The organism is Rhodococcus sp. IEGM 1351 (assembly GCF_030056875.1).
Classification (GTDB): Bacteria; Actinomycetota; Actinomycetes; order Mycobacteriales; family Mycobacteriaceae; genus Rhodococcus_F; species Rhodococcus_F opacus.
This window is the reverse complement of record NZ_JASHKU010000007.1, coordinates 170,149-227,344: the sequence shown is the minus strand read 5'-3', so window position 1 is coordinate 227,344 and position 57,196 is coordinate 170,149. Positions and strand designations below refer to the sequence as shown.

At 68.3% G+C, this 57,196-nt stretch carries 54 protein-coding genes, 5 pseudogenes and 2 riboswitches (1 of these 61 cut by a window edge); of the genes and pseudogenes, 30 read left to right on the top strand and 29 right to left on the bottom strand.

The annotated features are described in order from the left end of the window. The first annotated feature begins 69 nt into the window (after nt 1-69). Nucleotides 70-1,326 carry an NAD(P)/FAD-dependent oxidoreductase gene (locus tag QM806_RS14755; RefSeq protein WP_054245714.1) on the top strand — a complete coding sequence of 419 codons (1,257 nt, stop codon included), beginning with the start codon at nt 70-72 and terminating at the stop codon, nt 1,324-1,326. Nucleotides 1,327-1,333: 7 nt separating this feature from the next. Here the strand turns inward: QM806_RS14755 and QM806_RS14750 are convergent. Continuing rightward, nucleotides 1,334-2,108 (bottom strand): annotated as a pseudogene (locus QM806_RS14750) (alpha/beta fold hydrolase). 70 nt (nt 2,109-2,178) lie between these two features. After that, complete coding sequence (gene hutH / locus QM806_RS14745) at nt 2,179-3,726, bottom strand: histidine ammonia-lyase (protein WP_005572535.1); 1,548 nt, start codon at nt 3,724-3,726, stop codon at nt 2,179-2,181. 476 nt (nt 3,727-4,202) lie between these two features. Between hutH and QM806_RS14740 the strand changes: the two genes are divergently transcribed. From QM806_RS14740 to QM806_RS14715, 6 genes are all read left to right on the top strand, one after another. After that, entirely contained in the window at nt 4,203-4,658 is a 456-nt protein-coding gene (locus QM806_RS14740) for an SRPBCC family protein (protein ID WP_005572534.1), read from the top strand. A 34-nt stretch (nt 4,659-4,692) separates the two neighbouring features. Then, nucleotides 4,693-5,217 carry a hypothetical protein gene (locus QM806_RS14735; protein ID WP_043793261.1) on the top strand — a complete coding sequence of 175 codons (525 nt, stop codon included), beginning with the start codon at nt 4,693-4,695 and terminating at the stop codon, nt 5,215-5,217. Continuing rightward, entirely contained in the window at nt 5,192-6,244 is a 1,053-nt protein-coding gene (locus QM806_RS14730) for a DNA polymerase III subunit beta family protein (protein WP_283291878.1), read from the top strand. Before QM806_RS14735 ends, QM806_RS14730 begins: the two co-directional genes overlap by 26 nt. 62 nt (nt 6,245-6,306) lie before the next feature. Then, nucleotides 6,307-7,020, top strand: a complete 714-nt coding sequence (locus QM806_RS14725) for a phosphatidylserine decarboxylase (protein ID WP_054245717.1) — start codon at nt 6,307-6,309, stop codon at nt 7,018-7,020. Beyond that, the gene (gene pssA / locus QM806_RS14720; protein ID WP_005569664.1) at nt 7,017-7,877 is read left to right on the top strand and encodes a CDP-diacylglycerol--serine O-phosphatidyltransferase; all 861 of its coding nucleotides are present in this window, start codon (nt 7,017-7,019) and stop codon (nt 7,875-7,877) included. Before QM806_RS14725 ends, pssA begins: the two co-directional genes overlap by 4 nt. Before the next feature lie 27 nt (nt 7,878-7,904). Next, a complete protein-coding gene (locus tag QM806_RS14715) occupies nt 7,905-10,088 on the top strand; it encodes an AAA family ATPase (RefSeq protein WP_064080817.1) in 2,184 nt (727 codons plus the stop codon). 39 nt (nt 10,089-10,127) lie between these two features. Here QM806_RS14715 and QM806_RS14710 read toward each other — a convergent pair whose 3' ends face one another. After that, nucleotides 10,128-10,880, bottom strand: coding sequence for an isocitrate lyase/PEP mutase family protein (locus QM806_RS14710; protein WP_005264377.1), 753 nt, complete (start codon nt 10,878-10,880; stop codon nt 10,128-10,130). Nucleotides 10,881-10,992: 112 nt separating this feature from the next. Here QM806_RS14710 and QM806_RS14705 point away from each other — a divergent pair, with 112 nt between their 5' ends. Next, nucleotides 10,993-12,333, top strand: a complete 1,341-nt coding sequence (locus QM806_RS14705; RefSeq protein ID WP_005563822.1) for a hypothetical protein — start codon at nt 10,993-10,995, stop codon at nt 12,331-12,333. Here the strand turns inward: QM806_RS14705 and QM806_RS14700 are convergent. After that, on the bottom strand, nt 12,330-12,782 hold the full coding sequence (locus tag QM806_RS14700; RefSeq protein WP_052023934.1) for an NUDIX hydrolase: 453 nt from the start codon (nt 12,780-12,782) through the stop codon (nt 12,330-12,332). The genes QM806_RS14705 and QM806_RS14700 overlap by 4 nt on opposite strands. Before the next feature lie 160 nt (nt 12,783-12,942). Here QM806_RS14700 and QM806_RS14695 point away from each other — a divergent pair, with 160 nt between their 5' ends. Genes QM806_RS14695 through mnhG form a run of 6 tightly spaced genes read left to right on the top strand, consistent with a single transcriptional unit; the run spans nt 12,943 to nt 19,123 of the window. Then, entirely contained in the window at nt 12,943-15,777 is a 2,835-nt protein-coding gene (locus tag QM806_RS14695; protein WP_054245719.1) for a Na+/H+ antiporter subunit A, read from the top strand. Further along, the gene (locus QM806_RS14690; protein ID WP_005264384.1) at nt 15,774-16,343 is read left to right on the top strand and encodes a Na(+)/H(+) antiporter subunit C; all 570 of its coding nucleotides are present in this window, start codon (nt 15,774-15,776) and stop codon (nt 16,341-16,343) included. Before QM806_RS14695 ends, QM806_RS14690 begins: the two co-directional genes overlap by 4 nt. Further along, nucleotides 16,340-17,962, top strand: a complete 1,623-nt coding sequence (locus QM806_RS14685; protein ID WP_005264385.1) for a Na+/H+ antiporter subunit D — start codon at nt 16,340-16,342, stop codon at nt 17,960-17,962. Before QM806_RS14690 ends, QM806_RS14685 begins: the two co-directional genes overlap by 4 nt. Next, the gene (locus tag QM806_RS14680; RefSeq protein ID WP_005563825.1) at nt 17,959-18,531 is read left to right on the top strand and encodes a Na+/H+ antiporter subunit E; all 573 of its coding nucleotides are present in this window, start codon (nt 17,959-17,961) and stop codon (nt 18,529-18,531) included. The genes QM806_RS14685 and QM806_RS14680 overlap by 4 nt, the downstream gene beginning before the upstream one ends. Beyond that, the gene (locus tag QM806_RS14675) at nt 18,528-18,788 is read left to right on the top strand and encodes a monovalent cation/H+ antiporter complex subunit F (protein ID WP_005264390.1); all 261 of its coding nucleotides are present in this window, start codon (nt 18,528-18,530) and stop codon (nt 18,786-18,788) included. The genes QM806_RS14680 and QM806_RS14675 overlap by 4 nt, the downstream gene beginning before the upstream one ends. Beyond that, a complete protein-coding gene (gene mnhG / locus QM806_RS14670) occupies nt 18,785-19,123 on the top strand; it encodes a monovalent cation/H(+) antiporter subunit G (RefSeq protein WP_005264391.1) in 339 nt (112 codons plus the stop codon). Before QM806_RS14675 ends, mnhG begins: the two co-directional genes overlap by 4 nt. Here the strand turns inward: mnhG and QM806_RS14665 are convergent. The 5 genes from QM806_RS14665 to napA form a co-directional block, all read right to left on the bottom strand. Beyond that, a complete protein-coding gene (locus QM806_RS14665; protein WP_054245721.1) occupies nt 19,092-20,375 on the bottom strand; it encodes a phosphatase PAP2 family protein in 1,284 nt (427 codons plus the stop codon). The genes mnhG and QM806_RS14665 overlap by 32 nt on opposite strands. 118 nt (nt 20,376-20,493) lie before the next feature. Next, nucleotides 20,494-21,618 carry a glutamate--cysteine ligase gene (locus tag QM806_RS14660; protein ID WP_005563830.1) on the bottom strand — a complete coding sequence of 375 codons (1,125 nt, stop codon included), beginning with the start codon at nt 21,616-21,618 and terminating at the stop codon, nt 20,494-20,496. A 75-nt stretch (nt 21,619-21,693) separates the two neighbouring features. Continuing rightward, on the bottom strand, nt 21,694-22,395 hold the full coding sequence (gene sodC / locus QM806_RS14655; RefSeq protein ID WP_054245722.1) for a superoxide dismutase[Cu-Zn]: 702 nt from the start codon (nt 22,393-22,395) through the stop codon (nt 21,694-21,696). A 73-nt stretch (nt 22,396-22,468) separates the two neighbouring features. Beyond that, a complete protein-coding gene (locus QM806_RS14650; RefSeq protein ID WP_005563834.1) occupies nt 22,469-23,020 on the bottom strand; it encodes a LytR C-terminal domain-containing protein in 552 nt (183 codons plus the stop codon). Nucleotides 23,021-23,044: 24 nt separating this feature from the next. Continuing rightward, the gene (napA, locus tag QM806_RS14645; RefSeq protein ID WP_005251738.1) at nt 23,045-23,383 is read right to left on the bottom strand and encodes a nucleoid-associated protein NapA; all 339 of its coding nucleotides are present in this window, start codon (nt 23,381-23,383) and stop codon (nt 23,045-23,047) included. 178 nt (nt 23,384-23,561) lie between these two features. On the opposite strand from napA, the gene QM806_RS14640 reads away from it, so the two are divergent. From QM806_RS14640 to QM806_RS14630, 3 genes are read left to right on the top strand one after another with little or no spacing between them, the layout of a single operon-like run. Next, nucleotides 23,562-24,152, top strand: coding sequence for a peptide deformylase (locus QM806_RS14640; RefSeq protein ID WP_005251736.1), 591 nt, complete (start codon nt 23,562-23,564; stop codon nt 24,150-24,152). Beyond that, nucleotides 24,142-25,107 (top strand): N-acetylglutamate synthase, CG3035 family, encoded by a 966-nt coding sequence (locus QM806_RS14635; RefSeq protein WP_005563837.1) that lies wholly within the window; start codon nt 24,142-24,144, stop codon nt 25,105-25,107. The genes QM806_RS14640 and QM806_RS14635 overlap by 11 nt, the downstream gene beginning before the upstream one ends. A gap of 34 nt (nt 25,108-25,141) precedes the next feature. Beyond that, a complete protein-coding gene (locus tag QM806_RS14630) occupies nt 25,142-25,945 on the top strand; it encodes an exodeoxyribonuclease III (RefSeq protein WP_283291867.1) in 804 nt (267 codons plus the stop codon). Here QM806_RS14630 and QM806_RS14625 read toward each other — a convergent pair. From QM806_RS14625 to QM806_RS14615, 3 genes are all read right to left on the bottom strand, one after another. Beyond that, nucleotides 25,912-26,589: a hypothetical protein gene (locus QM806_RS14625; RefSeq protein ID WP_054245728.1), complete on the bottom strand. Its 678-nt coding sequence runs from the start codon at nt 26,587-26,589 to the stop codon at nt 25,912-25,914. The two genes, QM806_RS14630 and QM806_RS14625, sit on opposite strands and share 34 nt — an antisense overlap. A 93-nt stretch (nt 26,590-26,682) precedes the next feature. Then, a complete protein-coding gene (locus QM806_RS14620; RefSeq protein ID WP_005563840.1) occupies nt 26,683-27,045 on the bottom strand; it encodes a GNAT family N-acetyltransferase in 363 nt (120 codons plus the stop codon). Nucleotides 27,046-27,146: 101 nt separating this feature from the next. Then, nucleotides 27,147-27,533, bottom strand: coding sequence for a GNAT family N-acetyltransferase (locus QM806_RS14615; RefSeq protein WP_005264400.1), 387 nt, complete (start codon nt 27,531-27,533; stop codon nt 27,147-27,149). A 133-nt stretch (nt 27,534-27,666) separates the two neighbouring features. Continuing rightward, nucleotides 27,667-27,774, top strand: a riboswitch (TPP riboswitch). On the opposite strand from QM806_RS14615, the gene thiC reads away from it, so the two are divergent. From thiC to QM806_RS14600, 3 genes are all read left to right on the top strand, one after another. After that, nucleotides 27,767-29,413: a phosphomethylpyrimidine synthase ThiC gene (gene thiC / locus QM806_RS14610; RefSeq protein WP_283291864.1), complete on the top strand. Its 1,647-nt coding sequence runs from the start codon at nt 27,767-27,769 to the stop codon at nt 29,411-29,413. (Overlaps the previous riboswitch by 8 nt.) Nucleotides 29,414-29,423: 10 nt before the next feature. After that, nucleotides 29,424-30,269, top strand: coding sequence for a bifunctional hydroxymethylpyrimidine kinase/phosphomethylpyrimidine kinase (gene thiD, locus QM806_RS14605; RefSeq protein WP_005264402.1), 846 nt, complete (start codon nt 29,424-29,426; stop codon nt 30,267-30,269). A 73-nt stretch (nt 30,270-30,342) separates the two neighbouring features. Beyond that, nucleotides 30,343-31,151, top strand: a protein-coding gene (locus QM806_RS14600) for an IS5 family transposase (RefSeq protein ID WP_283291862.1) whose coding sequence is annotated in 2 segments (ribosomal slippage) — nt 30,343-30,676 and nt 30,676-31,151 — 810 coding nt in all. Because the reading frame shifts where the segments join, the coding sequence is not laid out codon by codon here. Nucleotides 31,152-31,170: 19 nt separating this feature from the next. Here the strand turns inward: QM806_RS14600 and QM806_RS14595 are convergent. From QM806_RS14595 to thiO, 7 genes are all read right to left on the bottom strand, one after another. Further along, nucleotides 31,171-32,025 carry an adenylate/guanylate cyclase domain-containing protein gene (locus QM806_RS14595; protein WP_007301305.1) on the bottom strand — a complete coding sequence of 285 codons (855 nt, stop codon included), beginning with the start codon at nt 32,023-32,025 and terminating at the stop codon, nt 31,171-31,173. A 52-nt stretch (nt 32,026-32,077) separates the two neighbouring features. Then, complete coding sequence (locus QM806_RS14590) at nt 32,078-33,532, bottom strand: M20/M25/M40 family metallo-hydrolase (RefSeq protein ID WP_169692660.1); 1,455 nt, start codon at nt 33,530-33,532, stop codon at nt 32,078-32,080. A 145-nt stretch (nt 33,533-33,677) separates the two neighbouring features. Further along, complete coding sequence (locus tag QM806_RS14585; protein ID WP_054245724.1) at nt 33,678-34,472, bottom strand: ABC transporter permease; 795 nt, start codon at nt 34,470-34,472, stop codon at nt 33,678-33,680. Beyond that, nucleotides 34,472-35,413 carry an ABC transporter ATP-binding protein gene (locus QM806_RS14580; RefSeq protein ID WP_043788362.1) on the bottom strand — a complete coding sequence of 314 codons (942 nt, stop codon included), beginning with the start codon at nt 35,411-35,413 and terminating at the stop codon, nt 34,472-34,474. Before QM806_RS14580 ends, QM806_RS14585 begins: the two co-directional genes overlap by 1 nt. A 133-nt stretch (nt 35,414-35,546) precedes the next feature. After that, nucleotides 35,547-36,314: a thiazole synthase gene (locus QM806_RS14575; RefSeq protein WP_005251713.1), complete on the bottom strand. Its 768-nt coding sequence runs from the start codon at nt 36,312-36,314 to the stop codon at nt 35,547-35,549. Beyond that, nucleotides 36,307-36,531 (bottom strand): sulfur carrier protein ThiS, encoded by a 225-nt coding sequence (gene thiS, locus QM806_RS14570; protein WP_005251712.1) that lies wholly within the window; start codon nt 36,529-36,531, stop codon nt 36,307-36,309. The genes QM806_RS14575 and thiS overlap by 8 nt, the downstream gene beginning before the upstream one ends. 2 nt (nt 36,532-36,533) lie before the next feature. Then, complete coding sequence (thiO, locus tag QM806_RS14565; RefSeq protein ID WP_005264847.1) at nt 36,534-37,601, bottom strand: glycine oxidase ThiO; 1,068 nt, start codon at nt 37,599-37,601, stop codon at nt 36,534-36,536. After that, nucleotides 37,600-37,712, bottom strand: a riboswitch (TPP riboswitch). (Overlaps the previous gene by 2 nt.) A 24-nt stretch (nt 37,713-37,736) precedes the next feature. Between thiO and thiE the strand changes: the two genes are divergently transcribed. Further along, complete coding sequence (gene thiE / locus QM806_RS14560; RefSeq protein WP_005264846.1) at nt 37,737-38,435, top strand: thiamine phosphate synthase; 699 nt, start codon at nt 37,737-37,739, stop codon at nt 38,433-38,435. Here the strand turns inward: thiE and QM806_RS14555 are convergent, their stop codons facing one another. Beyond that, entirely contained in the window at nt 38,436-39,194 is a 759-nt protein-coding gene (locus QM806_RS14555; RefSeq protein ID WP_005563846.1) for an NUDIX hydrolase, read from the bottom strand. It abuts the gene before it with no gap. Nucleotides 39,195-39,339: 145 nt separating this feature from the next. On the opposite strand from QM806_RS14555, the gene QM806_RS14550 reads away from it, so the two are divergent. The 3 genes from QM806_RS14550 to QM806_RS14540 are packed head-to-tail and all read left to right on the top strand — an operon-like array spanning nt 39,340 to nt 44,017. After that, nucleotides 39,340-40,701, top strand: coding sequence for a GlnX family signal transduction membrane protein (locus QM806_RS14550; protein ID WP_497587412.1), 1,362 nt, complete (start codon nt 39,340-39,342; stop codon nt 40,699-40,701). Next, nucleotides 40,698-41,678, top strand: a complete 981-nt coding sequence (locus tag QM806_RS14545) for a glutamate ABC transporter substrate-binding protein (RefSeq protein ID WP_005563850.1) — start codon at nt 40,698-40,700, stop codon at nt 41,676-41,678. The genes QM806_RS14550 and QM806_RS14545 overlap by 4 nt, the downstream gene beginning before the upstream one ends. A gap of 8 nt (nt 41,679-41,686) precedes the next feature. Beyond that, nucleotides 41,687-44,017, top strand: a complete 2,331-nt coding sequence (locus QM806_RS14540; protein ID WP_120660485.1) for a serine/threonine-protein kinase — start codon at nt 41,687-41,689, stop codon at nt 44,015-44,017. Nucleotides 44,018-44,020: 3 nt separating this feature from the next. Here the strand turns inward: QM806_RS14540 and QM806_RS14535 are convergent, their stop codons facing one another. Both QM806_RS14535 and pta read right to left on the bottom strand, forming a co-directional pair. Then, nucleotides 44,021-45,214, bottom strand: a complete 1,194-nt coding sequence (locus QM806_RS14535; RefSeq protein WP_005264841.1) for an acetate kinase — start codon at nt 45,212-45,214, stop codon at nt 44,021-44,023. Next, on the bottom strand, nt 45,211-47,331 hold the full coding sequence (gene pta, locus QM806_RS14530; protein ID WP_169692704.1) for a phosphate acetyltransferase: 2,121 nt from the start codon (nt 47,329-47,331) through the stop codon (nt 45,211-45,213). Before pta ends, QM806_RS14535 begins: the two co-directional genes overlap by 4 nt. Nucleotides 47,332-47,393: 62 nt before the next feature. On the opposite strand from pta, the gene QM806_RS14525 reads away from it, so the two are divergent. Further along, a complete protein-coding gene (locus QM806_RS14525) occupies nt 47,394-47,903 on the top strand; it encodes a nitroreductase/quinone reductase family protein (protein WP_005563854.1) in 510 nt (169 codons plus the stop codon). Here the strand turns inward: QM806_RS14525 and QM806_RS14520 are convergent. From QM806_RS14520 to QM806_RS14510, 3 genes and pseudogenes are all read right to left on the bottom strand, one after another. Further along, nucleotides 47,849-48,025 (bottom strand): annotated as a pseudogene (locus tag QM806_RS14520) (HNH endonuclease); the annotation flags it as partial. The gene QM806_RS14525 and the pseudogene QM806_RS14520 sit on opposite strands and share 55 nt — an antisense overlap. Nucleotides 48,026-48,062: 37 nt before the next feature. Then, nucleotides 48,063-48,728 (bottom strand): potassium channel family protein, encoded by a 666-nt coding sequence (locus QM806_RS14515; protein ID WP_043788365.1) that lies wholly within the window; start codon nt 48,726-48,728, stop codon nt 48,063-48,065. Beyond that, complete coding sequence (locus QM806_RS14510; RefSeq protein ID WP_005563856.1) at nt 48,721-50,097, bottom strand: TrkH family potassium uptake protein; 1,377 nt, start codon at nt 50,095-50,097, stop codon at nt 48,721-48,723. Before QM806_RS14510 ends, QM806_RS14515 begins: the two co-directional genes overlap by 8 nt. A 174-nt stretch (nt 50,098-50,271) precedes the next feature. Between QM806_RS14510 and nhaA the strand changes: the two genes are divergently transcribed. Continuing rightward, a complete protein-coding gene (nhaA, locus tag QM806_RS14505) occupies nt 50,272-51,597 on the top strand; it encodes a Na+/H+ antiporter NhaA (RefSeq protein ID WP_169692657.1) in 1,326 nt (441 codons plus the stop codon). A gap of 250 nt (nt 51,598-51,847) precedes the next feature. Here the strand turns inward: nhaA and QM806_RS14500 are convergent, their stop codons facing one another. After that, nucleotides 51,848-52,393 (bottom strand): DUF2705 family protein, encoded by a 546-nt coding sequence (locus QM806_RS14500; RefSeq protein WP_005561200.1) that lies wholly within the window; start codon nt 52,391-52,393, stop codon nt 51,848-51,850. Nucleotides 52,394-52,771: 378 nt separating this feature from the next. Between QM806_RS14500 and QM806_RS14495 the strand changes: the two genes are divergently transcribed. After that, on the top strand, nt 52,772-53,677 hold the full coding sequence (locus tag QM806_RS14495; RefSeq protein ID WP_005561198.1) for an alpha/beta fold hydrolase: 906 nt from the start codon (nt 52,772-52,774) through the stop codon (nt 53,675-53,677). A 20-nt stretch (nt 53,678-53,697) separates the two neighbouring features. Beyond that, nucleotides 53,698-53,976: pseudogene (locus tag QM806_RS14490) on the top strand (ATP-binding cassette domain-containing protein); the annotation flags it as partial. Between the two features lie 134 nt (nt 53,977-54,110). On the opposite strand, the pseudogene QM806_RS14485 reads toward QM806_RS14490, so the two are convergent. From QM806_RS14485 to QM806_RS14475, 3 genes and pseudogenes are all read right to left on the bottom strand, one after another. Then, nucleotides 54,111-54,391: pseudogene (locus QM806_RS14485) on the bottom strand (WhiB family transcriptional regulator); the annotation flags it as partial. Between the two features lie 453 nt (nt 54,392-54,844). Then, nucleotides 54,845-55,261, bottom strand: a complete 417-nt coding sequence (locus tag QM806_RS41390; protein ID WP_064080815.1) for a hypothetical protein — start codon at nt 55,259-55,261, stop codon at nt 54,845-54,847. Nucleotides 55,262-55,400: 139 nt separating this feature from the next. Then, a complete protein-coding gene (locus QM806_RS14475; protein ID WP_283291852.1) occupies nt 55,401-56,285 on the bottom strand; it encodes a diaminopimelate decarboxylase in 885 nt (294 codons plus the stop codon). Nucleotides 56,286-56,291: 6 nt separating this feature from the next. Here QM806_RS14475 and QM806_RS14470 point away from each other — a divergent pair. Together QM806_RS14470 and QM806_RS14465 are read left to right on the top strand one after the other, a co-directional pair. Next, nucleotides 56,292-56,603 (top strand): annotated as a pseudogene (locus tag QM806_RS14470) (WS/DGAT domain-containing protein); the annotation flags it as partial. A 550-nt stretch (nt 56,604-57,153) separates the two neighbouring features. Continuing rightward, nucleotides 57,154-57,196: the start of a response regulator transcription factor gene (locus QM806_RS14465; protein WP_064080993.1), read on the top strand. 242 nt of this gene lie beyond the right edge of the window; 43 of the gene's 285 nt are visible here — the first part of the coding sequence; the start codon lies at nt 57,154-57,156; its stop codon lies off the right edge, out of view.

Below are 57,196 nucleotides of genomic sequence, written 5' to 3'. Positions count from 1 at the left end.
CAGGGGTCACTGTCCGGGACTGGCCGAACGGCTACTCCCCCGACGCCGTCGCCGACCGATGATGGAGTCATGAGCACAGTGCAGCGCCCTGACCATGTCGCGATCGTCGGAGCAGGCGTCGTCGGATTGTCCACGGCGTGGTTCCTTCAGGAGCGTGGCGTGCGCGTCACGGTCGTCGACCGGCACGGTGTCGCGTCGGACGCGTCCTGGGGCAATGCGGGTTGGCTCGCACCGGCATTGACGTTGCCGCTGCCCGAGCCCGCCGTGTTGAAGTACGGGCTGCGCGCGATGCTGAATCCGTCGTCGCCGGTCTACGTTCCGTTCACGACCGATCTGCGCCTGGTGCGTTTCCTCGTCGGCTTCGCGCGGCACTGCACACCCTCCCGGTGGGCGGACGCGATGACGGTATTCGCCGAGGTCAACCGGATCTCCCTGGGCGCCTACGACGAACTCGCGGACGGCGGCGTGCGGGAGCACACCCATCTCGCCGACCCGTTCCTCACCGCATTCAAGTCGGACGAGGACCGCGAAGCGCTCGTCGACGAATTCCGTCACGTCGAGGCCGCCGGCGGGGAGGTCGAGTACGACCGCGTCGACAGGGACGAGATCCACTCTCTCGAGCCGAGTCTCGGTAACGGTGTGCACTCCGGTCTGAGGCTGCGCAACCAGCGCTTCATCGACCCGCCGCGCTTCGTGCACTCACTCGCCGACGCCGTCCGGGCCCGTGGCGGCGAGATCAGGTCCGGCTTCGACGTGACGGCTGTGCAGGATCGGGGACAGTCAGGGGTCCGGCTGGTCTCGGCCACCGGCGACGCGGTAGCCGCCGATGCCGTCGTCATCGCCAGCGGCGCACGCCTCAATGCACTCGCCCGCCCGTTCGGTGTCCGCGCCCTCGTGCAAGCGGGCCGCGGCTACAGCTTCAGCGTCCAGCCCCAGCAGATGCCGAAGAACCCGATCTACTTCCCCACCCAGCGAGTGGCGTGCACGCCCTTGCAGGACCGTTTCCGCGTCGCCGGAATGATGGAATTCCGCAGTCCCGACGCACCGCTCGACCCGCGCCGTGTCCGGGCGATCATCGAGGCCGCGACGCCCATGTTCACCGGCATCGACTGGGAATCGCGTCGGGAGGAGTGGGTCGGGTCCCGGCCCTGCACCACCGACGGACTTCCGCTCGTCGGCGCCACCCGCTCCCCCCGCGTGCACGTGGCGGGCGGTCACGGAATGTGGGGCATCGCGCTGGGGCCGCTCACCGGACGCATGCTGGCCGACTCCATGACCGGCGGCGAGGTTCCCGGTGTCATGCGGCATTTCGACCCGCTGCGCTGAGCGCGGCTCAGGAACGGGATGCCCAGAATCTGCGCAATTCGACGACCAGTTCGCGCGACCGCTCGCCGGGGAAGAACAACTTGCCACCCCGGATCTCCACGACTTCCCGCGCTCCCGGGATGAGGTCGCGCAGCCAGTAGGCCCACTTCGTCCGGAAGAACACGTCCCCGGTGCCCCACACGACGAGTGTGGGCACCTTGAGTGCCGCAAGGTCCGACTCGACCGCGAGCAGGTCGCGTGGATGGAGGGACACGTTCTGATACCCACTGCCGTACAACAACTTGCGAGCCCTCGACACGTTCCTCGCCAGCGGTCGCGCAATCCGGGCGAGCAGTCCCGCCCGGGCGAGCAGCACGGCGGGAAGGAACGCCTTCGGCGGCACGTTGTCATGGGTTTCGCAGTTCGTCAACGTCAGCGACGACAACATATCGGGGTGCCGGGCCGCGAAGATCTGCGCGACCGCCCCACCGGTGTCGTTGGCGACGACGTCGACCTTCGACAGCCCCAGCGCGTCGCACGTGGCCGCGACCACGTCGGCGAGTGCGCCGAGGGTGAAGTCCCTGATCGGGCGCGGCGGGGGTGTGACCGTGCAGCGGGAGGTCGAGCGCGACGCACCGCCGTTCTCCCTCGAGTTGACGGATCACGTTGCGCCAGAGGTAGCCGGAGGTCCCGACACCGTGAATGAAGAAGGCCACAGGGCCGGTGCCGGAATCGAGGCAGCTCACCGGACCACGGTCCGTGTCGACGGCCTTCCTTCGTGTGTCGAACTCCGCGAGAGTCATGAGGACCATCTCCTGCATTCCACGGTAGTTCGCAAAGCTCGAGGCATCAACGGGCCGCGGGGCACGCCGCTCAGTCCAGCTTTCCCACCACCGTCTCCGCGCTCGCGACCAGCGCGCCGGAGGCCGCGAGGGTGACCGCGGCCTCGATTTCCGGCGCGAGGTGACGGTCGGTTCCCGGTCCGGGAACGTGCTCGCGGATCGTGTCCCGCACCGCACCCGTCGCGGGCGACGGCGCCAGCGGGGCACGCAGGTCCAGCGCACGAGCGGCCGTCAACGCCTCGATCGCCAGGACCCGGGTCAGTCCGTCGACCGCCCGGCGCAGCTTCCGGGCGGCCGACCACCCCATCGACACGTGGTCCTCCTGCATCGCCGACGACGGAATCGAGTCCACACTCGCCGGCGCCGCCAGCCGCTTCAGCTCCGAGACGATCGCCGCCTGGGTGTACTGCGCGATCATGTGGCCGCTGTCCACCCCCGGATCGTCGGCCAGAAACGGGGGCAGCCCGTGATTGCGGGCGACGTCGAGGAAGCGGTCGGTGCGGCGCTCGCTCATGCTCGCCACGTCCGCGACGACGATGGCCAGGAAGTCCAGCACGTATCCGACCGGCGCCCCGTGGAAATTGCCGTTCGACTCCACCCGCCCGTCCAGCGTGACCACCGGATTGTCGATTGCGCTCGCCAGTTCCCACGACGCCACCCGCTCGGCGTGCGCGAGCGTGTCCCGCGCCGCCCCGGCGACCTGCGGCGCGCACCGCAACGAGTAGGCGTCCTGGACCACGGTGCAGCTGGGATTGGCGTGGCTCTGCACGATCTCCGAGCCGGCGAGCAACCGGACCATGTTCGCGGCGGCGCGGGCCTGTCCGGGGTGCGGCCGGAGCGCCTGCAGATCGGGGGCGAACACCTTGTCGGTGCCGAGCAGCCCCTCCACACTCATCGCCGCTGTGACGTCGGCCAGACGCAGCAGCCCGTGCAGGTCCTCGCACGCCAGCAGCAGCATGCCGAGCATGCCGTCGGTGCCGTTGATGAGGGCCAGCCCCTCCTTCTCCGCGAGGACTACCGGTGCGATACCGGCGGCGGACAGCGCCTTCGCAGCCGGCATCGATTCGCCGTCCGCGTCCCGCACCGTGCCCTCACCGATCACCGCGAGCGCGACATGGGCCAGCGGCGCCAGATCGCCGGAGCACCCGAGGCTGCCGTATTCGTGGACCACCGGAGTGATCCCCGCCGACAGGAGCGACGCGTAGACCTGCGCGACTTCCGGCCGCGCGCCGGTCCTGCCGGTGGCCAGGGTCGACAACCGCAGCAGCATGAGGGCACGCACGACCTCACGTTCCACCTCGGGGCCATTTCCGGCGGCATGCGAGCGCACCAGACTGCGCTGCAGCTGCGTCCGCAGCGCAGAGGGTATGTGCCGGGTGGCGAGGGCCCCGAAACCCGTCGAGATCCCATACACGGGCTTCGGATCCTCGGCCAGCGCCTCGATGCGCTTCCGGGTTTCCGCCATGGCCGACATCGCGTCCCGCGAGATCCGCACCGGCGCGCCGAGACGTGCCACCCGGATCACTTCTTCGGCGGAGACCGCTCCGGTTCCGACAACGACAGACTCTTCGGCTCCCACAACCCCAGTCTCCCCCGGGGTCGGGCGGAGAGTGACGGGATTGCGGGAGCGACGACGGCGTCTACAACCGGCCGCGGAGAGCTTCCTCGATTTCGCGTGGCGTCATCAGACGTTCGAGTTTTTCACTCGGCCACGAGGACGGACGTCCTTGCAATCGGGCTGATTCGAGTAGAGGGAGAGGGCTGCGGTCCCACCGCAGGATCGAATGAACATTCACTACCGATCACTTCCGAACACCGACTCGACAACTTTCCATTTTGCGCCATTGCACCGGCGACATTTCGTCGCGCTCTTGACTCATCGCCCATCGTGCCCCTTTGGTTACACGGTTTCGATGAGGCGCGCGGAAGTGCTGGAAAACTGCAGTCGGGACGAGAATTCAGTGACCTACCGCACACCTCTCTGGCACGAGCGCCTATCATGACGCCAAAGTAATTGTTACCTTACGTACCACCTTCCCTGACTGGAGACAGCCGATGGCAAACACCCTCGAAGCAAGCATCGACATCGACGCGCCCCCGCATGACGTGTGGGCCGTCGTGTCGGATCTGAAGCGAATGGGCGAATGGAGCCCCCAGTGCCGCACGATGCGCGTCCTCGGTGGCGTCGTCGAAGAGGGCACCAAAACCGTCAACATCAACCGCAAGGGCTTCCTAGTGTGGCCGACCACGTCGAAGGTCGTGAAGTTCCAGCCGAACAAGACCATCGCGTTCCGGATCCTCGAGAACCGCACCATCTGGTCGTACGAACTCGAGCCGACGGCAGGCGGAACCAAGGTCACCGAGCGCCGCGAAGCCCCGACCGGAACGTCGAAGGTGTCGCAGTTCCTGGTCAAGACCGTCCTCGGCGGCAACGAGGACTTCGAGGTCGACCTCGTCAAGGGCATGAACACCACCCTCGCCCGCATCAAGTCGGCGGCCGAACGCACGTAGTCCGGTTGACCCTCGACCTGGTCGAGGCCTCAGCGTGGTCCGCATGGACACACCGGACGCCGTCATGGCGAGGATCGCGCAAGGACAGGAACTGGCAGTGACGGGTGACCGGGAGGGCGCCCGACGCATCTTCGAGGAGGTGTGGGACGCCCTCGCCGGTCCCGGCGACGACACACCGGACCCGTTGCACGTCGTCACGCTGGCCCACTACCTGGCGGACGTCCAGACCGACCCCGCCGAGGAGCTGCGCTGGGATCTGCGGGCCCTCGCCGCCGCCGACTCGCTGACCGACGACCGAGCTCGGCAGCACCACTCCTCGCTCCGGGTCGCGGGGTTCTACCCGTCGCTGCACCTCAACGTGGCGGCCGCTCATCACGCGCTCGGCCAGTCGTCCGAGGCACGCCACCATCTCGATCGGGCCGCGCAGAGCTGCGAACACCTCCCCGAAAACAGATATGGACGGACGATCCGCGGGGCCGTCGAGCGACTCCGCGCAGAACTCGACGCCGACGCTGTCGGACCGCAGGGGCAGAGTGAGCACCGTGCTCAGCATCGGTGAACTCGCCCGGTCGTCCGGTCTGTCGGTCAGCGCGCTGAGGTTCTACGACAAGGCAGGCGTGCTCACCCCGCACGTGGTGGACCCGCGCACGGGCTACCGCTGGTACGCCGACAAGCACGTGGACGCAGCGGTCCTCGTCGCCGCGATGCGCCGGGTGGGGATGCCCGTGAAGGAGATGGCGGCCGTGCTGAGCGGCACGGACGCCCACGGACTTCTCGACCGGCATCTCGGCCGGCTCGAGAAGGGGCTGGACGATGCCCGGCACGAACTGACGAGAATTCACCGCCTGCTCGACGCGCGAGCGGCGCGGGAGTGCACGATCGTCCTCCGCACCACCGACCTCCTCACCGCGTTCGGCTCGGTGCGGTTCGCCGCCGACGCCGACTCGCAGTTCCCGGTGTTACGCGGCTGCCTCCTGGAAACCGACCACGACGTGCTGCGGCTCGTCACCACCGACCGCTACCGGCTGGCGGTCGGCACGGTGGCCGTCCTCGAACCGCCGGACGAACCGATCTCCGCCGTCGTCCCGTGCACGTTCCTGGACGACGCGGCCAGACTGCTGGGTCGCCACGACACGGTGACCGTCGTCGTCGGCGTCGGCGTCGGCGTCGGCGTCGGCGTCACCCTCCGCTGCGGCGCCGAGCAGCTCACCACCCGCCTCGTCGACGGCGCGTTCCCAGACCATCACAGTCTGTCGCCCCTCGACCGCGGAATCGAACACACCTTCTCCTCGGCGGACTTGCGCGCACTCCTGGCGGACGCCGGCGACCGGGTGGATCTCGGTGTTCTCGAGTCGGGCGAGATCGTCGTCGGCAGCCCGGCGACGGAGCAGCCCGCGCGCTTCCATGTGCAGGTGAACGCCGGTTTTCTCCTCGAAGCCGTCGATGCGCTGCCGGGTGAGCAGTTGACGTTCCAGGTGGGTGGACCCATCACGCCGCTCGCCATCCGGCCACGATCCGTTCACACATCGGACCCCGCGAGTGCGTACTCTCTCCTGATGCCGTTGCAGCCGGTAGCGCTCACGTAATCTGTGAGTGCGGCGCGATGGCGCGCAGGCAGCACGTCCGTCCGACACAGTTAGAGGAGCCCGTGGCACGCAAGCCCACACCCCCCGGAACCCCGCAACCCACGAGCGTCGGGCATATCGTCGACCTCGTCCGCGGAGCAGTTCCGCCCCTACATCCGGCCGGGCTGCCCTTCGTCCTCGCGCCACTCGGTGTGGCCGTCCTCGGTCGCAAACGCAAGTGGGTCCGGCGCGGAGCGCTGACCTCCGCCGCGGCCTGCGCCGCGTTCTTCCGGCATCCGCACCGCGTACCGCCGAACCGTGTCGGCGTCGTGGTCGCGCCCGCCGACGGCGAGGTCGCGCTCGTCGACTCCGCGGTCCCGCCGTCCGAACTCGACATGGGCACCGAGCCGCTCCCCCGGGTCAGCATCTTCCTGTCCGTGCTCGATGTGCACGTCCAGCGCAGTCCTGTCGGCGGTGAGGTCAGGAAGGTCGTCCACCGGCCGGGCCAGTTCCTCTCCGCCGACCTCGCCGACGCCAGCGAGGTCAACGAACGCAACAGCATGCTGCTGCACACCTCGGAGGGCCACGATGTCGCCGTCGTGCAGATCGCCGGTCTGCTCGCCCGCCGGATCGTCTGCGACGCCAAGGTCGGCGATACCCTCCCGATCGGTGACACGTACGGCCTGATCCGGTTCGGCTCCCGCGTCGACACGTACTTCCCGGTGGGCACCACGTTGCTCGCCGAGCGAGGGCAACGGACGATCGGTGCCGAGACCGTCATCGCTCAACTGCCGTGATCGCCAACGCGAAGCGACAGCGGAGGGGTCGACCCAAGCAGGCGGTCCGGCTCCTGCCGAGCGTGGTCACGATCCTCGCGCTGTGCGCGGGGCTGTCCGCGGTCAAGTTCGCGCTCGACGGCGACCTCGGAACGGCGTTGGCCATGATCGGTGCGGCCGCGGTCCTCGACTCGCTCGACGGCCGGATCGCACGGATGCTCGACGCCACCAGCAAGATGGGCGCGGAGCTGGATTCGCTTGCCGATTCCATCTCGTTCGGCGTCGCACCGGCCCTCGTCCTCTATGTCACGCTGCTGGACGGCCAGAGTTTCGGCTGGATCATCGCCCTGATCTACGCGGTGAGCATCGTGCTGCGGCTGGCCCGGTTCAACACGCTCCTCGACGAGGACGACATGCCGGGCTACGCCAACGAGTACTTCACGGGGGTCCCGGCGCCCGCGGGTGCGCTGGTCGCGCTGACCCCGCTGGCTGCCGCGGCGCAGTGGGGCGACGGCTGGTGGTCGTCGTACCCCGTCGTCGTGGCGTGGACCGTGATCTCCGCGGCGCTGATCGTCAGCCGGATCCCCACGCTGGCGCTGAAGACGGTGTCGGTGCCGCCGCACATGGCTGCCGGTCTGCTCGTCCTCGTGGCGCTCGCGGCGGCGGCTCTGGTCACCTACCCGTACATCCTGCTGATCGCGCTCGTCGCGGTGTACCTCGGGCACATTCCGTTCGCGGTCCATTCGAAGCGGTGGGTGGCCGCGCGGCCCGAGACGTGGGACATCAAGCCCTCCGAGCGGCGGGCCATCCGGCGTCAGCCGGACGCCCGCGGCAGGCGATCCGCCGCACGGCTCGGACTGCGCCGGCCGGCCCGATAGTTCGCTCCCGCACGTAGGCTCGACGACGTGACCTCACCGGAACTCGCGCTCACAGTCCGACTGAACACCTCGGCCGCCGACACCCGGCGCGGTGTGGTCCGGCTGCATCCGGAAGCCCTGGCCGCGCTCGGCCTCCGCGAGTGGGACGCTATCGCCCTCGTCGGCGCGCGCCGCACCGCCGCGGTGGCAGGTCGCGCGCCGTCCGGAACACCCACCGGGACTGCGCTCCTCGACGACGTGACCCTGTCCAACGCCGGGCTGACCGAGAACAGCACGGTCGTCGTGACACCGGTGACGGTGTACGGCGGGAAGACGGTGACGGTCAGCGGCTCGAACCTGGCCGTCAACTCCGTCTCCGACGTCACGCTGCGTCACGCCCTGCTCGGCAAGGTCCTCACCGTCGGCGACACGGTGTCGCTGCTCCCCCGCGATCTGGGCCCCGGAACCAGCACCGCCCCCGCCACGCAGGCACTGTCCCGGACGTTCGGGGTCGCGTGGACATCCGAGTTGCTCACCGTCAGCGGGGTCGACCCGGCCGGTGGTCCGGTGAGCGTGCAGCCCAACACCGCGGTCGGATGGGGCGAGGGTGTGCGCGCGACGGTGTCCGCGACTCCGTCCCGGTTGCCCGCGCCGCCTGTCCGGCCCGCCGAGGAAGTTCCCCCGGTCCCGGTCGAGGACCTGGTCGGTTCCCACACCCAGGCAGCCAAACTCACCGAATGGCTCGGACTGGCGCTCGACGAACCCGAACTGCTCCGCAAACTCGGGGCCTCACCGCATCTGGGCGTCCTGGTGACCGGGCCCGCAGGCGTCGGGAAGGCGACGCTCGCCCGAGCGGTGCTCGCCTCCCGCCGAGTCGTCGAACTCGACGGGCCGAGTGCCGGCGCCCTGGAAGCCGACTCACGGTTGCAGCGGGTCACCGCGGCGGTCGACGCGATCCGCAGCGGCGGCGTCCTGCTGATCACCGACATCGATGCCCTGCTGCCCGCCACGCCGGAGCCGGTGTCGGCGCTGATCGTCGAACAGCTCCGCCGCGCGGTCGACACCGTCGGGGTCGCGTTCGTCGCGACGTCGGCGCACCCGGAGTCGGTCGACGCCAGGTTGCGCGGACAGGACCTGTGCGACCGCGAACTCACCCTGACCCTGCCCGACGGCTCCACCCGCCGGGCGCTGCTGGAACTGCTTCTGCGGAAGGTCCCCACCGACGGCATCGCCCTCGACGCGATCGCGGCCCGCACACCGGGATTCGTCGTCGCCGACCTCGCCGCGCTGTGCCGGGAAGCGGCCCTGCGTGCCGCCTCACGCGCGGCCAGGAAACCCGTCGACCCGGCGCTCACCCAGGACGACCTGCTCGGCGCGCTCGACGTGATCCGCCCGCTGTCGCGGTCGGGCAGCGAGGAACTCGCGATCGGCAGTGTCACCCTCGACGACGTCGGGGACATGGTGGAGACCAAGCAGGCGCTGACCGAGGCGGTGCTGTGGCCGTTGCAGCACCCGGATTCGTTCGCCCGGCTGGGGGTCGATCCCCCGCGCGGAGTACTGCTGTACGGCCCGCCCGGGTGCGGCAAGACCTATCTCGTTCGGGCGCTGGCAAGTTCGGGACATCTGAGCGTGCACGCCGTCAAGGGCGCCGAACTGATGGATAAGTGGGTGGGTGCGTCCGAGAAGGCGGTCCGCGAACTGTTCCAGCGGGCGCGGGATTCGGCCCCGTCGCTGATCTTCCTCGACGAGGTGGATGCCCTCGCGCCGCGCCGCGGTCAGAGTTCCGACTCGGGGGTGTCCGATCGGGTGGTGGCGTCACTGCTCACCGAACTCGACGGCGTCGAACCGCTGCGCGACGTGGTGGTCGTCGGCGCCACCAACCGGCCCGACCTCATCGACCCGGCGTTGCTGCGGCCCGGCCGCCTGGAGCGGTTGGTGTTCGTGCCGCCGCCGGACGGTGCTGCCCGCCGCGCGATCCTGCGGACGTCCGGGAAGTCGGTGCCGCTCGCCGCCGACGTCGACCTCGACGCCCTGGCGGACGACCTCGACGGCTACTCGGCCGCCGACTGCTCGGCGCTGCTGCGGGAAGCCGCGCTGGCCGCCATGCGCCGGAACATCGACGCAGCCGACGTCTCCGCCGCCGACGTGGCGGAGGCACGCGAAAAGGTGCGCCCCTCACTCGATCCCGAGCAAGTGGCGCACCTCGAGTCCTATGCGCTGACGCGCCCGTGAGTACTTGCTAACCGCCCGCGGTTAACAAGTACTCACGGGTCAGGACCAGCGGCCGAGCAGCGTGGCCGCGTGTGCGGCGAGGGCGGCCTGGAAGAACGGGCCGAAGCTCACCCGCGCGACGCCGAGCGGCCCGAAGCTCGCCGGATCGTCCTGATCGGGCAGACCGATGGCGTTGACGGGCAGCGGCAGCTCCGACGTGAGCCGCTTCTGGGTGGCGTCGTCGTGACGGCCCACGGGGTACAGCACGTCGGCGCCGGCCTCTGCGGCGAGCTTCAGCCGAGCGATCGCGCGGTCGACACGGTCGGACTCGTCGCCCACCTGCTTGACGAACAGGTCGGTGCGCGCGTTCACGACCACGTGGACCCCGGCAGCGTCGGCCGCCTGCCGCAACCCTCCGACGAAGTCGGCGTGCTCCTGCGGTTCGCGGAGACGCCCGCCCTCGCTGTGGACCGTGTCCTCGATGTTCAGGCCGACGGCTCCCGCGCCGATCAGACCTTCGATCAGACGGGCGGGCTCGAGCCCGTATCCCGATTCGATGTCGACCGACAGCGGCAGATCCACCGCTGCGGTGATCTGCGAGATGCGGTGCAGCAGCTCGTCGAACGTGATCCCCTCGTTGTCGGGCTTGCCGATCGAGTCGGATACCGGGTGGCTTCCGACTGTCAGCGCCTGAAAGCCAGCGGACACAGCCAGATTCGCGGACCAGGCATCCCACACGGTGGGCAGGATGACGGGGTTGCCGGGCTGGTGCAGTCCCAGCAGGGTGGTGGCCTTCTCGTTGATCGACGTCATAGGTGGGCTCCTCGCCTCGGTGGTATTCGATCGGAGTCGTTCTCGGGCACGCCTTCGGTGCCAACGCCGGGTTCGCCATTTCCATTCCTACCCGCTCGAGTACCGTGAGCGAATGGACTTCCGGGAACCCCTGTCGGCCGCGGCTGCTCTCGCGTCCGGTGCACTGGCCGGTTTCGTCCTCACCAATCCCCGCAACCGGGCCTGGACGATCAACGCGTCCGACCGGGAGGTCGACCGGTGGCTCAGCAGCCAGCCGACGGGTGTGGTGGTGGCTCTCGTTCTCGCCGTCATCGCGGTCGCCGGTCTGCAACGGTCCGGCTCCCGGCGGGTGTCGTGGCTCCTGGCGGCGGCGTGCGCGCTCGCCCTGATCGGTGCGCGCTGGGTGGTGCCGGACGTCGGCGGGGTCGACACGCTGATCGCCCTGCACTTCGCGAAGACCGCGACTGCCGGGTTCCTGCTGGGCGCGGCGGTCGCCGCGGTGTGGGGTCGCTGGGTTTCGCAGCTGGCGTCGACTCTCGGTGTGGCGAGCGCGTTCCTCCTCGCGAGTGTGCAGCGACTACCGCGCGGCGACACCGCGTATGTCGAGCCCGCGAGTATGAGCACCTCCGCGATCGGCGAACCCCCGCAGTGGCTGCTGATCGGAGTTCTCGTGCTCGCGCTCGCATCGGCGGTGGTGGCGCGGTCGCAGTTCCGGGTGCAGCGTCCCGACCGGAAGACCCTGCTGACCGCGCTGGTCGGCGCCTTGGCTCTCGCCCTGCTCAACCGGTTGCTCGGGGCATGGATCGACGATCAGGAATTCGGCGAACCCCTGACGGTCTGGCTGATCGTCGCGTTCTCGCTCGCCGTGATTCTGACGGTCACGGTGCTGATCGCACGCCGGTTCCCGGGGATCGACGGACGCTTCCTGCTCGCCGCGACCGGTGTCACCGCCGCGGCCGTGCTCGTCCTCGACGACCTCCGGACTCCGCGGGTGACGACGCCCGCGACGGCATTGCTGGCGGTGGGCGTCGTCGCGCTTGCCGCGGGCATCGCGGTGGCGGTCAGGGTCCCGCCGAAGTGGCGGCGCCCGCAGTGGGGACTGAGCCTGGCCGCCGTCGTTCCGCTGCTCGCCGCAATCTGGCCCGACTTCGGCGACGACGGCGTCGCGTTGTTGATCCGGCTGGCCGTGCTGGGCTGCGGCACGGGTTTCGCGCTCGCCGCCGCTCTGCCGGGGTCGGCGCCCGTCGCGGTGCTCGGTTTCGCATTGCCGTTCGCGTCGCTGGTGTTCGTGGCGGCGACCACCGTTCCCCGCAGCCGGGTGGTCTACCCGGGCTCGAGCAGCGAACACCGTCTGCCGTCGTCGCCTGCCTCGACCGCCGCGTCCGACCATCTCGTCGGCTTCGTGATGCTGCTCGTCGTCGCGTTCTGCGTCTACTCGGTCCACGAGCGGCGCAGTACCCCGGAAGGCAGCTAGTCGAGGAGGCCGAGCGACTGCAGCCGACGGAACACGAGCATCGAACCGGGCGCGACGTCGGGCATGGCCGCGTATTCGTCGACGGTGAAGTACCGCAGTTCGGCGATCTCGCTCGCCGGCCGCGGCTCGGCGCTCAGTTCGGCGAGGAAGCAGGTCATGTGCAGGTCGGTGCCCTCGGGGTGTCCGTACGCGGGCGCCTCGAAGACCCCCAGATGTTCGAGCGTCCCGTCGACGATTCCGGCGTCGAGTTCCTCCCGGATCTCGCGGTGCAGAGCCTGTTCGGCGTTCTCGCCCGGATCGATCTTTCCACCTGCCATGTAGAACGCGGTCTTCCCCACCGATCGGGTCTGGAGGAGTTTCCGGTCGCGGATGTGGGCGAGCGCGGCGGTTCGGATCTCGGCAGGCACCGTCACAAGATAGAACAGTCCGGCCGGCCGCCCATAACACATTCCGCCCCATTAGTCCGATTTGCCGCGATTGTGAGTCCGAATAACCGACCCAGTAGGATGTACCCCGTAGCCCAGTTCGCTAGCTAAGCGAACGGTCTACACGACTCGGTTCGTTTCGTTCCGACACCCCGCCGCCCGCTGACCCCCGACGGAGTGCCTTTTGCTTGCTGTTCTGCTCGCCCATGCCGTTGCCGCCGTTCTGGCTCCGCTTGTGGTGCGCAAGTTCGGCCGCAATGGTTTCTACCCTCTCTCCCTCGTCCCGCTGGCGTCGCTCGGATGGGTGATCGCGAACTGGGGCACGGAGCAGACCGTGTCCATCGAGTGGGCTCCGGGCCTGTCGATGGACCTCGACTTCTGGTTCGATCCGCTCGCCGCGATCATGTCGGTGCTCGTGCTGGGCATCGGCACGCTCATCCTGGTCTACTGCGCGCGCTACTTCACCGACGACGAACCCCGCCTCGGCATCTTCGCCGCCGAGATGGTGGCCTTCGCCGGGGCCATGTTCGGCCTCGTCGCCAGCGACAACATGTTGCTGCTGTACATATTCTGGGAACTGACGACGGTCCTGTCCTTCCTGCTGGTCGGGCATTCCGCCGAACGCGCGTCGAGTCGCCGGGCGGCGACGCAGGCGCTGCTCGTCACCACCGCGGGTGGTCTGGCCATGCTGGTCGGCATCATCATCCTCGGCCAGGTGAGTGGCACGTACAACCTGTCCGAACTGATCGAGATCGCACCTCGCGGCTGGCTCGCCGGTGTCGCCGTCGTGCTTGTCCTGATCGGTGCCCTGTCGAAATCCGCGATCGTGCCGCTGCATTTCTGGCTGCCCGGAGCGATGGCCGCCCCGACCCCGGTCAGCGGCTACCTACACGCCGCGGCCATGGTGAAGGCCGGCATCTATCTCGTCGCCAGACTGTCGCCCGGTTTCGCCGACTCGGCGCCCTGGCGGTTCACGATCATCACGCTCGGTCTGCTGACGATGGTCCTCGCCGGGTGGCGGGCGATGCGTGCCTTCGACCTCAAACTGGTGCTCGCGTTCGGCACCGTCAGCCAGCTCGGTTTCATGATGGTCCTCGTCGGCCTCGGCACCCGCGACGCCGCGCTCGCCGGCATGACGATGGTCGTCGCCCACGCGATGTTCAAGGCCGCGCTGTTCATGGTGGTCGGGATCATCGACCACACGACGGGCACCCGCGACATCCGCAAACTTGCGCACCTCGGTGACCGTGCTCCCGCTCTGATGGTCGTCGCCGCGCTGGCCGCGGCGAGCATGGCCGGGCTTCCCCCGTTCCTCGGGTTCATCGGAAAAGAAGCCGCATTCGACTCCCTGTTGAGCACGACCGTCCTCGCCGACCCGGCGCGGATCGTCACCGTCGGCGTCGTGGTGTTCGGTTCGATCCTGACGCTCGCCTACAGCGTGCGGTTCATGTGGGGCGCCTTCGGTCGCAAGCGGCTCGCGCGGCCGAGCCCGGCCGTGCAGGGCATGCACGCACCGGGACCGTTGTTTCTCGCCGCGCCCGCCGTTCTGTCCGTACTGAGCCTGGCGGCGGGACTCGTGGCGCCGCAGCTCGAGAAGCTTCTGACGCCGTACTCGCAGACCCTGCCCGCCGAGGGCGTCTCCGACTACCACCTCGCACTGTGGCACGGCGTGAACACCGCCCTGCTGCTCACCCTGCTGGTGTTCGCCGTCGGCACCGCGCTCTTCGTGGCGCAGCGCTGGGTCAACCGGTTGCGGTTCGAGCATCCGCCGCTCGGCAACGCCGACCGCATCTACGACGCGACGCTGCGCGGCATGGACGCCTTGTCGATGCGGCTGACCGGCGCCACCCAGCGCGGTTCGCTCCCGCTGACCCAGGCGACCATCCTCGGCACCCTCGTGGTGGTGCCGCTGGTGCTGCTCGTCGTCGGCACGAATACGGGCGCCGACGTCCGGTTGTGGGATTCGCCGGTGCAGTTCGTGATCGGGCTGATGATGGTCGCGGCCGCGCTCGCCGCGACGGTGATGCGCAACCGTCTGGCCAGCGTGATCCTCGTCGGTCTCAGCGGCTACGGCTGCGGTGTGCTGTTCGCCCTCCACGGTGCCCCCGACCTCGCGCTCACCCAGTTCCTGGTGGAGACGCTGACCCTCGTCATCTTCGTTCTCGTGTTCCGGAAACTGCCCGCCGAGGTGGACGAGCGCCGGGCGATCGGATTCAAGATTCCGCGGGCGCTGCTGGCGGTCGCGGTCGGTGCCACCATCACCACGATCGGCGCGTACGCCATCAACGCGCGGAACTCGGTGCCGATCTATGAGCGACTCCCCGACGCGGCGTACTACCTCGGCAACGGCAAGAACGTCGTCAACGTCCTGCTCGTCGACATCCGTGCCTGGGATACGCTCGGTGAGATCTCGGTGCTGCTGGTGGCGGCCACGGGTGTCGCGAGCCTGGTGTTCCGCAACCGCCGCTTCGGCAGCGCACCCCGGGTGTCCGACGCCCCCGCGGTCACGGCCGATTCGTCGGCGTCGCATTCCGAGACGACGTGGCTGCTCGGCGGCGACCTCATCGACCCGAAACACCGGTCCCTGGTCCTCGAGGTGACGACCCGGCTGATCTTCCCGACCATCATGGTGTTGTCGGTCTACTTCTTCTTCGCCGGTCACAACGCGCCGGGTGGCGGGTTCGCCGGCGGCCTCACCGCCGGTCTCGCGCTGGTCCTGCGGTACCTCGCGGGTGGACGGTACGAACTCGGCGAAACCGTCCCGATCGACGCGGGCAAGATCCTGGGCCTCGGACTCACACTTGCGGCGGGCACCGCGCTGGCGTCGCTGTTCCTCGGCGCCCCGGCTCTCTCCTCCGCGGTGTTCGAGGTGACGCTGCCGCTGGTCGGCCACGTCAAGATGGTCACCGCCCTGTTCTTCGACCTGGGTGTGTATCTCATCGTGGTCGGGCTCGTACTCGACGTGCTCCGCAGTCTCGGAGCACGTCTCGACGCACAGATCGAGGTGAACCAGCGATGAGCGCGAACATCGGATTTCTCGTCATCATCGGCGTCCTGGTGTCGGCGGGCGTCTACCTGCTCATCGAGCGCAGCATCACCCGCATGTTGCTGGGACTGCTGCTGTTCGGCAACGGCATCAACCTCCTGATCCTCACGTCCGGCGGTTCGGACGGCAATCCGCCCATCGTCGGCCGTGAGTCCATCCACGAGTCGATGGCCGACCCGCTGGCTCAGGCGATGATCCTGACCGCGATCGTCATCACGATGGGCATCGCCGGTTTCGTGCTCGCGCTCGCGTACCGGTCGTTCAAGATCACCACGCAGGACGCCGTCGAGAACGACCCCGAGGACACCAGGGTCCTGCGGCGCCGGTCGCCCGCCGAGGCACCCGACCGGGACCGCTCCGACGACCCGGTCACCGGCGAGCCGAGTTTCAGCGGCGACGCATTCGACAAGGACGGAAACCCTATTCCCCTGGAAGAGCTGAAGAACCTCGAGGACCTCGAATGCTACGAGGACCTGCACGAGGGTGACTTCGACGACGACGAGGACGCCGACAAGGCCGGGATCGGGGAGAGGTCGTGACCATTTCCCCGCACATCATCACGGCCCTCGCGCCGCTGCCCGTCCTCGTCCCGATGCTCGCCGCCGCGGCCACGCTGGTGCTCGGCCGGCGTCCGCGTGCCCAGCGGATCATCACGCTCGTCGCGTTGATCGGTGTTCTCGTCGTGTCGGGACTGCTGCTGTTCCTGGCCGACCGCGACGGGACGACGGCCATTCAGGTGGGTGGCTGGGATTCACCGATCGGCATCACGCTGGTGGTCGACCGGCTGTCCGCGATGATGCTGGTGGTCTCGTCGATCGTGCTGCTCGCCGTCATGGCGTACGCCGTGGGTCAGGGTATCCGCGACGGCAGTGAGGACCAGCCCGTCTCGATCTTCCTGCCGACGTATCTGGCGCTGACGGCGGGCATCTCCAACGCGTTCCTGGCGGGCGACCTGTTCAATCTGTACGTCGGCTTCGAGGTGCTCCTCGCCGCCAGCTTCGTCCTGCTGACGCTCGGTGCGAGCGCAGACCGTGTCCGTGCGGGCGTGTCGTACGTGATGGTGTCGATGGTGTCGTCGCTGATCTTCCTGGCGGGCATCGCGTTCGCCTACGCAGCCACCGGAACGCTCAACCTCGCCGACATGGCCACCCGCCTCGACGGCATCCCGTCCGGAACGCGCACCGCCATCTTCGGTGTGCTGCTCGTGGCGTTCGGCATCAAGGCGGCGGTGTTCCCGCTGTCGACGTGGCTGCCCGACTCCTACCCCACCGCGCCCGCGCCCGTCACCGCGGTGTTCGCCGGCCTGCTCACCAAGGTGGGTGTGTACGCGATCATCCGCGCGCACACGCTGCTCTTCCCGGAGGGCGAACTCGACAACGTGCTCATGGTGTGCGGCCTCCTGACGATGCTCGTCGGCATCCTCGGTGCGATCGCGCAGAGCGACATCAAACGTCTGCTGTCGTTCACCCTGGTCAGCCACATCGGGTACATGGTGTTCGGTGTCGCGCTGTCCACACAGTCGGGGCTGTCGGGTGCCATCTACTACGTGGCCCACCACATTCTCGTGCAGACCACGCTGTTCCTGGTGGTCGGTCTGATCGAACGCCAGGCCGGATCGTCGTCGTTGCGACGGCTCGGCGGGCTCGCCGCGGCGAGCCCCGTCCTGGCCATCGTCTTCCTCGTCCCGGCCCTCAACCTCGGTGGTATCCCCCCGTTCTCCGGGTTCATCGGCAAGGTCGCGCTGTTGCAGGCCGGCTCGGCGGATGCGAGCGTGCTGGCGTGGATCCTCGTCGCGGGCGGAACCCTCACCAGCCTCCTCACGCTGTACGTCGTCGCACGTGTGTGGACCAAGGCGTTCTGGCGGGCGCGCGCCGACGCCCCCGAGGGTGACCTCGCGGACGTCAGCCCGTCGGCGCTGCTCGACGAGTCCGAGGCCGACATCTCGTTCGACGACCGCGCCGACGTGGGCCGTATCCCCGCGATGATGCTCATCCCCACCGTCGCCCTCGTCGCCGTGGGGCTGGCGATGACGGTGTTCGCCGGCCAGATCATCCAGATCAGCGATCGCGCGGCGAGCGATCTGCAGAACCGGTCCATCTACATCGACGCCGTCCTCGGCGGTCACCCCGGCGGCGAAGCGCAGGAGGCACCGCGATGAAACGCGAGAGACTTCTCCAGTTCGGCGCGCTGCTGTGGCTGATGGCGGTGTGGATCCTGTTGTGGGGCAACGTCAGCTGGGGCAACAGCCTCGGCGGGCTCGCCGTCGGCGCGCTCATCATGGTGCTCATGCCGCTGCCGCGGGTGCCCGTGGAGGGCCGGGTGCACGTCCTGCCACTGCTCCGGCTGGCAGTCATGTTCGTGTACTACTCGCTCCAGTCGAGCCTCCAGATCGCCTATCTCGCACTCCGGCCCGGGCCGCCGCCCGTCACCGGGGTCCTGCGCTACCAGCTGGGAATCAAGTCCGACCTCGTCCTGACCCTGTGCATCGACGTACTGAACCTGATTCCGGGCACCATGGTCCTCGAAATCGACCAGGTACGGCGGATCGTCTACGTGCACGTCCTGGACATAGGTTCGCAGAAGGCGGTCAGCCAGTTCTACCGCACGGTCGCACAGTTGGAACGGTTGTTCATCGAGGCGTTCGAACGCGACTCCGACTGGAAACCGAGCCCCTGGCACAACCGCGACCTGCACTACGACGACCCCACTCAGGAGGGCAGCTCATGACAGTCGTATCGGTCATCTCCGGAATCGTCCTGGTCGTCGCCGGGGTTCTGACGACGTTCCGGCTGCTCGACGGGCCCAACTCGCTGGATCGCCTCGTCGCCCTCGACACCCTGATCGCGCTCGCGATGTGCGGGCTCGCCGTGTGGGCCGCGTACACCGGCGACACGACGATCGTGCCCGCCATCGTCGCGCTGTCGTTGGTGGGGTTCATCGGTTCGGTGTCGGTGGCCCGGTTCCGGGTGAGTGACAAGTCGTGACCACCGTGCTGAACGTCATCGGGGCCACGCTCATGCTGTGCGGCTCGCTGCTCGCGCTGACGGCCGCCATCGCCATCGTCCGATTCCCGGACACCCTGCGCCGCATGCACGCCGCCACCAAACCGCAGGTGGTCGGTCTCATCATGGTTCTCGCGGGCGCCGTCCTCGAACTGCGTGGCAACGTCGACATCTGGATGCTGATCCTCGTCGGCATCTTCACCCTGTTCACCGCGCCGGTCATCGCGCACAGCGTCGGCCGGGTGGCGTACCGGGAGCAGCGAGATCAGGACGGGCTGTTGATGATCAACGAGTTGGAGCCGCCAGAACGTCCGTGACCGCTGCCTTGGCGCCGCTGCCCCACCGTGCGAGTGCGGTGTCGGGCCGGGCGAAGAACGTCGCGTAGAACCCGAGGCTCATCGCGGCGAGGGCACCGAGGACTAGTGGTCCGGACACCTCGGGGAATCGGCCCATCGGCACCGCGAGGTAGCGGTAGCTGAGCAGCAGTCCGGCCAGCACCAGCGCGCCGCCTCCGACGAGGCGGACCCGGAACCAGCCCCACCCCCGTTCGGGGTCGCGCAACGCGGATTCGATGGTCAGGCACAGGACGGCTCCGGCGACCAGGTCGACGCCGTAGTGGTAGCCGAACCCGAGGGTCGCCGTCAGCGTGCACACCAGCCAGAACGTGCCACCGAGCCGCAGCCACCAGGCGCCCTGCCGGGAGTGGATGAACAGGGCGAGAGCCCACGCCGTGTGCAGGCTCGGCATGCAGTTGCGGGGGGTCGCCGAATCGAACGACATCGGTTCGGGCGCAAAGTCGGGTGTCGGGACGAGGTTGGGCCAGTAGTCGCTGACCTGGAACCCCTGCCCCTCGGTGCCGAACGCGAAGATCGGACCGACCACCGGGAACAGCACGTAGAAGACGGGACCGATGAGACCGATCAACAGGAACGTGCGGACCAGGTAGTGCGACGGCCAGCCGTTCCGCAGTTGGTAGACGGCCACCGCGATGGCCGCGACCGGCAGTTCGATGTAGACCCAGTGGAGGATGCCGTAGCCGACGGGTCCGAGGGCGTCGACGAACTGCCCCAGGTGCCACGAGGGGCTGCCCAGCGCGTGATCGGCCAGTTGCGCGTATTCGTCGAGGATCATCGGCCCGGCCATGATCGTGACCTGCAGCCAGGCGTCACCGAACTTGGTCGCGAGAATCAGCAGCGCACCAAGTCCGACACCCCTGAGGGCGCTGCGCCGCTGGTCGCCGGTCCATCGGACCGCCGCATACACGCCCACCGCCGTGAGTACCCAGGTCGCGCCGTTGCCGACGGTCAGCGGGCCACCGGACAGATAGCGCACCGCGGCGACCACGACATCGATACCCGCCGCGGCGGAGAGTGCCACGACGCGCTGGCGATTGGTGAGCCCGACCATCGCGAGCGCGAGGCCTGCCCACGGGACGGACGCCGACTTGGGGGTCAGGACATAGTCGTGGAACAGGCTTTCGAGGGGGCCTTGGAAACCCTGTGTGGACGCGACCAATTGGACGACCACCAGCAGGATCGCCACCCCGAGCGCCCCGCCCGCCGCGAACATGCGGGATCGATCGACGGGCCCACCCGGCCGTACAACGGCAACATCGTCGATCGACACCCGCCAAGTGTAAACAACACGTGAACGGGAAGTGGACGAGTGTCCTGCCCGAGACCGTCCTTCAGGTCCCGAGCTCTTTCACCAGCGCATCGACCACGGCCACCAGGTCACCGCCGGTCGCCTCCGCGACCTGACGTTGCCGCTGGTAGGAAGCGCCACGACGGGGAATCTCGGCCACGGCGGCCAGTTCGTCCGCGCAGCCGAGACGCACAGCGGTCGGGGCCAGCTTCTCGAGCAGGTCGTTCAGGTCGTCGGTGACGAGGCGCTCGTTGCTGTCCTGGTCGAGAATGATCTCGGCGTCGAGCCCGTACCGCGCGGCCCGCCACTTGTTTTCCTTCACGTGCCACGGCTGCAGGTTGGGCAGATTCTCACCTGCCTCGAAACGCCGGTCCAGGTCGACGATCAGGCAGTGCACGAGCGCGACGAGCGAACTGAGTTCGGCGCGGGTGGAGATGCCGTCGAAGACGCGGACCTCGATGGTGCCCCACCGTGGCGCCGGCCGGATGTCCCAGTGCATCCCACCGACCTTGGTGATCACACCGGTCTTCATCTGGTCGCTGATGAAATCCTCGTACTGCCCCCAGTTCGCGAACTGGTACGGCAGCCCCGCGGTGGGGAGCTGCTGGAACATCAGCGCACGATTACTCGCGTACCCCGTGTTGACGCCGGCCCACATCGGTGAGGACGCGGACAGCGCGAGCAGGTGCGGGTACCGCTGCAGCAGCGCATTGAGGATCGGGAACACCTTCTGCGGCGAGGACACACCGACGTGGACGTGCACACCCCAGATGAGCATCTGACGGCCCCACCACTGGGTGCGTTCGATCAGCTCGTCGTAATCCGGTGTGCGCGTGACCAATTGGGTCGACCATTGCGCGAACGGGTGCGTTCCCGCGCAGATGAGATCGACGCCGAGCGGGTTCGCCGCCCGCCGCAACAGGTCGAGCGACTCATCGAGGTCGTCCATCGCCTCACCGACGGTGGAGTGGATACCGGTGACGAGTTCGACGGTGTTGCGCAGTAACTCCTTGGTGATCCGCGGATCCTCGGGACCGGCGAGATTCGCCACCGCGTCGAATACCTCCGCGGCCGTGTTGGAGAGATCCCGCGTGACCCTGTCGACCAGCGCGATCTCCCACTCGACGCCCAGAGTCGGCCGCGGCGAACCGGGAAAGGGAACTACCACGGTTTCGATCCAACCACAGGCCGCAGTGCGCGGCAGCGCACCGGCATCCCGGCCGAAGCCGGGATGTCACGCGACTCAGCTGGCGCCGATGACACCGCAGGCCACCCGGGAACCCGCGTCCCCGGTGTTCAGGGTTTCCTGATCGGGGGCGGGTGCGTAACGGGTGGGGATGTTGGCGAAATTGTCGGAACCCGAGTGGATCATGACCGCGGTGCCGCTGTCGCCGTTCTTCAGGTCCTCGACCGTGAAGGCGTCGGTGGTGGTGACCAACTCGGCCGTGCCGTCGGCCAGAACCTGCAGCGAGGTGAGGTCACCGCTCGCGGGGTGCCCCGAGTGGCCTTCGGCCTGGAAGTGCCCGCCGGCGGACAGGAAGTTTCCGGGCGCACCCCCGGTCGGTGCCACGGAGTTCGTCTCACACTTGCCGACGGAGTGCACGTGGAAACCATGGAAGCCGGGCGTCTGATCCTTGACGGAAACGGTGACCTCGACGTGGCTGCCTGCCTGCTTGAACGTTGCGGTGCCCACGTCTTCGCCCTCGGCGTTCTTCAGCGTCGCGCTGACCGCGCCGCTCTCCGCGGACTCACTGGAACCGCTCTCGGCGTCGCCGGGAACGCCTGCAGCACTGGGATCGGCGGCGCCGGTCCAGACGGGAGGAGTAGTGCCGGGAACGTCGGTCGGCTCCTCGTTGTTACTGCAGGCGGTCAGTCCGAGTGCTGCAATGGCCACCACCGGGGTGACAATGCGCCAGGACATCCGACGGGTAGAACTCGAGGCCATCAAACCGCTCCTTTGAGGTGGCGAAGAAGTGCATCTGATCATAACCGCGGCGATGGTGCACCGACCGTCCGGTCTACTGCGCGGACGTGACGATGACGATCACACCGGCGGACGAATTGGCGATACCCGGGAACCGCGGCTGGGCCGACACCCCGAGTTGCGCGGCGATCTCCGTCGCCGCTTCCTTCTCGGCGGCGGAAGTCCCGTAGTACACAGTGGTTTCGGAGATGGTGCCGTCGCTGTAGTTGCCGGTTTCCGACACCGTCCACCCCGAGGACATCAGTTCGGTGGCCGTCTGGCTCGCGAGACCGGTGACATTGCTGTTGTTGAGCACCCGCACCGGGACCGACGCCGCGTCGGCGGACTTCGAGGTACTCGAGGCACCGGACGTGGTGCTCGCCGCGGGCGTCGAGGTGGCGCCCGCGGCTCCGGCAGCCGTCGTCGGACGCACGGCGGCGGTGGTCGTGGCAGCCGCCGTGGTGGTGACGGTGGCGGCGGTCTCCTCCGAGTCCGAACCTCCGAGGGAGGCGAACCCGAGACCCGCGAACAGAATCGCGAGGGCGATCAGCACCATCGCGAGGGCACGTAACGGCGGGCCGGACGATTCGGGTTTCGGAGTACTCACGATGTCGACCTTAGCGACCGGGTGCTACGTGACGTCGAACCCGAGGCGGCGGGCGGCGCGGGCCTTCTGCCTGCTCGCGCGCAGCCGTCGCAGGCGCTTCACGAGCATCGGGTCGGCTGCGAGTGCCTCCGGCCGGTCCACCAGTGCGTTGAGAACCTGGTAGTACCTGGTGGCGGACATGTCGAACAGCTCTTTGATCGCTTCTTCCTTCGCGCCGGCGTACTTCCACCATTGGCGCTCGAAGGACAGGATGTCGTGCTCCCGACGCGAGAGGCCGTCGTCACCGACGTCCTTGACCCCTGCCGAGTTGTCGCCGTCGGTGCGCTCGGACTGGTTCCGACTACGCGCTGTTGCGCCGTCCATCTCACTCCTCGACTACTAGCTCTCGCTCGACCTCAGCGAAACCACGTTCCCCCGGCTCCTCGATCGCGTGGCCGACCGAGCAACGAATTACACCACTGTTCTTCAGCGACTATTCAACCATGACGAACGCCGCGGGCAGTGCGAACGGCTCGGGCGCGCCGCACTATCCTTGACGACCATGGCCATCCTCCCCATCCGGATCGTGGGCGACCCGGTATTGCACGAACCGACCGAGGCAGTGTCCCAGTCACCTGCGGAACTCGCTGAGATCATCGCCGACATGTACGACACGATGGACGCCGCCAACGGCGTCGGGCTCGCCGCCAACCAGGTCGGCCTGCCGCTGCGGTTGTTCGTCTACGACTGCCCGGACGTCGACGGGAACGGCACGGCACTCCGCCGCCGGGGTTGCGTCGTCAACCCGGTCCTCGAAACGTCGGAACGACCCGAGACCATGCCGGATCCGGACGACGACGTCGAGGGCTGCCTGTCGGTGCCGGGCGAGCAGTTCCCCACCGGACGGGCCGAGTGGGCGAAGGTCACCGGCACCGACGCCGACGGCAACGCCGTCGAGATCGAGGGACACGGCTTCTTCGCACGCATGCTGCAGCACGAGGTCGGTCACCTCGACGGCTTCCTCTACGTCGACATGCTGGTGGGCCGCAACGCACGCGCCGCCAAGAAGACCATCAAGCGTGCCGGCTGGGGCGTTCCCGGCCTCAGCTGGGTGCCGGGAACGGTCGAAGACCCCTTCGGGCATGACGACTGACATTCCGCTCGGAAGCCGAGTAGTGCTGCGATATCAGCTGCCACCCGGCCACAGCCATCCGATGACCGACGTCATCGGGGTGCTGGAGAGCGTCGAACCGGCGGTGGTCGTCCGCGCCGCGGACGGCTCCGTGGTCGAGGTGGATCCGGAGCGGGTGATCGCGCTGAAGGCCGTCCCCGCGCGACCGGTGCGCGCGAGCGAGATCCGGTCCCTCGAACTGGCCTCGGCCGACGGCTGGCCGGGCGTCGAGCACGCGTGGATCGACGGGTGGCTCGCCCGGTACGGTCACGGCTTCACCGGACGCGCCAACTCGGCGGCCCCGCTCGGGGACCGTGGGTCGGTCGGCAGCCTGGAGGACGCCTCCCCGGGCGGCACGCTCGACCGTCTGCGCGAGTGGTACGCCGAGCGCGACCGCCCGCTGCGGTTGCTGATTCCCGACCGGCTGGGCGAGGTACCGCTCGGCTGGAACGTCAGCGACGAAGTGGTCGTGATGGCAGCCGACATCGACAACCTGGCGTTGCCCGAGGGCCCACGCACCACCACGGTCACCGATCACCCCGATCCGGACTGGCTCGCCCTCTATCGCTACCGCGGGTCCGCGCTCCCCGACTTCGCGGTCGACGTGCTGGATTCGGTCCGCGGCGGCACTCTCGGGTTCGGCCGGATCGGCGCCGCCGACTCGACGCTGCTGGCCGTCGCCCGCGGATCCGTCACGTCCGCGCCCGACGACCGCCGGTGGGTCGGGCTCACCGCGGTCGAGGTCGCGGAGGCTCACCGCCGCCACGGAATCGGCAGCCTCATCTGCGGCGACATGATCAACTGGGGACGCGAACACGGCGCGACCCACGCGTGTCTGCAGGTCGCCGTCGAGAACGAGGGCGCCCAGGCGATGTACCGCAACCTCGGCTTCGTGGCCCACCACCGGTACCGCTACGCCACCGAACCTGTCGGCTGACGACCTGTCGGAGAGTGCCGCTAGGGTGGCTGCCGTGCGCATCGCAACCTGGAACGTGAACTCTGTTCGTGCCCGTACCGACCGGATCCTGGACTGGCTCCAGCGGTCCGACGTCGACGTGCTGGCGATGCAGGAAACCAAGTGCAAGGACGAGCAGTTCCCGTACGAGCGTTTCCGCGAACTGGGCTACAAGGTCGCGCACGTGGGCCTCAGCCAGTGGAACGGCGTCGCGATCGCGTCCCGCGTGGGTCTCGACGACGTGCAGATCGGGTTCGAGGATCAGCCCGGTTTCCACAAGGACCCCGAGGTCGCGCCCGCGCAGGAAGCCCGCGCCATCGGCGCCACGTGCAACGGCGTCCGCATCTGGAGCCTGTACGTCCCCAACGGCCGTGAGCTGGCCGATCCGCACTACGCGTACAAGCTCGACTGGCTGGCGAAGTTGCACACCGATGCGGTCGGGTGGCTGGGGCAGAACCCGGACGCGCAGATCGCATTGGTCGGCGACTGGAACGTGGCCCCCACCGACGAGGACGTCTGGGATCCGGCGCTGTTCGAGGGCAAGACGCACACGTCCGTCCCCGAGCGTGAGGCCTTCCAGGCATTCATCGAATCCGGATTCGCCGACGTCGTCCGGCCGCACACCCCCGGCCCCGGCGTCTACACCTACTGGGATTACACCCAGTTGCGGTTCCCGAAGAAGCAGGGAATGCGCATCGACTTCGTGCTGGGATCGCCTGCCCTCGCCGGCCGTGTCGACAAGGCCGCGATCGACCGCAACGAACGCAAGGGCAAGGGCGCCAGCGATCATGCGCCGGTCATCGTCGACCTCGGCGACTGAGAACGCAGCACACCGAGCGCCACGACCGCGCACCCGAACCCGATGAGCACACCGTGCCCGATGCGCAATGGGGCGTCGACGTAGAACTGCGGGATGAACAGTGCGAACCCCACCGCCATCGGGATCCCCGCCCAGCCCGCGAGCAGCCGGGATCGGGCGATCGCCACGGCGGCCGCCGACGCGCCGACCGCGACGAGTAGCAGTCCTGCGGCGAACAGCGTCGCCTGCGCCGCCCCCATCCGCACGCTCTCGGCGAGGGTCGTGACGGCCCCCTCGTCCAGGCCGCTGCCGCCCAGGGCGTGCAGCGCGAACGTTTCGGCACCGTAGTAGGGCAGCGTCAGCCCTGTCCCGATCCACGACGCCGCCACTGCGACCACCGCCGCTCGTTCGCCACCCGTCCCATTCAGCAGTCCGCTGAGCGCGACGAGCGCAAGCCCGAACGCGATGAACCCGCCGACGGCGGCGAGGTGAGCGATGAGCCACCACGGTGAGGCGAACTCGGCCCGTCCGTCCGGCGCCCCACCCGCCGCGTAGGGACGCACCACGGGGTAGACGACGAACAGGACACCGGCGAGGGCGAACAGCGCCGCGGCGCAGATCCGTGCGACCCCGGTACGACTCTCGATCCGATCCGACACGGCCATGACGACTCCCTCGAATGTGAGCACCGCTCTCTATACAGAGCAGTATTCACAGCGGAGTCGCAGATGGCAAGAGCAGTGCTCTCGAAAGTAGGGCTACTCGGCAACCAGAACGTCGAGATGCTCCGGATGCAGCGCCAGGTAGCGCTGGACATACGTGCAGATGGGGCGCACTTTCCAGCCACGCCGACGCGCCGAGCTCAACGCCTCGCCCACGAGGATTGCGGCCAGCCCTTGCCCACCGAACTCTTCCTTGACGACCGTGTGCATGAACGCGACCACCTCGCCCGGCTTCGCGGTGAATCCGGGAATGTCGTCCTCGTCCCGATAGCCGAGGATGCCGACCAACTCGTCCCCGAGCCACAGATCGAATCGTTCGTGGGCAGGGTTGTCGAGCACGCGAGCCTCAGCGGCCGTGATGTTCCCGGACGACCCGGAACTGTTCGAAGTGTGATCCATGCCACTCATGGAATCAGCAAGGCGGCATCCTCGCGAGCGGAATCGCCGCCCCCGGCACCGTTTCGTTGCCGACGAGTGCCCGATTCGTGCCCCGACCGTCGTCAGCCCTCCACCGGGACGACGAGATCGCGGTACTCGGGGTGCGCCGAGACGAAGCGCTGCACGTACGTGCACACGGGCCGGACCTTCCAGCCGTAACCGCGGGCGAGGTCGAGGGAGCGACCCACCATGAGGGCGGCGAGTCCGCGGTGGCCGAAGTCCTCCACGATCACCGTGTGCATGAACGAGACCACCGGCGCCTGCCGCCCCCGACCCTTCGGACCCGGCGGCCGGGCGGCCACCACCCCCACGCCGGCACCGGCGCCGGGCGGCGCGTCTGCAAGGGCGAAATACCCAAGGATGCCGACCAGGTCACCACTCAGGCGTAGCTCGAATCGGTTCTGATCGGCGTTGTCGATCACGTCCACAACCTGCGCGTCTGTCAGCATGGTTATCTCCTGGGGGTGTGTGTCGTAACCGAAATGTGATGTTCATCACCCTTTATACCGATGCCGGGAACCGCTGTCCAAGTTTCACCCGAATGATTGCTCACAGAGATCTCGGTTACAGTTTGTGGGACAACTACACATCCACGGGGGCTCGCACCAGCGGGCTGAGAGGACGGCTAGGGCCGTCGACCGTCGAACCTGTCCGGGTAATGCCGGCGTAGGGAGCATCATCGATGAGCACAAACGTATCTACAGCCACGTCCGTCACCACGGGGCCGATCGAGGGCAGCACCAAGCAGTACCTGCTGTCGGGCGACGACGTCCGGGTGCCGGTCCGGCGCGTACACCTCACCAACGGTGAGCACCTCGACCTGTACGACACGTCGGGTCCGTACACCGACGCGGACGCCGCGATCGACCTGGAAGCGGGACTGCCGCATCTGCGTGCACCGTGGATCGCCGATCGGGAGGGCACCCAACTCGACGCCGCCCGCGCCGGCGTCGTCACCCCCGAGATGCAGTATTGCGCTGCACGCGAGGGTGTTTCACCCGAGGCGGTGCGCGCCGAGGTCGCGGCGGGACGCGCCGTGATCCCGGCCAACCGCTGCCATCCCGAACTCGAGCCGATGATCATCGGCAAGGCGTTCGCAGTCAAGATCAACGCGAACATCGGCAACAGCGCGGTCACGTCGTCGATCGCGGAAGAGGTCGAGAAGATGATGTGGGCGACGCGATGGGGCGCCGACACCATCATGGACCTGTCCACCGGCAAGAACATCCACGAGACCCGGGAATGGATCCTGCGCAATTCGCCCGTGCCCGTGGGAACCGTGCCGATCTACCAGGCGCTCGAGAAGGTCAACGGAGACCCGACGGCACTTACGTGGGAGATCTACCGCGACACCGTGATCGAGCAGTGCGAGCAGGGCGTCGACTACATGACGGTCCACGCCGGGGTGTTGCTCCGCTACATCCCGCTGACCGCGAAACGCGTCACCGGCATCGTCTCCCGCGGCGGTTCGATCATGGCGGCCTGGTGCCTGGCCCACCATCGGGAGTCGTTCTTGTACACCCACTTCGACGAACTGTGCGAGATCCTTCACCGCTACGACGTCACGTTCTCGCTCGGTGACGGCCTGCGCCCCGGCTCCATTGCGGACGCCAACGACGAGGCCCAGTTCGCGGAACTGCGCACCCTCGGCGAGCTCACGCGGATCGCGAAATCCCATGGGGTGCAAGTGATGATCGAAGGTCCCGGGCACGTCCCGATGCACAAGATCGTGGAGAACGTGCGCCTCGAGGAAGAGTTGTGCGAGGAGGCACCGTTCTACACGCTCGGGCCGCTCGCCACCGACATCGCGCCGGCGTACGACCACATCACGTCCGCGATCGGCGCGGCGATGATCGCGCAGGCCGGCACCGCGATGCTCTGCTACGTGACACCCAAGGAACACCTGGGACTGCCGAATCGGGACGACGTCAAGACCGGGGTCATCACGTACAAGATCGCGGCGCACGCCGCGGACCTCGCGAAGCAGCATCCGCGGGCGCAGGAGCGGGACGACGCGCTTTCGAAGGCCCGGTTCGAATTCCGCTGGCACGACCAGTTCGCGCTGTCCCTCGACCCGGATACCGCGCGGGAGTTCCACGACGAGACGCTGCCCGCCGAGCCGGCGAAGACGGCCCACTTCTGCTCGATGTGCGGCCCGAAGTTCTGTTCGATGCGGATCTCCGCCGACGTGCGCGAATACGCGCAGCGACACGGACTCGATTCGGTCGAAGCCATCGAGGCGGGCATGGCCGAGAAGTCGAGTGAGTTCGTCGACGCAGGTGGTCGCGTGTATCTGCCCGTCGAATCCGTCACCTCAGAGAATCGGTAAGGTCCCCTTCGTGAAGCTGCTGCCCCTGACCCCCGACGGCCAGACCCCCGTCCGCGTCCTCACCATCGCCGGCACCGATTCCGGCGGCGGCGCCGGGATCCAGGCCGACTCGCGGACGATGGCGCTGTGCGGCGTCCACGCCTGCGTCGCTGTTGCCGCGGTGACGGTGCAGAACTCGGTGGGCGTCAGCGGTTTCCACGAGATTCCGCCGGAGACGGTGGCCGCGCAGGTGCGGTGCGTCGTCGACGACATCGGGGTCGGGGCAGCGAAGACGGGCATGCTGGCGTCGACGGCCATCATCGAGGCCGTCGCCGCCGTGTGCACCGAGGTCGGGATCGGCCGCGACCAACCGGTCCCGCTGGTCGTCGACCCGGTGTGCGCGTCGATGCACGGAGATCCGCTCCTGCACGCCGAGGCGCTGGACGCCGTGCGGAACACGCTGATCCCGATCGCCACGGTGGTCACCCCGAACCTCGACGAGATCCGGCTGATCACCGGCATCGAGGTGGTGGACGACGCGACCGCGCGCCGGGCCGCCGAGGCGCTGCACGCACTCGGGGCGAAGTGGTCGATCGTGAAGGGCGGGCATCTCCGGACGTCGGCGTCGAGCACCGATCTGCTGTTCGACGGTGACAGGTTCCTCGAGTTCAGCAGTCCCCGTATCGACACCGGCAACGATCACGGCGGCGGCGACACCCTCGCGGCCGCCATCGCGAGCGCTCTCGCCCACGGGTGGTCCGTGCCCGATGCGGTGGCGTTCGGCAAGGAATGGGTCACCAAGTGTCTGGAGGCGTCGTACGACCTGGGCGCCGGTCACGGCCCCGTCTCTCCCCTGTGGCGACTCCGTCACTCGTGAGTACTTGTTAACGTCCGGCGGTTAAGAGCGTGTCTCATGTGGATGAAGTGATGTGTGGGACATAATGTGACGCGTGGTAGATGAGTTGTCACTGAGGTTGGTGCCGGATGCGTTGTGGGAGATAGTCGAACCGTTGATTCCGCCTTTTGTCGCCCGGCCGCAGGGAGGTGGCAGTACCCCCGCCGATGACCGAGCGGTGTTCACCGCGATCGTGTATGTGCTCACCAGCGGATGTGCGTGGCGGCACCTGCCACCGTCCTTCGGGGTAACCGTGCCAACCGCGCATCGACGGTTCAGTGCCTGGGTGCGCGACGGGGTGTTCGAAAAACTCCATCGCGAGGTGCTCGACCAACTCGGTAGCGCGGGCGAACTCGACTGGACGGCAGCAATCCTGGACGCGGCAAGCGTCCGGGCAAAAAGGGGGGTTCGCTGACCGGCCCCAGTCCCGTCGACCGCGGCAAGAAGGGATCGAAGATCCACGTCCTATCCGAAACGAATGGAATCCCACTGGTCGTGGGTGTGACCGGGGCGAATACCCACGACAGCACGATGCTGCAACCGATGGTGGCCGCGCTTCCGGCGACGAAGTCCAGGCGCGGACCACGCCGACGCAAGCCGGGAAAGCTTCGCGCCGACAAGGGCTACGACTACGACATGCACCGACGGTGGCTGCGTGAACGAGGCATCGTCCCGAGGATCGCCCGCCGCGGCATTGAGCGAAACGATCGCCTCGGCCGGTACCGGTGGAAGATCGAACGCACCATCGCCTGGCTTACCGGCTACCGACGTATGACCATTCGCTACGAACGCTACGGCGAACACTTCGCTGGCTTCCTTCACCTCGCCGCCGCACTCACCTGCTTCAAGAAACTTCCCACATGAGACACGCTCTAAGAAGTACTCACGGGCGGCGGAGCCGCAACCGCCAGATACCGAGATCGGAAGGCACCCCGCTGGGCGCGGGGGCGAAGAAGGCGCGTCGCCACGGTTTGACGCCGACACCCAGTTCGTCGAGGGTGCCCGGCTGCAGACTCTCCAGCGTGGCGGACGACGCCATCACGTTGCCGTCGCCGCCCAGTTCCATCATGCGCGCCGCGATCGTCACGTCCACGCCGAGCCAGTCGCTGCCGATCTGCCGGGGCACGCCGGTGTGGATGCCGACACGCATGCGGGGGCGATAGCCGTCCACCTCCACCTCCGCGAGCGCTTCCTGTGCGGCGAAGACGGCGTCGATCGCGCGGTCCGGGCTGGGGAAGACGGCCATCACGCCGTCCCCCAGGCGCTTCACCACGTGCCCGCCGCGGTCGACGATGGGGGTCTCGACGGCTCGGGCGACGTCACGCAGCAGGGCGAGGGTGGCGCTGTCACCGGCGGGCAGCGACCAACTGGAGAACCCCACCAGGTCGGTGAACACGATGGTCACCTCCTGCGTTCCCCGACCGCGCCCGGTGCGCTCGAGCAGCGCCTGCCACACCTGCAACGCGCCGAGGCTCATCTCTCGGGACGCACCCGGCTGGTGGTCGAGGAAGCGATCGGCGACGCGGGCGATGGCCCGTGCGCTGCCGGGGCCTGCCGTCGACAGTGGATCGCCGAACGCCGGATCGCCGGGCAGCGCACGACGAACCCTCCGCAGCCCTTCGATCAGCTGTGGCTGCCGGTTCACCGATCCCATCCAGCCCAGAACCTTGTCGCCTCGTTTCGGTGTCTGCGCAGCGTCGAGTTCGGCACTGTTCTCTTCGGCCGGGTCGTCGCTCACGAGAGTAAGGGTAACCCAGCGTCACATGCACAAACCCGTGCCGAATCGGACATCACTCCGCCGCCCGCGCCTTCTCCCGGTCCGCGCCCGTGGGGACACCGTTCGGCCCGGCGAGCGACTCCGCGTACACCCCCACGGCGTACGCGACCGCGGCGGCATTCTTGGCGAGCGCGGCCCGGTTCACGTTCTCGAGGGTGTCGGTCGCGCTGTGGTAGTTCTCGTCGTACACCACATCCGGGGTGCCACCCCACTTCTGTGACTGCTCGGGGGTCTTCGTCTCGTCGGCGCCGCTGAACACGCCGCCCGAGGGGATGCCGTGCTCGATGAACGGACCGTAGTCGGATCGGCCGTCGAAGTCCGTGCCGTCGGCGGCGACCCCGTTGCCCTTAAGGAACTCGATGAACGTGCGCTCGATGCCCGCGGAACCCTCCGGTCCGGGCCCCTCGCCGACTTTGTCGGAGTTGTCGCCGTCGTACGCCAGGTAGCCGGCGTTCTCGGAACCGAGCATGTCGAAGTTCAGGTACAGCGCGATGTCGTTCCGCTGGTCCTCGCTGAGGCTGTTCACGTAGGCCTCCGAACCGAGCAGACCCAATTCCTCGGCGCCCCAGAACGCGAAGCGCACCGCGTTGTCGACGTCGGGCGAACCGCCGAGTTGCACGGCCGTTTCGAGGGTCGCGGCGACGCCGGTGCCGTTGTCGTTGATGCCGGGACCGTCCGGGACGCTGTCCAGGTGGGCGCCGACCATCACGACGTCCTCGGTCGAACCGGTCTTCGTCTGGGCGATGACGTTGCGAGCGGTGCTCGACTCGGTGGTGGTGTCGAGGGTGAGGGTGACGTCGCCCCCGGCCTGCTCGAGTGCGGCGCCGTCCGCCTTGCTCACTCCGCCGGTGGGCACCTTGCCCACGTCCGGGTCGCCGAGGGTTCCGCCGTTCATCGGTCCGTCCTCGTTGTTGACGACGATCACGCCTGCGGCGCCGCGCTCGGACGCGAACTGCTGCTTGGCCGCGAACGGGCACACCCCGCGGTTGACGAGGACGATCGCCCCGGTGACGTCGAGGCCGTCGTAATCGGTGACCTCGCATCCCGGACTCTCGTCCTTGGGGGCGGGTACCAGGCGGGCGGTGATCCCCTCCGGACCGGTCGACGGCGAATACGACAGCGCACGCACCTCGAAGTCACGGTCGCCGGACCTGAGTGCCTCCGTCCGGACGTCGAACTTGTGGAACTCGAATTCGGGCGTCTCGACGTCGAAGCCCTTGTCTTCCAGCACCTGTGCGACGTAGTCGACGCTGGCGTCGTAGCCGGAGGTTCCGGCCGCGCGGTTGCCGTTGTTGTTCTCGGCGATCGTCTGCAGTTGCTCCAGGTGCCCCACCACACCGCCCTCGGTGACCGAGGCCGCGAGAGCGCTCGCGTCGACCGGCGGCGAATCGGGTTCGCTCGTCGACGAGCACCCGGCCAAGATCATCGCACCGGCCACTCCGACTGTGAAGGCTCCCCGTAGTCGCATGTCGGGAGCCTAACGCAGAAGCACCTGTGGGCCGGCGCGAATGGATTTCGCACCGGCCCACAGGCTCCCGCCCCGCCGTCACCCTCAGCCAGGTCTCCCGACGATCACCTGGCGGAGGAACGGGGCGAAAGTACTGTATCGGGTGTCAGGCGTCGCGCTTGTTGACGACCACCAGGCCGGCCCCGAAGATCACGAAGACGAACACCGCGAAGTAGACCAGGCTGCCCCACGGGCCCCAGTGGAAGTCGACCCCCTGCGGCGCCCCCAAAAAGTTGTTGGCGTTGAGGAACGGCAGGAAGGGCATGATCTTCTGGCCGAACGACCCGAACAGGTTGAACAGGCTCTCGATCAGCAGCGGCCACAGCAGCAGCAGGGCGATCGCGCCTGCCGACTGGCGCAGCAGCGTGCCGACGCCGACGGCGAGAACCACGCACAGGAACGCGTAGATCGGGACGCCGTAGATCGACCGCCAGGCGTCGTCACCCGACAGCGTGAGCGCCGCTCCTGCCTCGTCACCCGCGGTCGCCTTCGCGATGGCGTACGCGCCGAACGTGAGCACGAATGTCAGCACCGCACCGAACGCGCCGATCAGGCCCGCCTTCGCGATGAGGACGGACGCCCGGTTCGGGATGGCCTGGAACGTGGTGCGGATGACGCCGAACCGGTATTCGCTGGTCACGGCCAGTGCCGCGAGGATCATCAGGACCAGCACGCCGAATCCGGAGACACCGCCGACGGCGTCCGACATCTGCGGCAGGAACGGATCGAAATCCGGTTGCTTACCGTCCGCGATCTGGTTGTTGAAGGAGTTGATGCTGGCCTTCGCGCTCAGCCCGATGACTGCGGCGAGGCCAAGGCCCAGCACGATGATGATGACCGTGCACCACCACGGCGACCTCGTCGACGTGACCTTGATCCGTTCGGCATTGAGAACAGCCATTACAGTGCACCCCTCATCACATCTTCGACGCCCTCTGCGTGGTACTGCACGTCGTCTCCGGTCAACTTCATGAAGGCGTCCTCCAGCGATCCGCGCTGAGATGCCAACTCGTACAGGACGATGCCCTGCGAACCGGCGATCCCGCCGACGACGTCCGTCGACGAATCCACCACCACGAGCGCCTGCTGCCCGTCGGATCCGTCCTCGCGCACGGTGAGCCCGTTGGACGTGAGCGCGCTACGCAACGCGTCCAGCTGGGGGCTCCGCACCCGCACCGTCGATTCCGAGGACTTGCTGACGAACTCGGACACGGTGGTGTCGGCGATCAGACGCCCCCGGCCGATGACCACCAGATGTTCTGCGGTGAGCGCCATCTCGGACAGCAGGTGGCTCGACACCAGCACGGTGCGACCCTCCGCCGCGAGGCGCTGCATGAACTTCCGGATCCAGACGATGCCCTCCGGGTCGAGCCCGTTCACCGGCTCGTCGAACAGCAGCACCTTCGGGTCGCCGAGTAGCGTGGCGGCCAGGCCCAGGCGCTGCGACATGCCGAGCGAGAACCCGCCTGCCTTCTTCCCGGCCACCTCGGTGAGCCCGACGAGGTGCAGCACCTCGTCGACCCGGCTCTTCGGCAGCGAGTTGGACGCCGCCATCCACTGCAGGTGGGCGCGGGCCGAGCGGTTGGGGTGCACCCACTTCGCGTCGAGCAGAGCCCCCACCGTCCGCAGCGGCTGCACCAGGTCGCTGTACGGTTTGCCGTCGATCAACGCGCTGCCCGCCGTGGGGCGGTCCAACCCGAGGATCATGCGCATCGTCGTCGATTTGCCTGCACCGTTCGGGCCGAGGAAGCCGGTGACCATACCCGGCTTCACGTTGAACGTCAGGTTGTCCACCGCCTTCGTCGCACCGAAGGTCTTTGTCAGTCCCCTCACTTCAATCATGATGAGAAGGATGCCCGAACCTGCGGACGGCGCGCATCGGCCGCAGGTCTACTCCCGGCTCGTCCCCTGGTACCGGTCGGACCCTGAGCCTACCGGTCGGACCCTGAGCCGGACCCCGACGCGACCCCGAGGACTACGACGACGCCTGCGCCCAGAACCGCTTGGGAATCCGGCCCGCGTGACGTGCCTCGTACCCCGCCACCACGGCCCCGCGCATCGCCGACGCCATGAGCGCCGGATCCTTCGCCCTGGTCACAGCCGTGGCCAGCAACACCGCATCGCAGCCGAGTTCCATCGCGAGGGTGGCGTCGCTTGCGGTCCCGATGCCGGCGTCGAGGATGACGGGCACCCCCGCACCGTCCACGATCATCTCGATGTTGTGCGGGTTCGCGATACCGAGCCCGGTGCCGATCGGCGAACCCAGCGGCATCACGGCCACGCAGCCCACGTCCTCGAGTCTGCGGGCCAGAACCGGGTCGTCGGTGGTGTAGGGCAGGACGACGAATCCGTCGTCGACCAGTTGCTCTGCAGCGCTGACCAACTCGATGGCGTCGGGCATCAGGGTGCGCTCGTCGGCGATGACCTCGAGCTTCACCCAGTCGGTCTCGAGCGCCTCACGGGCGAGTTGCGCCGTCAACACAGCCTCGGCCGCACCGCGACACCCCGCGGTGTTGGGCAGCGGGGCGATGTCGAGCCGGCGCAGCAGGTCCAGCACACCGGTGCCGCCTGCGGCGTCGACGCGGCGCATCGCGACCGTGGTCAGCTCGGTGCCGGACGCGACGAGCGCCTCTTCGAGCACCGTGAGGTTGGCGGCGCCGCCGGTGCCCATGATCAACCGTGAACCGAACGTGCGTCCCGCGATCGTGAGGCCCTTCTGCACGCCGGGCGTCGCGTCAGCCACCCTGCACCGCCGTGAGGATCTCGATCTCCCAGCCCCGGACCACGAGCTCGTCCCACCGGGCGCGCGGGAACACGGCGCCGTTCACTGCCACCGCGATGCCCTTGGTGGGCAGGTTCAGCACCTCCAGCAGCCCGGTGACGGTCAACGGTTCCGTGAACTCGTGGTCCTCGCCGTTGACGCTGATGCCGATCGGCACCACTACTTGCTGCTCACTCATCTCTACCTCGCTACTTTCTCGAAACGTTCGGGGTCGGCGGCTTTCGCCTCGACCAATGCCGAGCCCTCCAACAATGCCATCGTCGCGTCGGCGGTCACCGGGGTGAGCAGGATGCCGTTACGGCCGTGTCCCGTCGCCACCACGACCCGATCGGACACCCGGCCGATCAGCGGCAGGTTGTCCGGGGTCATCGGACGCAGACCCGCCGAGGTCTCGTGCAGTTCGTACTCGCCGATGGCGGGCATCAGGGCCTCGGCGTCCGCGATCAGGTCGCGCACACCGGCCACCGTGACCTGCGTGTCGTTGCCCGACTCGTACTGGGTGGCACCGACGACGATGCCGTCGGCACGCGGCACCAGGTAGGCGGGCCTGCCGTGCACGCTGCCGCGGATGGTCCGGCCCGGCGCGGGGGTCACCCCGGGACGCGAGCGCAACCGCAGGATCTCGCCCTTCACCGGGCGAACCGGAAGCCCGGGCCACAGGGCCGGTGACGCGATGCCCGCGGTGACGACGATCTGGTCGGTGTCGAGCCGGTCGAGGCTGTGCACGGCCTCCCCGATCAGCTCCACTCCGGCGTCGGCGGCGCACCGCTGCAGCGCCTGCAACAGCAGCCTGTTGTCCACGGCCAGTTCGTCGACGGCCAAGAGTCCCAATCGGACTCCGCGACCCAGCATCGGCTCGAGGGCCCGGACTTCGGCGCGGCCCAGGATCTGCAGTTCCCGCCCCTGGGCGCCCACCCATTCTGCGATGGTCCGCAGGTCCTCCGCGTCGGCGCCGTCCAGCGCGACGGTGAGCGAACTTTCCGACGTGAACAACTCGACGCCGGCTCCGGCCTCGAGTTCCTTCCCGAATTCGGGCCACCGGTCGAGCGATGCGCTCCCCAGTTCGAGGACGCTCTCCTCGCCTGGCCAGCCCTCGGACAACGGGGCGAGCATGCCGCCCGCCACCCAGGACGCTCCCGAACCTATCGACGGGTCGTACAGCCGTACCGACCAGCCGTTGCGGGCTGCTCGCCACGCAATGGACAGGCCGATCACTCCGCCTCCGACGACGGATACCGATCTCGCCATTGAACTCCACCTCACTTCCTGCGCCGGCATGATCCGGGTCAGGTATGACGGTCGGGCTCGGCGTGAGCCCCTCTCAGCCCCACGTTCCCCGGGACTCCCGTGTTGCACTTTCACCGTAGAGGCTACCGTCATGCCGTGACCACCTCGCATCACAGCAACCTCACGGACCGTCGGCGCCGCCTCGGAACAGCACGTTTGTACCTGTGCACCGATGCTCGGCGCGAGAAGGGCGACCTGGCGCAGTTCGCCGAGGCCGCACTGTCCGGCGGCGTCGACATAATCCAGCTCCGCGACAAGGGCTCGGCCGGAGAGAAGAAGTTCGGCACGATGGACGCCCGGGACGAACTGGCGGCGCTGTCGGTGCTCGCGGCCGCGGCCAGGCGGCACGGAGCGCTGCTCGCGGTCAACGACCGCGCCGACATGGCGCTGGCGGCCGGAGCCGACGTGCTGCACCTCGGCCAGGGCGACCTGCCCGTCCCGTACGCACGGACCGTGGTGGGTTCCGACGTCCTGATCGGACGCTCCACCCACAGCCGCGCCCAGGCCAGCCTGGCGGCGATCGAGGACGGCGTCGACTACTTCTGCACCGGACCGGTGTGGGCCACCCCCACCAAGCCCGGACGGACCGCGTCGGGCATCGATCTGGTGCGATCGACCGCCGACTCGGAGCCGAACCGCCCGTGGTTCGCGATCGGCGGCATCGACGAGTCCCGGGTTCCGGAGATCCTCGCCGCGGGTGCCTCCCGCATCGTCGTCGTCCGGGCCATCACCGAGGCCCGCGACCCGCAGGCCGCCGCGCGCTCACTGTCCGCCCTGCTGCAGCAGAACGCGTAGTTACGGCTGATCCAGCCAGTCCAGCACCGTGGCGGGCGGCAGGACCACGACGGTGGCCGGCAACTGTTCGATCAGGTCGGGATCGGTGGTGACGATCGCCGTCACCGTTCCCAGCGTGGTGCCGTGGCCGGCCGGTTCGGCGAGGCGGCCGACGGCGTCCAGGGCCTCGAGCACCTCGACGCGCGGCAGCCACCCGTAGGTGCCGTCGGGCAGGTGCACCGTGCGGGGCAGGGCCTTCGACAACTGTGCCAGCGCGCCGCGCTCGCCCAGCACGTCGTGCCGGTCGAGCAGCAATCGCACCTCGGTGGTGCGCAGTTGCGGCCACCCCGCTTCGAAACCCGGGTGCAGCGGCAACCCGGCGACGTCGGTTTCCCGCACCCAGCGCAGTTCGGTGCTCTCGCCGTTCGCGACGGTGGGCAGTGGGCGCTCGGCGTCGGCGATCACCGTGGTGTAACTCCAGCCGCTCGCGGCCTTCATCGTGACGACCTCGGTGCGGACGCGGATGGCCGCGCTCTCGATGCCTGCTTCCTCGTGGGCCTCGCGCACCGCGGCGTGGGTGGTGGACTCGTGGCTGTCCCGGGCACCGCCGGGCAACGCCCACGTACCGCCCTGGTGACTCCAGACCGCACGGTGCTGTAGCAGGACGGCCGGCGTCTCGTCGGGGAGCGGCGCACGCAGCAACAACCCGGCGGCACCGTGCTTGCCCCAATGACGACTGCCGTCCGGCCCGGTTGCCCAACCGTCACCGTCACCACGCATCGACTACCCCTGTCCGACCTGATGGGTCTCCCTGCAGTTCCCTCACACTAACGGTTTCTTCCGGAACTGCCCGTCGGCAGTCGTGAACCGACCGCTGCTTATATGCTCCCCACAAGGTGCGGCCATGACACGGGAGGGGTGCGAGGTGGTTCTGCGTGAGGCACCGTCGATCGAACCCCACGGCAGCCGCGCATTGTCTGCCGCCGCGGACGACGACGTCGACCCCGCGGTGGCACGCCGCAAGGAACTGCGCGCGTTCCTGGAGTCGACTCCCGCCAAACTCACCGCCCTCGGGGCCCTCCTGGTCCTGCTCACCCTCACCGCCGGGTTCGTGGCCGCCTCGACGGTGAACAGCAGGGAAGCCACTCTCGACAGCGTCCTCGCGGAGACGGAACCGCTGTCGTTCTCGGCGCAGAACCTCTACAGCGCCCTGTCCGTGGCGGATGCCGCGGCCACGACGGCGTTCATCTCCGGCGGTCTCGAACCGCCCGAACTCCGGGACACCTATACGCAGGCGATCGGCACCGCCTCCGCCGACCTCGTGTACGCGTCCGGCGGACTCGCGGCGAGCGACGTGGACAGCCGCCGACTGCTTGCCTCCATCTCCACCGACCTCAGCGTCTACTCCGGTCTCGTCGAGACCGCGCGGGCCAACAATCGCACCGGTCATCCGGTCGGCGCGGCCTACCTCAGCGAGGCGTCCACACTGATGCAGACGAGCATGCTGCCGATGGCGCAGCAGTTGCACGCCCAGCAGGAAGCCGACGTCGCGGACACGCAGCGGGACTACTCCCGTCCGCCCTGGCTGGCGCTGATCCTGATCCTCGTCGCACTCGTCGCGTTGCTCGTCGCCCAGATCGTCATTGCGAGGCTCAGTCGGCGCACGTTCAATCTCGGGCTGATCGTGGCGTCGTCGTGCACGGCGATCCTCCTGGCGTGGATGCTGGTCGCCGGGTTGGTCTCCTCCCTCGACACCAAGCGGGCACTGACCGAGGGCGCCCGCCCGATGCACGAGTTGACCGCGGCCCGCATCCTGGCCCAGCAGGCGCGCACCGAGGAGACCCTCAAACTGGTCCGCCGCGACTCGAACGGTGACTACGACGCCGTCTTCGAAGACAAGTCCGGTCAGCTCGACACCCTGCTGTCGAATTACCCCCACGACGGCGACCGCGCGGTCGGCCACGACGAGGTGGCGAGGGCGCAGGAGGCGTGGACGCGCTGGTCCTCGGCACACGACCGCATGAACGAGATCCTCGCCAGGGGCGACTTCGTCTCGGCGGCAATGGTCGCCATCGGACCGGGACCTTCGGATTCCGCGGCTCAGTTCACCGCCGTCGACGACGCGCTCACCGACGGAATCGGCACCGCACGCGACCGTCTGCGGTCGAATGTCGAATCCGCGGCCCGGGTGCTGACCGCGCTCGGTTCCGGCGCCATTGTCCTGACACTGATCGCGGTCGGCGGAATTATCATCGGGTTGTGGCCTCGATTGAGGGAATATCAGTGAGGCGGCGCCGGATCGCGCTCGTGCTCGTGGCGGCCACCTTACTGATCGGCGGGTGCGCCGAGTCGAGTCCCGAGCACGTCGGATCGCCGAGCGTGTCGTACACCGAGCCCCCGCTTCCCGCGGCCGCGACGCCGGCGCCCGAGACCAGCGCTGTGCCGCCGACTCCCGAGAAGGACTGCGGCGATCCCACCGCGAGCCTGCGCCCGTTCCCCGACCCCGACGCCGCACCGCCGATGCCGACGGTCGACGCCATCCGCGCGCGGGGGCGTCTCGTCGTCGGCCTCGACACGGGCAGCAATCTGATGAGTTTCCGCGATCCGGCGACCGGTGCCATCCAGGGCTTCGACGTCGACGTGGCCCGGGAGATCGCGCGGGATCTGTTCGGCGATCCGGACCGGCTCGAGTACCGCATCCTCACGTCGGCGAATCGTGAGAAGGCGCTGCAGGAGTCGATGGTCGACATCGTGGCCAAGACGATGACCATCACCTGCGACCGAAAGGAACGGGTGGCGTTCTCCTCCGAGTACTTCGAGGCGCAGCAGCGGGTTCTCGTCGTGAAGGGCTCCCCGATCCGCAGCGCCGCCGACCTGGACGGGAAACGGGTCTGCGTCGTCCGCGGCACGACGTCGCTGACACGGTTGCAGCGGGTGGCGCCCACCGCGAACATTCTGACGGTCCCCATGTGGTCGGATTGCCTGGTGGTCCTGCAACAGCGGCAGGTCGATGCGGTGAGCACCGACGACACGATCCTCGCCGGTCTGGCGTCCCAGGACCCGTATCTCGAGATCGTCGGAGACAGCATGGGCGCCGAGCCGTACGGCGTCGGCATCACCAAGTCGAACGAGGACCTGGTGCGGTTCGTCAACGGCACGCTCGAACGCATCCGCCGCGACGGTACCTGGACCAGGATGTACGACCAGTGGCTGTCGATGCTGGGGCCGTCCCCCGCCCCGCCGTCCGCCGTGTACCAGGACTGAGGGGACGCATGCCGCAGCATTCGCAGAATCCGGAGTCCACCGACCCGGACATCGCCACCCAGGCCGCCGTCCGGGAGCCGGAAGGGGACGCCACGCAGGCCGCGGTCCGGGAAGAACCGGACGAGGGTCCGGCCACCCAGGCCACCCAGGCGGCGCCGACGTCCCGGCCGTCCGGCGCGTCCGGCACCGGCCGCTCGACGCGCTCACCGCGCACCCGGTCCGGGCAGCGCCTGCGTCTCGGCGGCGGTCTCGTCGAGGTTCCCGTCGTGAAGACACTGGACCCGGCATCCGCCGTGATGACCGACCCGAAAGTCCCCGAGAGCAAGCGCTTTTGCTGGAAGTGCAACAAGCCGGTGGGCCGCACCGGCGCCGCGTCCGAGGGCTCCGAGTTCGGTCTGTGCCCCCAGTGCGGAGCCACGTACGACTTCCGGCCGCTTCTCGGCCCGAACGAGCTGATCGGCGGCCAGTACGAGGTGCAGGGCTGCATCGCGCACGGCGGCCTCGGCTGGATCTATCTGGCCATCGATCGCAACGTCAGTGACCGCTGGGTGGTTCTCAAGGGACTGTTGCACTTCGGCGACGCCGAGGCTCAGGCCGTGGCGGTGGCCGAACGCCAGTTCCTCGCCGAGGTGGCCCACCCGAGCATCGTGAAGATCTTCAACTTCGTGGAGCATCCCCGGTCGGATGGGACCCCGATGGGGTACATCGTGATGGAGTATGTGGGCGGTCACTCGCTTCGGGACGTCCTGTCGACGCACGCGAAGCCCGAACGCATGCCGGTCGAGCAGGCCATCGCCTACGTGCTCGAAATCCTTCCCGCAATGGCGTATCTGCACTCCACCGGTTTGGTGTACAACGACCTCAAACCCGACAACGTGATGGTCACCGAGGATGCCCTCAAGCTGATCGACCTCGGTGCCGTCGCGGGCATCGAGGACTACGGCTACCTGTACGGCACACCCGGGTATCAGGCGCCGGAGATCGTCACGACCGGCCCGACCGTGGCGTCCGACATCTACACGGTGGGGCGCACCCTCGCCGTCCTGACGCTCGACATGCCGTCCGACAAGGGCCGGTACCTCGACGGGATCCCGTCCCCCGAGCAGGCGCCGCTCCTCGCGGAGTACGAGTTCTTCCACCGACTCCTGTTGCGCGCCACCGACCCCGACCCGAGCCGGCGTTTCGCGTCGGCCGAGGAGATGGCGGGTCAGCTCACGGCGGTGCTGCGGGAGATCCTCGCGCAGCAGACCGGCGAGGAGCATCCCGGACTGTCGACCGTGTTCAGCAAGCAGAGAACGACTTTCGGCACGGACGAGGCCGTCGAGCAGACCGACGTGTACGTCGACGGCGTCGAACGGGACGAGAATCTCGATCCGCAGTCCGTGGCGCAGGCGTTGGCGGTACCCCTGATCGACCCGACCGATCCCAACGCCCCGCTCCTGGCCGCCGCGGTGCACAGCGAGCCGCAGCAGACGCTGGATTCCATTCGGCACGCGCGCGAGAACGGTATCGAACGGGTCGTCGGAGATCTGGACGTGTCGTTCTCCCGGGAACTCACGCTCGCCGAGATCAAGGCCCACCTCGATCTCGGTGACGCCGCCACCGCCACCGAACTCCTCCGTGACGTGGAGGGAGAGATGGGTGGGAACTGGCGCGTCGACTGGTACGCCGGACTCGCGACGCTCATCGACGGCGACTACGAGACGGCGTTCTCCCGTTTCGAATCCGTACTGCAGGCGATGCCCGGGGAGACGGCTCCCAAACTTGCGCTGGCCGCCACCGCCGAACTGATTCTGCAGCACTGGGAGAGCTCCGACCCCCACCAGTGGCGAACGTTCGCCGAGAAGTACTACCGGACGGTGTGGCGTACCGACCACAGCATGGTGAGTGCGGCATTCGGGCTGGCGCGGCAACTCACCGAACGCGGCGATCTGCCCGGTGCCATCGCCGCCCTCGATCAGGTTCCCCCGACGTCCCGGCACTTCACCATGGCCCGGATGACGAGCGTGCTGATGCTGTTGTCCGGCAAACCGATCGAGGAACTCGACGAATCGGCTCTCCGGGAGGCCGCGCTCCGTGTCGCCGCGCTCGCACCCGAGGAGAGCCGGGCACTGCAGATGCGCACGCTCGTACTGGGCACCGCACTGGATTGGATGCGTGCCGGTCACACGTCGGCGACGGAACTCGAGCAGATCCTCGGTGTGCCGTTCACCGAACGGGGCCTACGCAAGGGCGCCGAGGCCGGCCTGCGGGCGCTGGCCCGCAACGCCCCCGAGCGCACTCACCGGTACACGCTGGTGGATCTGGCCAACACCATCCGGCCCAAGAGCCTGCTGTAACGCTCAGGCCCCGATCAGCTCCACCGCCGCACAGGCGATCGCGAACTCCTCGTTGGTGGGCACGACCAGCACCTGAACGTCGGACTCGTCCACCGAGATACGGCGTGCGTCCCGGGAACTCGCGCGGTTGCGGTCGTCGTCGACGACGATGCCGAGGCGTCCCAGCCCGGCCAGGCTGTCGCGGCGGACGTCGACGTTGTTCTCGCCGACTCCCCCGGTGAACGTGATGACGTCGACGCCGCCGAGTTCCACCAGGTAGGCGCCGATGTACTTGCGGAGTCGGTGCACGTACACGTCGTAGGCCAGCGCCGCAGCCTCGTCGCCCTCGCCGACCAGCGTCAGGAGCGCCCGGAAGTCGTTGACCCCCGACAAGCCCTTGAGGCCGGAATGCCGGTTCAGGAGGTCGTCGATCTGATCGACACCCATCCCGCTGCGGTGCAGGTGCAGGATGACGCCGGGATCGACGTCCCCGGACCGCGTGCCCATGACGAGTCCCTCGAGCGGGGTCAGCCCCATGCTGGTGTCGACGGCCAGTCCCCCGCGGATCGCGGACGCCGAGGCACCGTTCCCCAGGTGCAGGACGATCTGGTTCAGCTCGGACAGGTCCCTGCCGAGGAACTCGGCCGTGCGCGCCGACACGTACTGGTGCGACGTGCCGTGGAAGCCGTACCGCCGGATGGAGTGCTCCTTCGCGACCTGCCGGTCGATCGCATACGTCGACGCCTCCGCGGGCAGGGTATGAAAGAACGCGGTGTCGAACACCGCGACGTGCGGGATGTCCGGCAGCTCCTCCCGCGCCACCTCGATCCCGATCACGTTCGCCGGATTGTGCAGCGGCGCAAGGGTCGAAAGGTCCGAGATGGACTGCACCACTGCGTCGTCGATGATCGTGGGTTCGAAGAATACGTCGCCGCCGTGGACGATGCGATGGCCGACCGCGACGATCCCCGCCTCCCTCAGAGGTCGACCCACCTCGGCGACGATGTCCGACAACATCTTCAGTCCGGCGCGGTGGTCGGCGATGTGAACGTGGCGCTCCGCCAATCCGGTGCGGTGGTGATAGACGATGCGCCCCTCGGGTTCCCCGATCCTCTCGATGAGACCGGACGCCGAGGACTTACCGGTGTCCGGGTGGATCAGCTGGAACTTGATCGACGACGAACCGGAATTGACTACCAGTACGGACCCCTCGGTCACTGCTCTGCTCCCTGCGCCTGGATCGCGGTGATGGCCACGGTGTTCACGATGTCCTCGACCAGCGCCCCTCGCGAGAGGTCGTTGACCGGTTTGTTGAGGCCCTGCAACACCGGACCGACGGCGATGGCGCCGGCGCTGCGCTGCACGGCCTTGTACGTGTTGTTCCCGGTGTTGAGGTCGGGGAAGATGAATACCGTCGCCTTCCCGGCCACCGCCGAATCGGGCATCTTCTTGTCGGCCACGCTCTGCTCGATGGCAGCGTCGTACTGAATGGGGCCTTCCACCAACAGGTCCGGGCGACGCTCGCGGACGAGTTTCGTCGCAGAGCGCACCTTGTCGACGTCCGCACCGCTGCCGGAGTCGCCGGTCGAGTACGACAGCATCGCGATACGCGGATCGATACCGAATTGGGACGCCGTTTGCGCCGACGAGATCGCGATGTCGGCCAGCTGTTCGGCCGTGGGGTCGGGCACCACCGCGCAGTCCCCGTACGCGAGCACCCGATCGGACAGGCACATCAGGAACACACTCGACACCGTGGACACTCCCGGTTGTGTCTTGATGATCTCGAACGACGGCCGGATGGTGTGCGCCGTGGTGTGCGCGGCACCGGAGACCATGCCGTCCGCGATTCCCCAGTGCACCATCATGGTTCCGAAGTACGAGATGTCGGTCATCACCTCGCGGGCACGGTCCACGGTCATGCCCTTGTGGGCGCGGAGCCGCGCGTACTCCTCGGCGAACGGACCGGCGTGTTCGGACGTCCGGGGGTCGAGCACCTGCGCGTCACCGAGGTCCACGCCGAGTTCCGCCGCGCGGCGACGCACCTGCACCTCGTCGCCGAGAATCGTCAGCTCCGCCACCTGCCGTTGCAGCAGTCTCCCCGCCGCGCGGAGGATGCGGTCGTCGTCGCCTTCCGGGAGCACGATGTGCTTGTGGTCGCGGCGGGCGCGGTCGATCAGCTGGTATTCGAACATCTGCGGAGTCACCACCGACGGGATCGGCAGCTTCAACCGCTCCAGCAGTGTGGGTGCGTCCACCCGGAGTTCCATGACACTCAGGGCGGTGTCGATCTTGCGCTGCGAACCGACCGCCACCCGGCCACGGGTCTGCGCTGCCGCGCTGGCCGTGTCGAACGTGCCCAGTCCGGTGGTGAGGATCGGCAACCGCGGCTTGAGGCCGGCCATCAACTTCGCGATTGCCGGGTGCGGCATCAGCCCGCCGTTCATGATGATGCCCGCCAGCGACGGGAAACCTTCGGCCTCATGCGCATTCACCATCGCCAGCAGCACGTCGGAACGGTCGGCCGGGGCGATCACCACCGTGCCCTCCGTCAGGCGTTCGAGGATGTGCTCGGCCGTCATTCCACCCACCATCACCCGCAGCGCCTCCCGGTGGAGGAGCTCCGGGTCGCCGCTGAACAGGCTCCCGTCGATCGACTCGAGGAGTTCGGCCATGGTCGGTGCGACCAGCAAGGGGATCTCGGGCAGGCTCCACGCGGGCACACCGGTGACTGCCAACGCGTCGGTGACCGCATCGAGCTGGTCGGGGTCGCACCGATTGGCGACCACGGCCAGCAGGTGCGCGTGGTGAGCGGTCAGTTCACCGATGGCGAGCTGGGCGAGTTGGGCGATCTCCTCGGGGGTACGCCGCGCTCCCCTCACGGCGAGCAACACCGGGGCGCCGAGGTTCACGGCGATCCTGGCGTTGTAGCCGAGCTCGCTGGGGCTGGCCACGTCGGTGTAGTCGCTGCCGATCACCACGACGGCATCGCACTGCGCCGCCACCTGGTGATACCGGGAGACGATCTCGCTGAGCGCGCCGTCGGGATCGGCGTGGACCTGCTCGTACGTGACCCCCAGGGACTCCTCGTACCCGATGTCGGCCGTGGTGTGCTCGAGGAGCAACTCGAGGATGTAGTCGGTTTCCTGCGTCGATCGGGCGATGGGACGGAAGACGCCCACCCTCGCCGCGGACGCACACAGCATCTGCAGGACACCCAGCGCGATGGTGGACTTGCCGGTATCCCCCTCCGGTGAGGCGATGTAGACGCTCGACGGCTGGGGACGTGCGGGCGGATTCACGGGTGAGGGTGTCGCTGGCGCAGCCATGGCCATAGCGTATCCGGCCACCGGTTCTGGGTGATTGACACCGCACCCGCCCGGCGGTCAGATGACGTATGGCCGAATCACCCTTCCCCGACGTCCGATGGGGCAGCGAGAACAGCTTCCTCCGCGAACCCGCAGCCAAATTTGCCGCCACCCGACCCGGATCGTGGGTGATCCGGAAACTCGCCGGAGTCGACCGCCGGCTCCTCCAGAAGACCAGGGGACGCTTCACGATCCTCGGTCCGATCGCCGCTCCGGTAGTGCTGCTGACCACGACGGGTCGCAAGTCTGGCGCGCCACGGACGAGCCCGCTCCTCTACTACCGCGAGGGTAAGCAGATCTTCGTCGTGGGCAGCAACTTCGGGCAGGATCACCACCCGGCGTGGTCGGGGAACCTTCTCGCCCAGCCGAACGCGAAGGTCACGATCGGCGGGAAGGACATCCCCGTCACCGCGACTCTCCTCGCCGAACCGGAGCGAACACGGATCTATCGCGAATTCGACGAGATGGTGCGCGTCTACGGCGTCTACGAGCACCGAACGAACCGCACGATGCGGGTGTTCGCTCTCACCGCCTCGTGAGCCGAGCGCCGTGCCGCGGACGGGAACGGCGGTGCCGCCGACCGGTAGTGGTGCCCGGTCGGGGTGCCGACGTCGATGAGGTGGGTGCGGCAGGGGTTGTCGACTGCGCGGGCGGACCATCCTGTCAGTGATCGGCGGGGCGGGACCGAGACGGGAGAATCAGGTCAGGTCGCTGAAGCGTTCGGTGTCGCGGACCTGGCCGGAGACGATGATGGTGTCGCCGGGTTCGATGACGGTGTCGGCGGTGGCGTAGGTGAAGCCCTCGCCGGGGCGTTTGATCGCGACCACGGTGACTCCGTAGGTGCTGCGGACGGTGGTGTCGCCGAGGCGTTTTCCCACGACGGTCGCGGGTGGGGTGGTCTTGACCATGGCGAAGCCGTCGTCGAATTCGATGTAGTCCATCATCCGCCCGCGCACCAGGTGCGCTACTCGTTTGCCCATGTCGTGCTCGGGGCGCACGACATGCTGGACGCCGATCTGCCGGAGGATCTTGGCGTGGGCGTTGCTGATCGCCTTGGCCCATACGTGCGGCACCGCCAGGTTGATCAGGGCGGAGGCGGTGAGCAGGCTGGCCTCGAGGTCGGATCCGATTCCGACCACGGCCCGGTCGTAGTCGTGCACCGAGAGTTGGCGCAGCGATTCCTCGTCGGTGGTGTCGGCGACGGCGGCGTGGGTGAGGCGGTGTGAGATCTTTTGCACTACGACCTCGTTGGCGTCGATGCCGAGCACCTCGGTGCCCTGTTCCATCAGCTCGAGGGCGAGGGACTTGCCGAACCGGCCCAGTCCCAAAACGACGACGACGTCGGAGGACGGTTTCCTAGCCAATGAAGGGCCTTTCTTCGGGGAGTTCGTAGCGGCGGTCCCGGTGGCGGGCGGCGAGTGCGCTGACCAGGGTGATGGAGCCGATGCGGCCGAGATACATCAGCATCACCAGGATCAACTGGCCCCAGGCGGGGAGTTGCGCGGTGATGCCGGTGGACAGCCCCACGGTCGCGAATGCGGAGGTTACCTCGAAGAGCAGGACGTTGAGATCGAAGGCGGTGCCGGCGAGCAGCACGATGGTGGGGACCATGACCAGGGCCACACCGATGAGGGCCACCGCCAGCGCCTGCCGTTGCACACGGGGGCCGATCCGCCGGTCGAAGATCACCACCGACCGCTCGCCGCGGACCTCGGCGACGATCGCGAACAGCAGCAGCGCGAAGGTGGTGACCTTGATGCCGCCGGCGGTGCCGCCGCTGCCGCCGCCGATGAACATCAGCACATCGGTCACCAGCAGGGTGGCGGGGTCCATCTGGGCGTAGTCGACGCTGTTGAATCCGGCGGTGCGGGGCATGATGCCCTGGAACGCGGCAACCAGCAGCTTCGACCCGAGGTCGTGTCCGCGCAGGGTGTAGCCCCACTCGAGCGCCAGCACCAGCGCCGGGCCGATTATCAACAGGATGGCGGTGACCGTGACGGTCAGCTTCGTGTGCAGGCTCCACCGGCGGGACTTGCCGCGCACGCGCCGGCCCACCTCGAAGAGCACCGGGAATCCGATGCCGCCGAGGATGACCGCGGCCAGCAGCGGGAGGCAGATGAACGGGTCGTCGGCGAAGCCGATGATGTTGTCGCTGTAGAGCGCGAACCCGGCGTTGTTGAACGCCGAGATCGCATGGAATACCCCGAGCCACAGGGCGCGGCCGGGTGGTTCGTCGTAGCCGAGCGCGAAGCGGGCCGCCAGGCACATGGCGGTGACGGTTTCGATGAGGATGCTGATCCGGACCACGCCGATGACGACGCTGCGTACGTCACCGAGACCGGATGCGCGGACCTCGGCGGCGGCGTTGAGGCGGGCGCGCAGCCCGATCCGGTTGGCGAGCATCAGCCCGACCACCGACGCCATCGTCATGATCCCGAAGCCGCCGGCCTGGATCAGGCCGAGGATGATGCCCTGGCCGAACCCCGACCAGTGGGTGGGGGTGTCGACGACGACCAGCCCGGTCAGACACATCGCCGACGTCGCCGTGAACAGGGCGTCGACGACGCCGGTCTCGGTTCCCGGTTGGCTCGCGGCGGGCACCAGCAGCAGTCCGGTGCCGATCGCCACCGCGGCCGCGAAACCCAGGGCCACCACCCGGACAGGGGACAGGGTCACCCGATCCGCCGCCCGTCGCAGCGCGGTCGACGGCGACGCGCCGGTGCGTGAAGTCACGAACAGGAGGGTAACCCCGGCGGTCGCCGACGCCGAACACGGCTGGTCAGTGGTGGCTGAGGATCTGTGGGTCGAGCGGGAGCCACACCGGGCGGGTGCCGTCCACGATAGGGTGAGATCGGTGAGCCGGGAAGTCTGGTCGGCGGTCGTGCAATCTCGACCGGAAGGCATCTCGTGAGCAATACCCGTTCCCCACGCGCCCCGCTGTTTTCCCGAGGATCGTGGGCGGAGGCGTCGCGGATCGCCGTGATCCTGCGGAGGGAAACCGTCGGGGGCGGCCTGTTGCTCGCGGCGACGGTCGTCGCGATGATCTGGGCGAATTCGCCCTGGTCGGGCGGCTACGACGCGGTGCGGGACTTCACGGTCGGCCCCGCAGCGCTGCACCTGCACCTGCCGTTGGAAACATGGGCGTCAGACGGGCTGCTGGCGATCTTCTTCTTCGTCGTCGGGCTGGAACTCAAACGCGAGTTCGTCGCCGGTGACCTGCGCGACCCGGCCCGGGCGGTGCTGCCGATCGCCGCGGCAGCCGGGGGGATGGCGCTGCCGGCGATCCTGTTCGTGCTGGTGAACCTGCGCACCGGGGACGGCGCCCTGCGCGGGTGGGCGATCCCGACGGCCACCGACATCGCGTTCGCGCTGGCGGTGCTGGCGGTGATCAGCACCCACCTGCCCTCCACGCTGCGGATCTTCCTGCTGACGTTGGCGGTGGTGGACGATCTGCTGGCGATCACCATCATCGCCGTGTTCTACACCGGCCACCTCTCCGCGCTGCCGTTGGCCGCGGCGGCGGTGCCGTTGGCCGTGTTCGCGTTCGCCGTGCACCGGCGGAACCGGTCGTGGTGGCTGTTGATCCCCCTGGCCTTGTTGACCTGGGGACTCGTGCATGCCTCCGGGGTACACGCCACCGCCGCGGGGGTGTTGCTCGGATTCACGGTTCCGGTGATCCGCAGTGAGGCCGCCGGTGGGCCGGAGGCCGGTCCCGGTTTGGCCGAGCATTTCGAGCGCCGGATCCGGCCGCTCTCGGCGGGGTTCGCGGTGCCGGTGTTCGCGTTCTTCGCCGCCGGGGTCACTGTCGGTGGGATGACCGGGCTGACGAGCGCGTTCGAGGATCCGGTCACCCTCGGCATCGTCGCCGGCCTGGTCGTCGGGAAAACCACGGGAATCTTCGGCACCACGTTCGTGCTGGCGAAGTTCACCCGCGCCACCCTGGATTCGGGGCTGCGGTGGATCGACATCTTCGGTCTGGCGATGCTCGCCGGGATCGGGTTCACCGTGTCGCTGCTGATCGGGGAACTCGCCTACGGCGGGGCGAGCGTCCGCGACGATCATGTCAAGATCGGGGTGCTGTGCGGGTCGCTGATCGCGGCGCTGCTCGCGACGATGGTGCTGCGGATCCGCAACCGCGTGTACCGGCAGATCGCCGAGGAGGAAGCGATCGACCTGGATCAGGACGGAATCCCCGACGTGTATATCGAGTCCCGCGGAGGTGATTCCCCATGACCGGCAACCGGGGACCGATCAAGACATCGGATTCGATCAGACGTCCGTGGTGACCCCGCCACGCGATTTCCTCGTGGCTCCTGCTCGGTTTCAGCGCCCTACTGGTGGTCGGGCCGAGCCTGGTCGCGGTGTACACCGACGCAGAGCGATCGATGACCTTCTCGGCGAGCTCGGCACATGAGCGGTGCACCGACTGGTCCTGGTGGACGAGTATTCGAGCGTCACCGCAACGTGTCCGCGGCGCCGACCGTCATCGAGCGATGTCGCGGCGGTTGAACAGCTGGGCACCGGCGGCGGTAACGAGGACGGTGAGGAGGACAAGAATCACGGCGTCGAAGACTTGCACACCGTTTTCCATCGGCTCCCCGCCGATGTAGTAGTGCATCGGTGTGAGGTAGCGCAGCCACTCGACACCGATCTGTGGGGCGAACCCGTTGACGGCGTAGCCGAGGACGCCGAGGCCGGCGGTGGCGCCGAACACCGTTGCACGGGAACGCCCGGTGGCGGCACCGATGGCCACGGCCACCGCCCCGAAGAAGATGGCGAGCAGTGTCAGGTGCACGGCCTGTGCGGCGAAGTTCGCGACGCTGATGCTGTCGAGCTGAGCGCTGCCGCGTACGGCGAGTTGCCCGGCCAGGACGACGACCGCGATCAGTGCGGCGCCCACGATCAGGGCGGCGAGGCGCTCGAGCAGGAGCCGGGTGCGACTGATCGGGTGCGCCAGCAGGAGGTCCAGGTAGCCGGACTCTTCGTCGGCGGAGATCATTCGGGCACCGGTGGCTTCGCCGACGCACAAAGCGTGACCGCACCCTCATCGACCGGTGGTACGCCACCCTCGACCGGTAGCCGCCGCGGAGAGCACGCCTATCCCCACCGGGGGCGTGCCGGCAGCGGACGTCTCGGGGCCGATCCGAGCTCGAGCTCTGCTCCGGCAGACCGTAACCGATCCCCGCTACCACCGCCTGCGCCGGGTGGGCGCGCTTTAGCGCATTGTTTACGCGCACCAGGGACTTTTCGCGATAAGGTGATCGTGGTGCGCCGGGAAGTCTGGTCGGCAAGTTTTTTCGCATACAAGACCGGACCGAGGCCTCATCATGCGCACCGCATCCCTTTTTCGTCGTGTCAGTCATCGCCACGTGATCGGTTCGAATCACGTTGTCTCGCGGCGCGTGCGATGAAGCACGTGCCCATCGCCACACACGGCATCTACCACGACTCCGGGGACAGCGTTCCGGTCCGCCGTAGCTGCCGGGACCGCCTCGAGCAATGGTCGGTGCCGCACTCCCTCGCGCGGCTCGACACGCCGTTGGGCGCCACCACCGTGCTGTCCGCCGGGACGAGTGCCGGCCGGCCGCCGGTCGTGCTGCTTCCGGGGGCGGGCCTGAACTCCGCAACCACCCTGGCGACCGTGTGCGCGTTACGGGGCCGGCACCGGATCCTGGTCCCGGACCTGCCCGGGGAGCCGGGTCTGAGTTCGTCTCGGCGGCCGCACCGTCATCGCCACTCGTTGCAAACGTACGGTCACTGGCTCGACGCGTTGCTTCCGCAACTGGTAGCCGAACCGCTGATCCTGGTCGGACATTCTCTCGGCGCCGCGATTGCCCTCGCCTCCACGCCCACCGAGCGGGTCGCGAAGCTGGTTCTGCTCAACCCCGCGGGCATCGTCTCCCTGCGCCGCACACCGGAACTGACGTGGTTGCGCACGAAATGGAGCTTCGACCCCACCCTCGAGCACAGTGAGCAACTGCTGTCGTACCTGGAGTCGCCGCGCTCGGTCCCCGACATGGGGTTGGTGAGCTGGTACACGATGATCGCCGAACACTGCTTTCCCGGGAGGCTGCCGCCCCGTCTGCCGGCCGGTACCGTGCTCCGCTGGTCCGGGCGCGTCCCGGTGGTCGTCGCCACCGGTGAGCACGACCGGCTGATCACTCCGGCACGATTGCGCCCGCGGGTCAGGGAGCTGCTCGGCGTGGATATTCGCATCCTCGACCGGGTCGGGCACCTGGCGTTGCGTGAGGCCCCCGAGACGGTCAGCGAGTTGATCGCCGCCAGTCCGGACATCCGGAGGGAGCCCGTGTGACCAACTTTCGACGTCCCGTCATGGCTGCGATCTCAGTGGAGAATCTCGTCAAGACGTTCGGGCCGACCCGCGCACTGGACGGCCTCGACCTCGAGGTGGGGCCGGGGGAGGTGCACGGATTCCTCGGCCCCAACGGGTCCGGCAAGTCGACGACCATCCGGGTGCTGCTCGGCCTGCTGCGCGCGGATTCGGGCAATGCCCGCCTTCTGGGCGGTGACCCGTGGCGCGACTCGGTGTCGCTGCACCGGCGGCTCGCCTACGTTCCCGGTGAGGTGAACCTGTGGCCCAATCTCACGGGGGTGCGGACACGACGACCGCCATCGAGCTCCTCGATGCTGGTAGAGGCTGGTAGAGGCTGGTAGAGGCTGGTAGAGGCTGGTAAAGGCTGGTAGAGGCTGGCGCGGTGTGAGAGGCCGGTGCTGGTCGCGACGCGGCGGCGGGCGTGTCGTCTGCGGTCAGTTTCGGTCATGCCGCCCCAGATTCCGTATGGTTCCCCGCGGCGAGGGCGTGGTCGCGGCACCGGCGGAACACGGGGCAGTCCTGGCAGCTCCGTCGGGCCCGCGCTTCGCGTCGGGCCCGGGCGTGACCGCGTTCCCCGTCCGGGGGGAAGAACACCGACGATTCGATACCGCGACACGCGGCGTCCTCCCGCCAGTCTCCGGCACCGGAGGTGATCTTCTCGGTCGGGGGCGATGAGGGCCCTACGGGCAGCACTGCGGATTCCTTTCGCTCCCGAACTGCGGTCTTACCCACGGGCGGTAGGGCAGCCGAACCCTGAATGCGCGACATATCGCAAATCACATGCCAGGCCGTGGTCATTGCAGCCGCGGCCGGGACGGGTGCGGGTGCCGGTCACCGGCGGGGACCGGCACCGGACGGGCCTTCGGAACGCCCAGGGCGGGCAGGTGGGCGGGTATTGATGTGGCGGAGTATCAGGGCTACCCCGAGGAACGATCCCAAGAGCACGAGAGTCAGGACGAACGGGTCCACGGCAGGGTCTTCCTTCCAATGTCATCGACGCGGATCAGACAAGAGTCGGCCGTCGACCGGCCCCGGGGAAGTATCCGGACTGATTCTTGACGGTATCCATACACCACCTCGGGCGTTCTGTGTCGACAATCGGCGGATGGAGGAGTACCGCACCTTTCGAATACCGCACCCCACCAGTCAACTAGGCGGCGAGCCTGCCCGGGACCGTCCCGCCGCGGCACGGTCCCGGCGCACCTGTTCGCCTATCAGCTCGAACGCGGGGTCATTCCACGGCTGGGGTGGTTCGGCGCCGACGACGCGGTGGTGTGCCACCAGTGCGACTGCACCAACCCCACCCGCATGCGCCTGGGCACCAACGCCGTCAACCGCACCGAGTACCACCTGCCCCGCCGCCCCCTCGCCGACGTCCGCGACCCGGCCGGGCGCATCCGCGCGATCGCCGCCACCATCCACACCGGACTCGTCCGAGGCGACGATCCCGACAGCATCGAAGATGCGGATCCGCTGTGCCGAAGCGGCCGGGCTTCCCCTCACACTGAGGTCACCGCCGGTCCGGCCCCTGCACGCGTAACCGACGGAGAGTGCCGTCGGCACAGGGCCTACCCTGACACGCAGCACTCCCACCCACGGCATGCGTCGATCGCGGCTCCTCGACATTCACCCGGCACTTTTTCGAGTCCGCGCTACGCGACGACTACCTCAGTGCCATGTTGCCGGGTGAACGCCTGCAACTCTATTCGGCCGGGATCTGATGGATACGGCCGTGGGCGACGGAGACCACTTGCGCCGAGTCCAACAGGTCCCTACCGTCGCGACCGACCAACGCCACCACGTCCCCAGCCCTAATATCCTGCGACAGAACAACTCCGGAGCAGAAATGGTCTCCCATCACACCGCGACTGTCGACGATTGGGAAGATCTCGGTGGGGCCGAGCGGGTGGCGGTTCGCGATGGCCGCGGCGACCGGTTCCCCAGCGGTAACGGCGATCGCTGACCCAGCACTGCCCTCCACGATGACGGGCCTCCCGGAGTCGATGCGATCGACTCCGCGAACCCGGGTCACCGTCACCGCCGCTCGTCCCGTGATCGAGTCACCGAAATCCACAGCAATACGTGGGCAGGGAAGGCGGTTTCGAATGCACGCCTCGTCGACGGCGTTCTCCAGAGCATCCCCGAGTCCGGATGCTCCGTCGCTGTCGGTGCCGCCCGTGGCGATCCCGACATGCAATTCAGTCATCAGCACCTGGTGCTCGCGGTACGTATCGCACATCACCGCGACCGCGGTCAGCATCCGATCAGAGATGTCGTCCGGGTTCGGTGCGGCATCGCAGCGCAGCCCGGCAACCGCCAGTGCGACGCCGCCGGTGAGCAAAGAACTGGTGCCGCAGAGGACTTCGGTGCGGCGGAACCCGCGCGAGATCGTCGCACCCGCGCCGCGCAGGCCCACTTCGTCGAGCACGTAGGTCGGCGTACCGAACCGATCGGCCACCTCGTCCAGGTCGACGCCGCCGACCGTGATGCGCCCGTGACGATAGTGGGTGGTCACCGGCCACACCGTCGGATCCAACCGGGACGTGGTGGTTCCACGAAGGGAGGGAAGGATGTCGAGAAGTGTCACTGCAGACTCGGCGCCAGCCCAGCCGGCGCAAGCATGCTGTTCGGGCACCATCCGAAGCTGCGTCCACCGTTCAACCTGATCATCTCCAACGTCCCCTGGCCACGCCGCCCGCTGTACTGGAACGGTGCCAGGCTCGACGCGGTGTACCCGCTCTCGATCCCCGTCGACGGGCAGGGACTCAACATCACCTGCACCAGCAACGACGACATCATCTCGTTCGGGATCACCGGATGCCGCCGCACCGTGCCGCACCTGCACACGCTGACCTCCCACCTCGGCCGCGAACTCGACGCACTCGAACACGCCGTGGGCCTCTGACCCCACACGGACCTGCCCTGCCCCGCTTCCCCGACCAACCTTTCCGGTCCTGTCGGCGTGGGACCTCACGTCCATTGAGCTGATGACGTGACGAAACCCCTTCCGGTGAAACCTGATTAATACGATACGAAGGCAAGGAACCATACACATGAACTCATCGAGGACACAGGCCACCCCGGCACACGGACCCGCGGCCCGCACGGGACGATGAGTACCGAGGAGATCAAGGCCCATCTCGAGGCGATGTTCGCGCCCGACCACACCGAACCCGGCGCAGCGATCGGATGCGACGAACCCGGCCCCGGCCAGCGGACTCGGTGACATGCAGCGAGAGACCACCACACCTTTCTGGCCCAGTATCGGGAACCGCGGGCACCGTGCGGAGGGGCCGGCCGCGCGGCGTCTCGCGGACTCCACGGGAGGGCACATCTGGCGGCGCTGCCTGTGCGACGGAGTTCGACGGCGTCACCGCCGACTGACGGCTCCACAGAGCAGACCCAGAGATGGACGGCGCGCGTTCATCGCGGGGAACGCAGTCCAGGGAATGCCGATGAACACGCCCCTCGCCCACACCGTGCATTCCGCATGCATGG

Excerpts from the sequence above, each read along its gene's own strand:
- QM806_RS14755 (WP_054245714.1), top strand. The coding sequence starts at position 70 with ATGAGCACAGTGCAGCGCCCTGACCATGTCGCGATCGTCGGAGCAGGC.
- QM806_RS14740 (WP_005572534.1), top strand. The coding sequence starts at position 4,203 with ATGGCAAACACCCTCGAAGCAAGCATCGACATCGACGCGCCCCCGCAT.
- QM806_RS14710 (WP_005264377.1), bottom strand. The coding sequence starts at position 10,880 with ATGACGTCGATCAACGAGAAGGCCACCACCCTGCTGGGACTGCACCAG.
- QM806_RS14705 (WP_005563822.1), top strand. The coding sequence starts at position 10,993 with ATGGACTTCCGGGAACCCCTGTCGGCCGCGGCTGCTCTCGCGTCCGGT.
- QM806_RS14700 (WP_052023934.1), bottom strand. The coding sequence starts at position 12,782 with ATGTGTTATGGGCGGCCGGCCGGACTGTTCTATCTTGTGACGGTGCCT.
- QM806_RS14690 (WP_005264384.1), top strand. The coding sequence starts at position 15,774 with ATGAGCGCGAACATCGGATTTCTCGTCATCATCGGCGTCCTGGTGTCG.
- QM806_RS14680 (WP_005563825.1), top strand. The coding sequence starts at position 17,959 with ATGAAACGCGAGAGACTTCTCCAGTTCGGCGCGCTGCTGTGGCTGATG.
- QM806_RS14675 (WP_005264390.1), top strand. The coding sequence starts at position 18,528 with ATGACAGTCGTATCGGTCATCTCCGGAATCGTCCTGGTCGTCGCCGGG.
- QM806_RS14665 (WP_054245721.1), bottom strand. The coding sequence starts at position 20,375 with ATGTTCGCGGCGGGCGGGGCGCTCGGGGTGGCGATCCTGCTGGTGGTC.
- sodC (WP_054245722.1), bottom strand. The coding sequence starts at position 22,395 with ATGGCCTCGAGTTCTACCCGTCGGATGTCCTGGCGCATTGTCACCCCG.
- napA (WP_005251738.1), bottom strand. The coding sequence starts at position 23,383 with ATGGACGGCGCAACAGCGCGTAGTCGGAACCAGTCCGAGCGCACCGAC.
- QM806_RS14640 (WP_005251736.1), top strand. The coding sequence starts at position 23,562 with ATGGCCATCCTCCCCATCCGGATCGTGGGCGACCCGGTATTGCACGAA.
- QM806_RS14635 (WP_005563837.1), top strand. The coding sequence starts at position 24,142 with ATGACGACTGACATTCCGCTCGGAAGCCGAGTAGTGCTGCGATATCAG.
- QM806_RS14625 (WP_054245728.1), bottom strand. The coding sequence starts at position 26,589 with ATGGCCGTGTCGGATCGGATCGAGAGTCGTACCGGGGTCGCACGGATC.
- QM806_RS14620 (WP_005563840.1), bottom strand. The coding sequence starts at position 27,045 with ATGGATCACACTTCGAACAGTTCCGGGTCGTCCGGGAACATCACGGCC.
- QM806_RS14615 (WP_005264400.1), bottom strand. The coding sequence starts at position 27,533 with ATGCTGACAGACGCGCAGGTTGTGGACGTGATCGACAACGCCGATCAG.
- thiC (WP_283291864.1), top strand. The coding sequence starts at position 27,767 with ATGAGCACAAACGTATCTACAGCCACGTCCGTCACCACGGGGCCGATC.
- QM806_RS14590 (WP_169692660.1), bottom strand. The coding sequence starts at position 33,532 with ATGCGACTACGGGGAGCCTTCACAGTCGGAGTGGCCGGTGCGATGATC.
- QM806_RS14585 (WP_054245724.1), bottom strand. The coding sequence starts at position 34,472 with ATGGCTGTTCTCAATGCCGAACGGATCAAGGTCACGTCGACGAGGTCG.
- QM806_RS14580 (WP_043788362.1), bottom strand. The coding sequence starts at position 35,413 with ATGATTGAAGTGAGGGGACTGACAAAGACCTTCGGTGCGACGAAGGCG.
- thiS (WP_005251712.1), bottom strand. The coding sequence starts at position 36,531 with ATGAGTGAGCAGCAAGTAGTGGTGCCGATCGGCATCAGCGTCAACGGC.
- thiO (WP_005264847.1), bottom strand. The coding sequence starts at position 37,601 with ATGGCGAGATCGGTATCCGTCGTCGGAGGCGGAGTGATCGGCCTGTCC.
- QM806_RS14555 (WP_005563846.1), bottom strand. The coding sequence starts at position 39,194 with ATGCGTGGTGACGGTGACGGTTGGGCAACCGGGCCGGACGGCAGTCGT.
- QM806_RS14540 (WP_120660485.1), top strand. The coding sequence starts at position 41,687 with ATGCCGCAGCATTCGCAGAATCCGGAGTCCACCGACCCGGACATCGCC.
- pta (WP_169692704.1), bottom strand. The coding sequence starts at position 47,331 with ATGGCCATGGCTGCGCCAGCGACACCCTCACCCGTGAATCCGCCCGCA.
- QM806_RS14525 (WP_005563854.1), top strand. The coding sequence starts at position 47,394 with ATGGCCGAATCACCCTTCCCCGACGTCCGATGGGGCAGCGAGAACAGC.
- QM806_RS14495 (WP_005561198.1), top strand. The coding sequence starts at position 52,772 with ATGAAGCACGTGCCCATCGCCACACACGGCATCTACCACGACTCCGGG.